The following is a 54,374-nucleotide window of genomic DNA, read 5'->3' as shown; positions in this document are numbered from 1 at the left end:
ACGCCGGAGAGTACCTTCATCAGCGTCGACTTGCCGGCGCCGTTCTCGCCGACGATGGCGTGAATTTCCCCGGCCTTGACGTCCAGGTTGACGTTCTGCAGCGCCTTCACACCCGGGAAAGTCTTGGTGATGTCACGCATCTCTAAGATTGCGTCACGCATCTCCACGATGGTGTCGGTCATGGGCGGCCTTCTGGTTGGTCCCGGTCGCCTTGCGGCGCCACGGAGCCGATTCTACTTGAGGGGGTAAAATGCCGAAAGGGCCCCGCTGTTGAGCGAGGCCCCTCCGAAGACGTCGACCTTACTGGAGGTCGGATTCCTTGATGTAGCCCGAGTCGACGACCAGCGCCTTGTAGTTGGTCGCATCGACTTCGTACGGGGTCAGCAGGATCGAGGGAACAACCTTGACGCCGTTATTGTAAGTCGCGGTGTCGAGACCTTCCGGAGTGCCGCCCGAAACCACGGTGTCGACCAGGTCGGCAGTGGTCTTGGCCAGTTCACGGGTGTCCTTGTAGACGGTCGAGAACTGCTCGCCGGCGATGATCGCCTTCACCGACGGGACTTCGGCGTCCTGCCCGGTGATGATCGGCCACGGCTGGTCGGCCGAACCGTAACCAACGCCGCGCAGCGACGAGATGATGCCGCGGCTGAGGCCGTCATACGGCGCCAGCACGCCATCGACGCGGCTGCCGTCCGAGTAGTTGGCGGAGAGGATGTTGTCCATGCGGGCCTGCGCCACGGCGCCGTCCCAACGGAGCGTGCCGACCTTGTCCATACCGGTCTGGCCGGACTTGATCACCACGTCGCCCGAGTCGATCAGCGGCTGGATGACGCTCATCGCGCCGTCGTAGAAGAAGAAGGCGTTGTTGTCGTCGGGCGAGCCGCCGAACAGTTCGACGTTCCACGGCTTGGTGCTCGGGAAGCGTTCCTTCAGGCCCTTGACCAGCGAGTTGGCCTGCAGCACGCCGACCTGGAAGTTGTCGAAGGTGGTGTAGTAGTCGACATTGCCGCTTTCGCGGATCAGGCGGTCATAGGCGATGACCTTGATGCCCGAGTCTGCAGCCTGCTGCAGCACGGCCGACAGCGTCGTGCCGTCGATCGATGCGATCACCAGGGCCTTCACGCCCTTGGTCACCATGTTCTCGATCTGGGCGAGCTGGTTCGGGATGTCGTCCTCTGCATATTGCAGGTCGACGCTGTAGCCCTTGCCCTCGAGGGCGGCCTTCAGCGAGTCACCGTCCGAAATCCAACGGAGCGACGACTTGGTCGGCATCGCAATGCCGATGGCGCCCTTGTCCTGGGCAAACGCCTGGCCGGAGAGCGCGATGGCGCCAACGGTGACGGCGGTCATAAGAAGCTTCAAGGCTTTCACTGGTTTCCTCCCGGGTAAACCTTGGTGACGGAACCGCGATCGGGACGTGCCGCCCGCGGGGAGGAAAGGTGATGGGAACCAACCATCGCAGCTTGGCCGCCGCGCCGATCCATGTCGCCAAACCGGGCACCCGGTGGCGACGCCTCCCAAACGCCCCGTAGCCGGGGCATTTCGCGCGTCCTCCAACGCGCCGGCGGAACCTAGAGTAATCAGATATCGCTGTAAAGATGTCCCCAGATCGGCTGTCGGCGAGGCGTATACCGAGCTTTCATCCTTGCTCAAATTGCTATGTGCGCATTACAATTCAGCGCTGAGGAGGGCATCGGACAGACGATAAAATTCGCGTCGGTGCCATAAAACATATCAGATAGGTGTGAGGGGAATGGCCCGTAGTGACGTGAACGCCGGCCCGGAGGATTATCCACTGACGGCGGCCGAGAGGGTGGCCAACGAGTTGGCCGAGATCATCCTGGGGGAACTCTCTCCGGGCGCCAGTATCCCGAGCGAGGCCGATATCGCCAGCCGCTTCGAGGTCAGCCGCCTGACGGTGCGCGAGGCGGTGAAGATGCTGGTCGGGCGCGGCCTCCTGCATATCGGCCGCGGCCGCCGCGCCGTCGTGCGCGAGCCCGACAGTTCGGTGTTCGCGGCGCTGCTGGTCTCCATCGTCCGCAACGACCCCAAGGGGCTGTTCGACCTGATCGAACTGCGCATGGCGATGGAATCGCTGTCGTCGGGCCTCGCCGCCAAGCGCGCCAGCCGCGCCGGGGTCCAGGCCATCGACGCCGCCATGCGCGACATGCGGGCCTCGGCGGCCGAGGCGGCCGATGGCGAAAACCCCGAGGCCGAGGCGCGCTTCCACGAAAGCGACCTGCAGTTCCACGAGGCCATCGCCATGGCCAGCGGCAACCGCGTCATCGCCTTCATCTTCGAAGCCATGGCCAAGCCCCTGCGCGAAAGCTTCGTGATGAGCCGCCGCGGCCAGACTCTGCGCGGCGCCGGCCGCGCCGAAACCGTGGAAGCCCACCAGGCCATCCTCGACGCCATCCGCGCCGGCGACCAACGCGCCGCCGTCGACGCGATGCGCGCGCACCTCAAAAGCACGGAGCTGGATATTCGCTCGCACCTGGCCAGCGGCGTGGCGGCGGCCTGAAGCGGATGGTGCAGCTTGCGCCCCCTCGCCCCTGAGGGGAGAGGGCAAGCGCAGCTTGCGAGCGTCAGCGAGTTAGCGGAGCTAGGGTGAGGGGTTCAGCCTCTCAGCATGCTGGTTCGTCCAGCATGTGGCACCGCTTCACCCCTCATCCGGCGCTGCGCGCCACCTTCTCCCCTCAGGGGAGAAGCGAAGAGGCCCCCACCCCACTCTCGTCAGCCGTGATTGATCATCACATGCCGGACCGCCGTATAGTCCTCGAGCGCATAGACGGACATGTCCTTGCCATAGCCCGACTGCTTCAGCCCGCCATGCGGCATCTCGTTGACCAGCATGAAGTGGGTATTGATCCAGGTGCACCCATATTGCAGCCGCGCCGCCGTCTGCATGGCCTTCGATACATCCTTGGTCCACACCGATGATGCCAAGCCATAGTCGCTGTCATTGGCCCAGGCGATGGCATCCTCGGGGTCGGTGAAGCGGGTGACCGACACCACCGGCCCGAACACTTCGCGGCGCACGATCTCGTCCTGCTGCAGCGCCCCGGCGATCACCGTCGGCTCGTAGAAGAAGCCCCGGTCGCCCGACATATGACCGCCGGCAGTGATCTTGATATGCGGCAGTTCCGACGCCCGCTCGACGAAGCTCGCCACCCGGTCGCGCTGGCGCTTCGAAATCAGCGGCCCGATCTCGTTGAGCGTGTCGTCGGCCTGATTGTACTTGATCGAACTCACAGCCGAACTGAGGTCGGCCACCAGCCTGTCGTGGATCTTCGGGCCGGCATAGATGCGGCAGGCCGCGGTGCAATCCTGCCCGGCATTGTAGTAGCCGAAGGCCTTGAGCCCGCTCACCACCGCCTCGAGGTCGGCATCGTCATAGACGATCACCGGCGCCTTGCCGCCGAGTTCGAGATGCGTGCGCTTCACCGATTTGGCCGCCGCCTGCAGCACCTTCTTGCCGGTGGCGACATCGCCGGTGATCGAGATCATGTTGATCTTGGGGTGGTTGATCAGCGCATTGCCGACGCTGTCGCCGCGCCCGAGGATGACATTGACCACCCCCTCGGGCAGCACCTCGGCGAACACCTTGGCGAGCTTCAGCGCCGTCAGCGGCGTCTGCTCGGATGGCTTGTAGACCACCGTATTGCCGCCAGCGATGGCCGGCGCCAGCTTCCACGCCATCATCATCAGCGGGTAGTTCCACGGCGCGATCGAGCCGACGATGCCGATCGGGTCGCGGCGCACCATCGAGGTGTGACCCGGCAGGTATTCCCCCGCGATAGAGCCCTGCATGTTGCGCACCGCGCCGGCAAAGAAGCGCCAGCAATCGACGATTGCCGGGATCTCATCGTTCTTGACCGCATTGATCGGCTTGCCGCAGTTCAGCGCCTCGAGCGCCGCAAAGCCATCGGCATCGTCCTCGATCGCCTGCGCGATCCTGAGCAGGTAGTTGGAGCGCTGCCCCGGCGTGGTCCGCGACCAGCTGGCGAACGCCTTCTCCGCTGCGAGCACGGCGGCATCGATCTGGCTGAGCGACGCCTCGGGGATGCCGCGGATCAGCTCACCGGTCCTGGGATTGAGCACCTGCTCCTCGGTTTCCGTCCCCGCCTCGAAGCGCGAGCCGATCAGCATTTCGGTGTGCATTTTCTCTCTCCCATAACTACTGCTTCACGTCGCGTGGCCCCACCCTCATCCGGGCTTCGCCCACCTCGCGGCGAGGGCCTTCGCCCTCGTCCGCTGACCATCAAGGGAGAAGGCCCGACTGAGATATCGAGGGGTGGCCTTCTCCCCTTGTGGGAGAAGGTGCCCGAAGGGCGGATGAGGGGGGGCCACACGCACTGCACGCTCATTTCCCCATCCCCGCCACCGTCTGATCTGCACCGCGGCTGAAATAGAACGCCAGCAGGATCGGCAGCAGCGTCACGATCACCACCACCATGGCGACCACATTGGTCACCGGGCGCTGCCGTGGCCGCACCAGTTCCTCGAGCATCCAGATCGGCAGCGTCTGCTGCTGGCCGGCGGTGAAAGTGGTGACGATCACTTCGTCGAAGCTGAGTGCAAAGGCCAGCATGCCGCCCGCGAGCAGCGCCGTGCCGATATTGGGCAGGATCACGTGGCGGAAGGTCTGGAACTTGTCGGCGCCGAGGTCCATCGCCGCCTCGATCATCGAGCCCGAGGTACGACGGAAGCGCGCCACCGCATTGTTGTAGACGACGACGATACAGAAGGTCGCGTGCCCCAGCACGATCGTCCAGAACGAGAACGGGATCTCCATCAGGCTGAACGCCGAACGGAGCGATATGCCGGTGATGATGCCGGGCAGCGCAATGGGGAGGATGACCAGCAGCGATATCGTCTCGCGCCCGAAGAACCGCGTGCCCGACACCGCCGCGGCGCAGAGCGTCCCCAAGACCAGTGCGATGGCCGTCGAAATCGCCGCCACCTGCACCGAGAGTGTCAGCGCCTGCCACACGTCGGGCCGGTTCCAGGTCACCTCGAACCATTTCAGCGTCAGCCCGGGCGGCGGCCACTGATAGGTCCGCTCCTCCGAGGAGAAGGCATAGAGGAAGATCAGCGCGATCGGCGCCAGCATGAAGAAGAGACCTGCGCCGGCGGCAAGTTTCAGGCCCCAGGGGGCGCGGGGGGTGTCAGGGCGCATGGGGGCCTCCGACATCGAGTGCGGGGCTCACCCCCTCCCAACCTCCCCCGTCGAGGGGGAGGTGCCGGCCGGTGTATGTGGCGAAATAGGAGAACGAGCCTCGATGGGCACCCTCCCCCTTCGGGGCGCAACCGCGTCCCCCGGGAGGGTTGCGGAGGGGGGCGGGGAGCCCGGATGCCAGGAGCTCACAACGCATCGAACGCCCCCATGCGCTTGGCCATCCACAGGTACAGCCCCATGATGACGATCGGCACCACGGTGAAGGCCGCCGCCAGCGGGATGTTCCCGGCCGTGCCCTGGTGCGCGTAGACCGCCTGGCCGATGAAGAAGGCCGAGGTGCCGATGATCTGCGGGATGATGTAATCGCCCAGCGTCAGCGAGAAGGTGAAGATCGAGCCCGCGACGATGCCCGGCAACGCCAGCGGGAAGATCACCTTCCAGAACGTCTGCATCGGCGTTGCGCCGAGATCGGACGACGCATCGATGAGGTTGGTCGGCACCCGCTCGATCGCCGCCTGGATCGGCAGGATCATGTAGGGCATCCAGACATAGAGGAAGACGAGGAAGGTGCCGGTGTAACTGATCGACAGCGAGTTGCCGCCGATCACCGGCAGCGCAAGCCAGGCATCCAGCAGCCAGGTCAGATGCAGCTGCTCGAACACCCAGTTGAGGATGCCTTCCTTGGCGAGGATCAGCTTCCAGGCATAGACCTTCACCAGGTAGCTGGCCCAGAGCGGCAGCATGATGCCCAGATAGAACAGCGCCTTCCATTTCCCCCGCGCATAGCGCGCCGCCATATAGGCGATGGGAAAGGCGATCAGCGCCGAGGCCAGAGTTACCACCCCCGCCATGATCACCGTGCGGAGGATCACGTCGAGGTTCTGCGGCCGTAACAGCTCCGCATAAGTCTTGAGCGTGAACTCGTAATTGATCAGCCCGGAGAACTCGTCGATCGAGAAGAAGCTCTGCAGCAGCAGCGCGAACAGCGAGCCGACATAGACGATGCCGAGCCAGAGCAGCGCCGGCAGCAGCAAGAGGAACACGAACAGTTTCGGCTGCCGCCAGAAGCGGTCGCTGAGCGCCCCGAGCCAGCCGCGCTGGTTCGGCAGGATGGCGCTGGAACTGCTCGCGGCGATCGCGCTCACCCGGCGTCCTCCATCAGATGCAGCGCTTCGCGCGCAAAGCCGATCGTCACCCGGTCACCATCGGCGGGCACGTCGCCGCCGGAGGGCACCACCGCATGGACCAGCGTGCCATTGACGTCGATGCCGAGCCGGGTCGTGGCGCCCAGATAGGAGCGCGACACCACCGTGCCGGTCAGCGCCGCATGGCCGCCCTCGCTGCGGATCAGGTGGATGGCCTCCGGCCTGAGCGAAGCCCAGCGCCGCTGGCCGGCAATAGTCTCGACGAATTCGGGCGCCAGCACGTTCGACGAACCGACGAAATCGGCAACGAAGCGCGAATTGGGCCTGGTGTAGATCTCCTCGGGCGTTCCCACCTGCACCAGCTTGCCGAAATCGAACACAGCTACCCGGTCGGCCATCGACAGCGCTTCGCCCTGGTCGTGGGTGACGAAGATGAAGGTGATGCCGAGCGTCTTCTGCAGCACTTTCAGCTCTTCCTGCATCTGCTCGCGCAGCTTCAGATCGAGCGCCCCGAGCGGCTCGTCGAGCAGCAACACCTTGGGCCGGTTGACGATGGCGCGGGCCAGCGCCACCCGTTGTCGCTGTCCGCCCGAGAGCTGGCCGGGCCGCCGGTCGCCATAGCCGCCGAGCTTCACCAGCTCCAGCGCCGCTTCGGCCTCGCGGGCCCGCGTCGCCTTGTCGACATTCTTCAGCATCAGCGAGAATTCGACGTTCTCGCGCACGTTCATGTGCGGGAACAGCGCGTAATCCTGAAACACCGTGTTGACGTTGCGCCGGTAGGGCGGCACGCCTTCCACCGCCTCGCCGAAGATGCGGATCTGCCCCAGCGTCGGCTGCTCGAAGCCGGCGATCAACCGCAAGCAGGTGGTCTTGCCCGAGCCCGAGGGGCCGAGCATGGCGAAGAACTCCCCTTCCCCGACCTCGAGATCGACCTCGTCGAGAGCTCTCACCGCGCCGAAATGGCGGGAAACGGTCTGCAGGGAAACGGCCGAGGTCATGCCTAGAGAACCTTCGCGTCAAGGCGCTGAGATCAACCGGAGGATTTGCCAAGGCAAATCCCCCGGGTTGTGGCCGACGATTTGCCGTTAGCAAATCGCCGGGGTCGGAGGATTTTGCCAAGAGGCAAAATCCTCTTGGAGGTGTCACCCCCGCAACGGCGGAAACCCACTCGCTGTGGACGCGAGGTTGCGCTGGGCTCCGCCGTCGCGGGAGTGACCATCGCGGGGTGAAGAGATGGCGCAGCGCGCCGTCTCCCCGGGCCGGCTTTCTAGCGGCCGCCGATAACCCCGACGTAGTCGCTGACCCAGCGGTAATACGGTACGCACTCGCCCGCCTCGCACTTGGCGGTCGGGGTCCGCCAGAAGCGGATCTTGTCGAAATTCTCGTAGCCGTTGGTGGCGCAGCCCTCATCGGTGAGGAGTTCATTGCCCTTGCAGGCGGCCGGCACCGACGGCACCGTGCCGAACCAGGCCGACACATCGCCCTGCACCTTGGGCGAGAGCGAGTGCTCCATCCACATATAGGCGCAGTTGGGGTGTGCGCTCTCGGCATGCAGCATCGTCGTATCGGCCCAGCCGGTGATGCCTTCTTCCGGGAAGGTCGAGGCGACCTTGGCGCCTTCCGCCTTCAGCACGTTGACCATGAACGGCCAGGACGAGGAGGCGACGACGCCTTCGTTCTTGAAGTCGTCCATCTGGATGAACGCATCGTGCCAGTAGCGGCCGACCAGCGTGCGCTGCACGCGCAGCAGGTCGAGCGCCGCCTTGTACTGGTCCTCGTTCAGCGCATAGGGGTCGGTGATGCCGAGCTCGGGCTTGTGCTTCATCAGGTAGAGCGCCGCGTCGGCCACGTAGATCGGGCCATCATAGGCCTGGACGCGCCCCTTGTTGGACTTGCCGTCGGGCAGCGTCTGCTCTTCGAACACCACGTTCCAGCTGGTCGGCGGCTTATCGCCAAACACTTCGGTGTTGTACATCAGGACGTTGGCGCCCCAGACATAGGGGGTGCCGTAATGGGTGCCGTCGACAGTGTGCCAGGCGGCGTTCTGCAGGCGCTCGTCGATGGTCGACCACGACGGGATCAGCGCCGTGTTGATCGGTTGCACGCGCTTGCCGGCGATCAGGCGCAGCGAGGCGTCGCCCGAGGCGGTGACGAGGTCGAAGCCGCCCTCGTTCATCAGCGCCACCATTTCGTCCGAGGTGTTGGCGGTTTTCACCGTCACCTTGCAGCCGCTATCGGCTTCGAACTTGGTGACCCAGTCGTAATTCGGATCGGTCTCACCGCGCTCGATGTAACCGGCCCAGGCGACGATCGAGACTTCGCCCTCCCCCGCGCCAAGCGACTGCAGCATCTCCTGCGCAGCCACCTGACCGGTGAAGGTCGCAACCATGGTCAAGGCCGTACACGTCTTGAGGATGGACTTCATCGATTTCTCCCTGCTCGGGCAGCGCTCCCAAATGCGCCTCATGCCCTTGGATGGGAGCTTATCGAGCGCTGTGCTATGCGCAAATGCATTCGTCCGGGGGGAGCTTTCGGAATTTCCGATAGCAAGATGACGCCGTGAGCAGTCCTGGCTCTCTTCACGTTAGTGGGCACCAACCTTCGCAATCCGCCCCGATGTCATCCCAGCGAAAGCTGGGACCCAACTCGCAGCTGGCGCGGGTGGTGAAATGGGTCCCAGCTTTCGCTGGGCGAGACGGTGGTTCATTCCATCCGCCACCACCCTCACCGCTCCTGCGCCGCCCTGCCCCGTGGCGCGTGCTGTTGTTGCGCCAGCCCGATGAAATCGCGCGCCGCCTGGGTCAGCTGGCTGCCGCGCCGCCAGACCATCCCCACCTGCACCACCGGCAGCGCCCCCGAGATGTCGCGACTCTCGATCCGGTCGCCTTCCAGCGACCACGGCCGGTAGACGAGGTCCGGCAACAGCGCGATGCCGGCGCCGGTGGCGACGAGGCTACGCACCGCCTCGACCGAGCGGGTACGAAACGCCACATTGGGCCGGGCGCTGAAGGCGGCGAGAAGTTTTCCGGTGTTCTCCTCGGTCTCGTCCACCGTCAGCATGATCAACGGCTCCGGCACGATGTCCGAAACCGAGATGATATCGGCGCCGGCCAGCCTGTGGCCGAGGGGCAGCCACAGCCGATAAGGCGAGGTCTCGAAGATCTCGGCCTGCAGCGCCACGCGGTCGCGCAGGTTGGAGATCACCATCACCGCCACGTCGAGCTCGCCGCCGATCAAGAGGTGCTCGAGATAATCGCCATTGTCCTCGATCGCCGTGACATTGACGGTGGGATAGGCCCGCCGGTAGCGCGCCAGCAGATCCGACAGCACATAGCCGGCGACCAGCGAGGTCACCCCCAGTTGCAGGCTGCCGCCGGCCGGCGCCTCGGCTTCGCCGAAGCTGCGCCGCGCATCCGAAACGCTGGCGAGAATGCGGGTGGCGTGGCGGTAGAACTGGTGGCCCTTGTGGGTGATGGTCAGCCCGCGCCGATGCCGCTCGAACAGCGTCACCCCGAGATCGGATTCCAGCTCCTTGATCGCATCGGTCACCGCCGACTGGCTGATCGAAAGCGATTGCGCCGCCCCCGACACCGTCCCCTCCTCGGCGACCGAGATGAAATACTGCAGCTGCCGCAGGGTGAAAGCCATGTCGCACTAAAGCATTGGCAGCGGGGCCGCTCAATCGCTATGGGTGGGCAAACTCGAGCTTCGGAGGCAAATCATGGGCAGCCGCGCCAACACCCTCGCCGCCATCGAGCGCCGCGTCCGCCGCATCGGCCGGCCGTTCGGCGTCAGCCTCCTGGTCGCCGAAAAGCGCAACCCCAAGATCGAGGCGCATGGCGGCTACATGCTGCGCGACGACGACACCTTCGAGATCGTCTTCGGCAATGCCGGCTACGATTTCTCCGCCAGCCTCGAGGAAATCGAGGAGTTCCTGCTGGAGTCGCGCACCGCCATGCGCGAGGAGATCAAGGGCAAGAAGAAGCGCTGATGTCTGCCTCGCGGTCGCTCGGAGCGACCCAGTGCGCAGACGTCCTCAGCGCAACACCCCCCGCACCCACTCCCGCACGCCGCGCACCCACCCCACCGCTGCCTGCCAGGCCGCGGTCGATTTCGCCCAACTGATCGCCCGGTCGCGCAGCGCAAATAGCCAGCTCAACAGCCGTGCGAACCAGTCGATCCGCATCAACGGCTGGTACACCGCATGAAAGATCCGCTCGACCACCAGCAGCGACAGTGCATGCGCCAGCAAGAGCCCGATGGTGCCGGTGATGACGTGCCCCGTCCCTGCCCACCAGATGGCGACCACCTTCATCGGCTCGATCACCACGAAGGGCACGCCCAGCGCGAGGAGCGCCGCATAGGGCGGCAACCGCCCGAGCCATTCCCCAAGCCGCTGGAACAGCCTGAGCGAACTGAGCCAGCCAATCAGCGGCCGGAACAGCGGAAACAGCAACTCGTCGAGCAGCGTGTAGATCACCACCGCTACCGTCACCACCGCCCGTCCGATGGCGCGGATCGCCCGCTGTACTGCCATGGTTTTCCTCTGCCGTTCGCGAAGGCTGGAGCGCTTTCGGGAAAAGCTGTAGGCCTTTCCGGGTCGAAAGCGCGACAAAAACAAAGAGTTAGATCGCTTCGTTGATTCAATGAAACGATCTAGCCGCGCCGTGCTTCTATGCTATCGTCGCATCGGGAAGTTTCTGTGCCTCAGTAGCGAGCGTCCGACCGTATGTCGATCAAAGCCGCGATCTATCACCTGACGCACTACAAATACGACCGCCCGGTCGTCCTCCAGCCCCAGATCATCCGGCTCCAGCCCGCGCCGCAATCCAAGACCAAGGTGCTGAGCCATTCGCTGCGGGTGTCGCCGTCGAACCACTTCGTCAACCTGCAGCAGGACCCCTACGGCAACTATCTCAGCCGCCACGTCTTCCCCGAGCCGGTCACCGAGCTGAAGATCGAGGTCGACCTCGTCGCCGACATGACGGTCTACAACCCGTTCGATTTCTTCGTCGAGGAGCGGGCCGAGATCTGGCCGTTCGAATATCCCGAAGAGCTGCGCGACGATCTCTCCATCTATATGAAGCCGCAGCCGGCGGGCCCGCTGCTCACCGAGTTCCTCCGCGGCGTCGACCGCACGCCGATGAACACGGTCAATTTCATCACAGCGCTCAATGCCCGGGTGCAGCGCGAGATCGGCTATATCGTCCGGCTCGAAACCGGCGTGCTCGAGCCTGAGGAAACGCTGACCCGCGCCCAGGGCTCGTGTCGCGATTCGAGCTGGCTGCTGGTGCAGGCACTGCGCCATCTCGGCCTCGCCGCGCGCTTCGTCTCCGGCTACCTGATCCAGTTGAAGCCCGATCTGGTGTCGCTCGACGGGCCCGCCGGCACCGACCACGATTTCACCGATCTGCACGCCTGGTGCGAAGTCTACCTCCCGGGCGCCGGCTGGGTCGGGCTCGACCCGACCTCCGGCCTGCTGGCCGGCGAGAGCCATGTACCGCTCGCCGCCACCCCGCATTATCGCAATGCCGCGCCGATCTCCGGCTTCACCAGCTTCGCCAATGTCGAGTTCGCCTTCGACATGAAGGTGAGCCGTGTCGCCGAGCATCCGCGCATCACCAAGCCGTTCTCCGACGAGAGCTGGGACCGGCTCAACGCGCTGGGCCGCGAAGTCGACGCCGAGCTGGTCAAGCACGATGTCCGCCTCACCATGGGCGGCGAGCCGACCTTCGTCTCGATCGACGATTTCGAAGCCGGTGAGTGGAATGCCGATGCGGTCGGGCCGACCAAGCGGGCCAAGGCCGATGCGCTGATCCGGCGACTGCGGGAGCGCTTCGCCCCAGGCGGGTTGCTGCATTACGGCCAGGGCAAATGGTACCCCGGCGAAACGTTGCCGCGCTGGACTTTTTCGCTCTACTGGCGCCGCGACAACAAGCCGGTGTGGCGCGACGAGACGCTGTTCGCCCATGAGGGCGTGCCCACCGCGGCCAAGCCCGGCGACGACCAACGCCTTTTGAGCGAGATCGCCGCCAATCTCGGCGTCGGCACCGAAACCATCGACGCCGCTTATGAGGATCCGGGCGACTGGCTGGTGAAGGAAGCCCGGCTACCGCCCAATGTCGACCCGGCCAATTCCGAGCTCGCCGACCCCGAGGCGCGGGCCCGCATGGCGCGGGTGTTCGACAACGGGCTCAACAACCCCACCGGCTATGTGCTGCCGGTGCAGCGCTGGAACGCCCTGCCCGACCGCACCAACCGCTGGATCACCGAGAAATGGCGGACGCGTCGCGGAAAACTGTTCCTCGCCGCCGGCGACTCGCCGGTCGGCTACCGCCTGCCGCTGAGCTCGCTGAAGCATGTCGCGCCCACTGCCTATCCGCATGTGGTGCCGCGCGATCCGCTGATCGCCGTGCTCGACCTGCCTGAGGTCGAGGAATTGCTGCAGCAGCCGGTGGAAGTGCGCGTCGGCCACCATGCCCAGCCCTCGACCTTCACCGCCGACCCCACGATCACCCAGGAAATCACCGAGCAGGTGCTGGACGAGATCGACTCGACCGTCCGCACCGCCATCACCGTGGAACTGCGCGAGGGTCGGCTCTGCGTCTTCCTGCCGCCGGTCTCGACCGTCGAGGATTATCTCGAGCTGATCGCCGCCTCCGAGGAGGCGGCAAAGACCCTCGGCCTCCCCATCCATGTCGAAGGCTACGCCCCGCCTTACGACCCACGCCTCAATGTCATCCGCGTCGCGCCCGATCCCGGCGTCATCGAAGTGAACATCCACCCGGCCGCCAGCTGGGAGGAGTGCGTCGCTACCACCACCGCCGTTTACGAGGAGGCCCGGCAGGCCCGGCTCGGCGCCGACAAGTTCATGATCGACGGGAAGCATACCGGCACCGGCGGCGGCAACCACGTGGTGGTCGGCGGCTCGACCCCGGGGGATTCGCCCTTCCTCCGCCGCCCGGATCTCCTGAAGAGCCTGATCCTCCATTGGCAGCAGCATCCGGCACTGAGCTACCTGTTCTCCGGGCTGTTCATCGGCCCCACCTCGCAGGCGCCACGCATCGACGAAGCCCGGCACGACAGCCTCTATGAGTTGGAGATCGCCATGAAGCAGGTGCCGGCCCCCGACCAGGGCCCGGCGCCGCGCCCCTGGCTGGTCGACCGGCTGTTCCGCAACCTGCTCGTCGATGTCACCGGCAACACCCACCGCTCGGAAATCTGCATCGACAAGCTCTATTCGCCCGACGGCCCGACCGGCCGGCTCGGGCTGGTAGAGTTCCGCGGCTTCGAGATGCCGCCCAATGCCAGGATGAACCTCGCGCAGCAGCTGCTGGTCCGCGCCCTGATCGCCCGCTTCTGGAAAGCGCCCAAGCAAGGCAAGTTCACCCGCTGGGGCACGACGCTGCATGATCGCTTCATGCTGCCGCAGTTCGTCTGGGCCGATTTCCTCGATGTGCTCGGCGACCTCAGGGACAACGGCTTTGCGCTCGACCCCGAATGGTTCGCGGCACAGCTCGAGTTCCGCTTCCCGTTCTGCGGCGAGGTGGAGGTCGAGGGGATGAAGCTCACCTTGACCCAGGCGCTCGAGCCCTGGCACGTGATGGGCGAGCAGGGTGCCATCGGCGGCACGGTGCGCTTTGTTGATTCATCGGTTGAACGTCTTCAAGTAAAGCTCGAAGGCCTCAACCCCGGCCGCTATCAGGTCACCGCCAACGGCCGCGCCGTGCCGCTGACCCCGGCCGGCGAGGCCGGCGTCGCCGTGGCCGGCGTCCGCTACAAGGCCTGGCACCCCGCTTCGGGCATGCACCCGGTGCTGCCGGTCAACGCGCCGTTGCACTTCGATATCTACGACACCTGGTCGGCCCGCTCGATCGGCGGCTGCACCTACCACACGGCGCACCCGGGCGGCCGCAACTACGAGACCTTCCCGGTCAACGGCAACGAAGCGGAGGCACGGCGGCTGGCTCGGTTCGTGCCGAATGGCCATACACCGGGGGCGTTCGTGCCGCCGACGGAGGAACGCTCGGCGGAATTCCCGCTGACGCTGGATTTGCGGGTGCCGGTCTAGGGGCTGACTGATAGAGACGGCCCCCTCCCGGCCTCCCCCATGAAGGGGGAGGTGCCGCGTCGCGCGTTAGGCACGATCGAAGACAGAGCCTCAACTCTTCACCTCCCCCTTCATGGGGGAGGCCGGGAGGGGGCCGTCTGCTTCAGTCAGCACACTCTCCCCCAATCTTACCCATTCCCGCCAATTCCCCCTTGCCATTCCACCCGCATCCGCTAGCGCTATTTCCCCATGGATAAGCGGAATCAACGGCAGGCTAGAAAGCGCGGGGCGCCGAGCCTTGTTGCCGACTACAAGCTGTTGCCGGGTGTTCCGGACGAAATGCTCGACGCTGGGGGGCAGATCCGCCCGAGCTGGGCGCCGCTGATCTCGGCGCTCGACGAGCTCGGGCACGAGGAACTGGCGGGCCGCTTCGAGCGCGCCGACCAATATCTGCGCGATGCCGGCGTCTATTATCGCAAATATGATGGCGCCGAGGGCAAGGAGCGCGCCTGGCCGCTGGCGCATGTGCCGCTGATCCTCGACGAGAGCGAGTGGCTCACCATCACGCACGGCCTGACGCAGCGCGCCGAGCTGCTCGAAACCATCGTTGCCGACATCTATGGCGATAACCAACTGGTGCAGCGCGGCCTGCTGCCGCCCGAGCTGATCGCGCGCAACGACGAGTTTCTGCGTCCGATGGTCGGGGTTCGTCCGGCCAGCGGGCATTTCCTCCATTTCTGCGCCTTCGAGCTCGGCCGCGGCCCGGATGGCGGCTGGTGGGTGCTGGGCGATCGCACCCAGGCGCCGTCGGGCGCCGGCTTTGCCGTCGAGAACCGCGTCGCCACCACCCGCGCCCTCTCCGATATCTATGGCGAGATGCATGTGCATCGGCTCGCCGGCTTCTTCCGTGGCTTCCGCGACGCGCTGACCGGCATCGCCACCGATGGCCGGGTCGGCATCCTGACGCCGGGCCAGCACAACGAGACCTATTTCGAGCACGCCTATATCGCCCGTTATCTCGGCTTCACCCTGCTCGAGGGCGAGGACCTGGTGGTCGACAATGGCCAGGTGATGGTGCGCACCGTCTCCGGCCTGCAGCCGATCAGCGTGTTGTGGCGGCGCATGGATGCGAGCTTCGTCGATCCGCTCGAGCTGCGCTATGACAGCCATATCGGCACGCCCGGTCTCACCGAGGCGCTGCGCCAGGGCACCATCTCGATGGTCAATGCACTGGGCACCGGCATCCTCGAGACCCGCGCCTTTTCGGCCTTCATGCCCAACCTCTGCCGGGCGCTGACCGGGCGCGAGCTCGAGCTGCCCTCGATCGCCACCTGGTGGTGCGGTGGCGCGGCCGAACGGCAGCACGTCATCGACAATTTCAACACGATGATGGTTGGGTCGGCCTTCGCCACCGGCCTCGCCATCGAGGATCAGCGCGGCACCGTGGTTGGCGGTGCGCTGCCCGAAGCCGAGCGGCAGGCGCTGCGCGCCCGGCTCGAAACCGAAGGCGGCCGCTTTGTCGGCCAGGAGCAGGTGCAGCTCTCCACTGCTCCGGTCTATGTCGGCGGCAAGCTCGAGCCGAGGCCGATGACGCTGCGCGTCTATGCCGCCCGCACCCGCGAGGGCTGGACGGTGATGCCCGGCGGCTTCGCCCGGGTCGGCTCGACCCAGGATTCGACCGCCATCGCCATGCAGCGCGGCGGCCAGGCGGCCGACGTCTGGGTGGTGAGCAAGCAACCCGTCGAGCGGGTCACGCTGCTGCCGACCGAAGGCGAAAAGCTGGTCCGCATGTCCTCGGGGAGCCTCCCCAGCCGCGCCGCCGACAACCTGATCTGGCTCGGCCGCTACGCCGAACGCTGTGAGGCCATGGTGCGGATTCTCCGCGCCTACAACGCTCGGCTGGCCGAGATCTCCAACACCGACCAGGCGATCTTGACCGATACCCGGGCCTATCTCGACGGCATCGGCGTCGATGCGGCGGTGCCGCTGCCGCCGGGCCTGCTCGCTGCCATCGACAGCGCCGTGCACAGCGCCAGCCAGATCCGCGACCGCTTTTCGCCCGATGGCTGGCTGGCCCTGACCGATTTGCGCAAGACCGCCCGAAGCTTCTCGCAGCGCGTGCTGCCCGGCGACGATGCGACCCGCGCCATGACCGTGCTGCTGCGCAAGCTCGCGGGCTTTTCCGGCCTCGTGCACGAAAACATGTACCGTTTTGCCGGCTGGCGCTTCCTCGAGATCGGCCGCCGGCTCGAGCGCGGCATCCAGATCGCCCACAGTGTCGCCTGGTGTACGCGCAAGGGCGCGCCCGAGGGGGCGCTCGACCTGCTGCTGGAAGTCGGCGACAGCGTCATGACGCATCGCCGCCGCTATGCGGTGAGCGCCGGGGTCAATTCCTATGTCGACCTTTTGGTCCTCGACCCGCTAAACCCGCGCTCGGTGCGGTTCCAGATCGCCGAACTCTACCAGCAGCTCGAGCAGCTGCCCGGCGGCCTCGAGGACGGGCATTTGTCCATGGCGGCCAAGGCCGCGCTGACGCTCGATACCGAGCTGCGCGTCACCGAGCCCGAGGACATGACGACGTCGAAGATCAACCGGCTGGGCATCGAGATCGGCAATCTCGCCGGGCTCATTGCCGACGCCTATTTCGTCTGAGGAGGCGAGCCGTGCTCTACGACGTCCGGCTCGAACTGCACTACGACTACAAGGCCTCGGTGCATGGCGACCGCCACCTGGTCCGTGTCGCCCCGATCTCTATTCCCAACGCGCAGCGGGTCATCGCCTCGTCGCTGTCGTTCGAACCGCGCCCCGAGCAGGAAACCACCTTCTCCGATTATTTCGGCAACCTCGTCACCACCATCGCGTACGCCGGCCGGCACGATCATCTCGATGTGCGGCTCACGGCCCGGGTGCAGGTCGAGGATCTGGCGACCCCGGTCGATCTCTCCCCTACGCTTGCCGGGTTGAAGCAGGAACTGGCGGCGCTTTGGTCGGTGGCGCCGGATTCGCCGCAGCATTTCCTTTCCGCCTCACCGCGCATCCCGCTCGCCCCTGAGATCACCGATTACGCCCGGAACTCGGCGGCCGGCGATCAATCGGTCTACGCCACGGCGATGGATCTCTGCCTCAGGATCCACCGCGATTTCCGCTACGACAAGGACGCCACCAAGGTCGATACCGGCCCGGTCGAGGCTTTTGCGCTGAAGCGCGGCGTCTGCCAGGACTTTGCCCATGTGATGATCGCGGGGCTGCGCGGCCTCGGCATCCCCGCCGGCTATGTCTCGGGGTTCCTCCGCACCATTCCGCCCAAGGGCAAGCCACGGCTAGAAGGCGCCGACGCCATGCACGCCTGGGTGCGCGTCTGGTGCGGCCAACATTCCGGCTGGCTCGAGTTCGACCCCACCAACGCCATGCTGGCCGGCCCCGACCACATCACCATCGGGCACGGCCGCGACTATTCCGACATCTCGCCGATCGTCGGCGTGCTCCGCACCAGCGGCGGCCATACGGCCAAGCAATCGGTCGACGTGGTGCGGGTCGAATAGAGCGCCTCACACACCGCTCTCTCCGTGATCCGCCCCCGGGGGGCGGGTGAGGATTCTGCACCTCCACCGCTCCCAATCACACTTTTCAACCCGCCCCGGAACCAATTGTGGCGGGCTCCGTTATTGGGCTGACGCGCCAACGAGCGGCGTGTCTGCCGGCCCTCCCTCCGGCAGCACCATGCAGAGGAACGAGAGCGATGACCCAACTTGAGATCGCCAACCTGGAACATGCCGCCCGCTCGGCCGTCGCGTGGATCCCTGAAGGATATGACGGGCGTACGCACTACGGTGCCGTCCTTGCGGCGATCGTCCCTGCCGCAGGCATCCTTGCCGTAGCCGCGACCCTCCTCCTGTCAGTCTTCTAGGAGAATCCCTATGACCTTGAGCACGATCATCATCATTCTGCTGATCCTGCTGTTGATCGGCGCCATACCGGCCTGGCCCTACTCCCGCTCCTGGGGAGCTTACCCCTCCGGTATTCTCGGCGTCGTGCTCGTCATCGTCATCATCCTCGTGTTGATGCGCGTATTCTGACGGGCTTCTGCGAGCCAAGGTCGCCCCCCTTGCGGCTCGCCATCGCACCCCAGTTCGCCCCCGGACTGGGGTGCACTTGTTTTGATCTAACGCAAACGAGCAATCCGCCGGCACAGCTAGACTGGAACCTGATTACGACCGGTCGCGTTGTGACTTTCAGTCCTCAAAAGGAGTCCAGAACATGGCTTCGACCACCGATATGGCCCCCAACCGCACTGCCGCTGCAAAAACCCCAGCCCGCCGCGCCGCCAATGGTCCACGCCGCGCTGCGGCACGGCAAAGCCAAAGCCGTGAGGACGACCTCTCGGCCCAGGTGCAGCAGCTGCAATCCGACCTGAAGTCGATCGCGGCGACACTGGCGAGCCTCGCCGAGGACAAGGTTCACGATGCCCAGAAGCTGGCCAAGCGCGAGGTGAAGAACCTTGCCAGCAGCGGCCAAAGCGCCATCGAGGATGTACAGGACGAGTTCGGCCAGCTCGAAAAGCAGATCAAGGACACCATCCGCGAAAAGCCGCTGACCGCCGTTGCCGGCGCCATCGCCTTGGGCTTCGTTCTCGCCGTCGTTTCGAGGTAGGCCCATGCACCTCCTCGCTTTGGCGGCGTCGGTCCTCGGGATCGAGGTCGACGAGTTGCTCGAGCATTTCAAGCGGAACGCCATGGCCTGGTCGGCCGTGGCGCTCTTTGCGTTGATCGCACTGGTCTTCGTGCTGGTGGCGCTCAATGCCTGGTTCACGCTGATGTGGGGCCCCATCATCGCGCCGCTGGTGATCGCCGCCGGGGCGCTGGTGATCTCACTGGGTATCTATGCGGCTATCGCCATTATCGACAGCATCGCCAAAAAACGTGCGGCGCAGCGCCGCAATGCCGCCGAAAAGACCGCTTTGGTCACCACCGCGGCCCTTACCGCTTTGCCATTGGTGATGAAGTCGGACCTGATGCGAAAGATCGGCATTCCGATCGGCGGCGCGCTGGCCGCGGCGTATCTCCTGTCCAAGCCCGGCAACTCGCATGGCCACAGCAACGGCCACGATCCGGACTGATCACTTCCGTCATTTGTCGGGAACCGGGTCAAACGGCCCGCGTTATCTGATGCACCTGCACTGACTGCGGGTGAGGCCAACGAAAGATTTCCAGGAGTGTGAGCTATGACCCACATCAAACGGAAGATCGTGACCATTCTGACCGACGACCACATTGCGGATGCTGAGAAGATCACCATCCTGCGTCAGCTCGAGGCGGACTCCCTCTCCAAGGAGCGTAGCGCCACCGAAGGCATGACCCCGGTCGACGGCGACGATGGCGAAGACCTGAAGGCCATCGAGAACGCCCTGCGCAAGCTGGGCCAGGAGCCGGTGGAAGCAGGGGCAGCAAGCCTCTGAGTGCAAGAGTTCGAGTAGATTGCTCACCCCGCCCAAGTGGCGGGGTGTTCGTATTTGGGGCGTCGTAGTTTGCGCGGACAGTCCACAGTGCGCCCCCTCCCCCCACAGGGGCGAGGGGGCGCTGTGGTGCAGCCGGCGTCTTCAAGCCGCTTCGATCTGCGGGTCCTCGCGCTCCGGCGCTGCATCCACTGCCGGCAGCATGACCTTCAGCCCGCCGGCATGGATCCTCAGATCGACCTGCCTTTCGAGCGGAATGAGTTCGCCGTCGATCACCGCCAGCGCCGACGCCTTGCGATGCGGGAACCGGAGGCTCACCTGCGCCACCTCGCGCTCGGACACCAGCGGATGCGCCTTCCAGTTGCCGAAGGCCAGCGACAGCGCCAGTCGCGCCAGCTCCGCCGGCGGCATGGGCTTGACCACATAGACCCCGAGCACGCCGCGATCGACTGCCTCGGCGTAGGGCACGTGGCCCTCCCCCAGCACATTGTTGGAGACGGCGATCGCGGTCGCCTTGCGCCGCTCGGTGCCCTGCCGGGTGCTGATTTCGGCGTCGAACACCAGTGGGCGCGACAGCGCCAGCCCGACCGCCCTGAGGCTGGCCAGCATCTTGCCCCAGCGGCTGTGATAGGTGAGCTCGTTGCGGATACGAACCAGCCGCGAGTGGAGCCCCACCGAGAACTGGTGGACGAACGGCCGCCCGTTGGCGGTGGCGATATCGACCGCCGCAACCTGCCCCCGCGCTATCGCGCCGAGCGCGGCTTCGAGCTGCAGTGGCACGCCAAGCGAGCGGGCAAACAGGTTCATCGTGCCGGCCGGGAGCACCGCCAGCGCCATCTTGTGGGCAAAGCAGATGCCTGCCGCAGCGGAGATCGTGCCGTCACCGCCGCCCGCCAGCACCACTTCGGAGGCCGGATCGGCAGCCGCGCGCTCGAGCTCCGCAATCAACTGCTCGCCGCCGACCACCCGGCATTCGATGCTCTGGCCGTGTTCGGCAAAGATCCGTTCGGCCGAGGCGACGAACGCCGCCATGTCCATGGTGCGAAAGGTGCCGCCGTCCTTGTTGAACACCCCGACGAAATGCATGTTGCCCCCACGATTGGCCGGTCTCCAGCGCAACGGCCCCGCCTGGCCCCGGGTTCCGCCGCAGCTGAAGTGCACAGGCCGATCGCTCCGATCGACCTTACCCTACTCCGCCGGCACATCCAGTCGCGGCAGCTTCACCGTGATCGCGGTCCCGCCGCCCTCCCGCGCCCGGTATTCCGGCTCGCTCCCACCGAACTGCCGCGCCAGCTGTTTGACGATCAGCGCGCCAAGCCCCTCCTGCCCATTCTTGGCGCCGATGCCGCGCCCGTTATCCTCGACGGTGAGCGATGTGATCCCGTCCTCGCCCCGCTCGAAGCGGATATGCACCGTGCCGGCCTGGCCTTCGGCAAAGGCGTGCTTGAGTGCATTGGTGACCAGCTCGCTGACCACGATCCCCAGCGTCGTCGCATCGCGCGCCGGGATGATCATCGGCTCGAGGTGCTTTTCGAACGTTACGGCCTTGTCGGGCGGCATGGCGGCGGCGAGGTCATCGATCACGTCGGTGAGAAACTCGGCCGCGTCGGTGGTTTCGAGGTCGGGCCCGAGCCGCAGCCGCCGGTGGCCCGAGGCAATCGCCTGCACCCTGAGCTGGGCCGCTTCCAGCGCGTTGCGCACTTCGTCCGACGAGGTGCGCGCCAGCTGCAGGCCGAGCAGCGACGACACCGTCGCCAGCGAATTGCCGATCCGGTGATTGGTATCCTGCAGCAGCGTCTCGAGCCGGGCCCGCTCGCGCTCGGCATGGCCGCGCGCTTCCTCGGCTTCGGCGGTGCGGGCGCGAACATGCGCCTCGAGTTCCTCGTTGACCGTGCGCAACCGGTTCTGCTGCTGCGCCAGGGCCGCCACTTTGCGCTGCGAACGCGACAACAGCGAATAGGCAAGAATGGCCGCCGCGGCGAGGGCAGCAAGAATGGTGGCGACCAGCAGTTGTCGGTAGAACTCCATCCGGCCGTTGCGCTCGATCAGCTTGGCGTCTTCTTCCCCGATCATCTGGCGCAGCACGGTGCGGATCCGTTCCATCAGCTCGAGCCCGGTGTCGGAGCGCAGCAAGGCGAGCGCCTCGGCGCTCTGGCCCGAAGACATCAGCTCGATGGTGCGCGCCATTTCGGCCCGCTTCGCATCGAGATCGGGCACCAGCCCCTCGATGCGACTGAGTTGTGTCGGGTTGTCGCTGATCAACGATAACAGGCTCTGATAGGTCTGGCTCAGCTTGCCGACGGCGACATTGTAGGGGTCGAGATAGGCTTGGTCCCGGGTGATCAGATAACCGCGCTGCCCGGTTTCGGCATCGACCACCGCCAGCACCAGCTCGCGCGCCTGCCGCCGGATCTCGTAGGTCTTGGCGATGTCGGCGAGTTGGCTGTCGACGGTCCGCACCATGTAAAGCGACGCCGCCACCGCCACCAGCACCAGCGTCAGCGAGGCCAAAATGGCGATGCGCCGCACGATGCCGCGCCGCGGCGCAACGGCTTCGACGGGCTGAGTGCTGACATCAAGCATCAAGGCGCCGTCCTCATCGGGGGATGGTGCTGGACAGTCCGGCGTTGCCCCCCGGACCAAGCAATGATCGGTACATGCCTAGCTCCGGGCGGTGGCAACAATGCGACCCTTCATATCAGCGGCCGCTTCCGGTCGGTGAGGCCGCTCCAGCCGGCGATGTCGGCCAGCGCCTCCGGGTCGAGCACCTCGCAGGCCCGGTCATGCCAGCGGATCAGCTGCCGCTCGGCCAGCTTGCGCAACGTCTTGTTGGTGTGGACGATCGACAGCCCGAGCGTGTCGGCCACGTGCTGCTGGGTGATCGGGATCAGGCGTTTCGAGGCCTTGGCCTGCCCCACCTGCTCGGACCGCTGGTACAGGAATGCGATCAGGTACGCCGCCCGCTCCATGGCGCTGCGGCGCCCGACGCTCAACAGGTTCTCGTCGAGCATCCGCTCCTCGCGCGAGGCGAGCCAGGTGACGTCGAAGGCGAGGCCGGGATGGTTCTCGAACAGCGTCGGCAGGGTATCGCGCTGGAACACGCACAACACCACCGGCGACAACGACTCCACCGAATGCTCCATCTCGCCGATCACCGAACCCTGCAGACCAACGAGGTCCCCAGGCAAGAGGTAGTTGAGGATCTGCCGGCGCCCATCCTCCAGCGTCTTGAAGCGGAAGGCCCAGCCCGAGAGCAAGGTGAACAGTTGCGCGCTGTGCGCCCCCTCCGCGAGGATGGTGGAACTGGGCTCGCTCACCAGTTCGCCGCGCTTGAAGCTGGACACGAACTTCAGCTCTTCCGGCGTGAAATCGCGAAAGTGCTCGTTATCCCTGAGGGGACACGCTTCACAAGGGATGCGGCGGGCATGGGCGACGGTGGCCAGGGCAGTGCTCACGACTGGATGGTTGCCGCAGCATGCCCCAATGGCGGGGGAACGCAACTGCCGGAACGGGCCAAACTTCCAAGGTGCATGTCTTTGTTAAATGACCCAGGCGCGAGGGCTGTGGACGATGCGCCCAACCACCGCGTCATGGAACCATAAATGCACGGATTGCATGCCCTCGTCGTTGAGGACGAATATCTCGTCGCCGCCGATATCGAACAGACGCTGCGCGCTGCGGGGGCCGCCGACGTCACGATCAAAGGCGACGCAGACGCCGCTCGCACCCTCGACCTTTCGGCCTTTGCCCTTGCGGTGATCGAGGCGCGGTTCGGCAGCGCCGATGCCGTGGCGCTCTGCGCCGCCCTGCGCGCCGCCCGCGTTCCCGTCGTCGTGACTTCGGCTGACCAGGCAGTCCAAGCAATGTTCACCGGCGCGACCCCACTCGCTAAGCCGTTCGACACTGAGGCGTTGTTAGCGGCATGCGCCGCCGCGAGGCAGCGTAGCCCCTGAGCTTTCAAGCCGAGCTCGACAGGGATCGCCTGTCGAGCCCGATGGCCGAGCGATCTATGTGAAGCGCGGCAAGGTGGTGACCTGCGCCGACACCGCGTCTGGCCCGTAATCGCCTTCGCCGGTGACCTTGAGCAGTTCCTGCAGTTTGGTGCGAGCCCGGCTGACTCGGCTTTTCATTGTGCCGATCGCACATTTGCAGATCTCGGCCGCCTCCTCGTAGGAAAACCCGGAGGCCCCGATCAGGATGATCGCTTCGCGCTGGTCGTCAGGCAACTGGTCGAGCGCCCGGCGAAAGTCGCCCAGGTCCATCACGCCATATTGCGATGGATGCACCGCCATGCGCTCTGTGAAGGCGCCGTCGGTGTCCTGCACCTCGCGGCCACGCTTGCGCATCTGGCTGTAGAACTCGTTGCGAAGGATGGTGAACAGCCATGCCTTCATGTTGGTGCCCATCTCGAAGCTGTCCTGCTTCGCCCAGGCCTTCATCACCGTGTCCTGCACCAGGTCGTCCGCCTTGTCGTGCCGCCCGGACAGCGACACCGCAAAGGCGCGCAGACTTGGCAGTGTGGACAGCAGTTCTCGCTTGAAGCTCGGCTTCTCGGCTTCCATGGCGCTATTTACCCTTCGCGGGCTTGGACTGCTTTTCCACCGCATCGAGCTGCTCAAGCAGGTCGATCAGCTTTGATGGGATTTCTTCGCTCTGTACCGCTCCATAGAGCGCTCGAAGCTTGTTACCGATGTCGGAATTTGGCCCCAGTCCATCGTCGCGGCGCCGCCGTAGCATGCCCAAATCATTCATTGTTGTCTTGTCTCGCATAAACCCTTCGCCCCACAGCAGGATCTGACGCCCCATACTCCAGCCGCGGCAAACTAAATGCGCGGTGGCAAAAAAAGTTCCGAACATGCTGGAACCAAGTTTTCCGCATCCCCGTTCTTCAGCATGGTAGGCTCTAAAAGCGTCACGGGAGTAGATTGTCGATGTCCCTTTCCACGCGGATCGCACCGCATCTTCCTTATTTGCGCCGGTTTTCGCGCGCCGTCACCGGCTCGCAGACTTCGGGGGACGCTTATGTAGCGGCGACCCTTGAGGCTTTGATCGCCGATCTCAGCATCTTTCCTGAAGCCAGCAACGACCGGATTGCGCTCTACAAGCTCTATTCGGCGCTGTTCTCCAGTTCAGCCATCCGAGTGCCGGAGCCGAGTTCGACCTTTCCCTGGGAGTCGCGGGCAGCGGCAAACCTCGCCAACCTCGCACCCCGTCCGCGGCAGGCCTTCCTGCTGGTGGCAGTCGAGGGCTTCAGCCACGATGAGGCATCCGAGATCCTCAGTGTCACGTCAGCCGAATTCGCTGACCTCCTCGCTCAGGCTTCGGCAGATATCTCACGCCAGGTAGCGACCGATATCCTGATCATCGAAGACGAGCCTTTGATCGCCATGGATATCGAGCAGATGGTCGAAGGTCTCGGCCACCGTGTGGTCGGCATTGCCCGCACCCACAAGGAGGCGGTGGCGCTCTACCACAAGACCCAGCCGCGTATGATCCTCGCCGATATCCAGCTCGCCGACGGCTCCTCGGGCATCGACGCCGTCAACGATATCCTGCACGCCCATCCGATCCCGGTGATCTTCATCACCGCCTTCCCGGAGCGGCTGCTGACCGGCGAACGGCCGGAACCGACTTTCCTCGTCACCAAGCCGTTCAACCCCGACATGGTGCGGGCGCTGATCAGCCAGGCGCTGTTCTTCGACGAAGGCTCGCGCGCCGCGGCCTGACGAACTCCGGACGCCCCTCCGGATTTGGGCCGGGCTCTGCCCGGCTCTTTTTTGCGCGGAGCCGCAGGGCTCTCGCTCCCTCCCCTCGATATGGGGGTTAACCCTGCACCCTCGGTGCTCCTTCACCGCGTACCAGGGGAGGAGCACGGAGAGCCCGGCGGCTGTTCATATGCGATAGCCCTCCCCTCGAAGGGGGGCCTTGAAGATCGGCGCAAGCCAACCGGGAACCCAACCCACGCCCGGTCGTTACTCCCCTGACGGATCGATGGAGTAACGAGAATGCTGCAATACGCTCTGCTCTTCCTGGTCATCGCGCTGGTCGCTGGCGTCCTCGGCTTTGGCGGTATCGCGGGGACCGCGTCGGGTATCGCGCAGATCCTGTTCTTCCTGTTCCTCGCCTTCCTGGTGATCTCGCTGATCATCGGCCTGTTCCGGCGCGCTTCGTAAGAGCGCGCGAGAAACTCAGACCGTCCCAAGCCGGGTCCGCGGTCTGAGGTGGCAGCGGCTCCGTCCAAGTGGACGGGGCCGCTAGCTTTTGCGCGCCCGGCAAGCGAAATTCGTGGCCCCGCTGTCGAATCCGGACCGCCTGGTTCGATTAGGAGAGAAGCCTTGCCCGTCCTGAGGAGACAGCCATGACCCAGTACCTCGTCGCCATCCATCACCCCGATGATTTCGAACCGAACTCAGAGAGCGATGAGACGCGCCGCGACATCGCCGACCTAAACGTCGCCATGCAGGCGGCGGGTATCGTGATGTTCGTCGGCGGCCTCGATCGCCCCGGCGCGGCCAAAGCCGTCCGCCGTAAGCCCGAGGGCGGCCTGCTCGTCACCGACGGCCCCTATATCGAGACTAAGGAGCACATCGGCGGCTTCTGGGTGCTGGAGCTTCCCGACATGGACGCAGCGCTCGACTGGGGGAAACGGGCGGCAGTCGCCTGCCGGGCACCGGTCGAGGTGCGCGCTTTCGGAACGCTGGAGGATAGGGACAAGGGGCACTGAAACAAATAAAAGCCCCGCCGAGGCGGGGCTCAGTTTTCATAGCTGTCTGAACCGCTTAGTGCAGGCGGTTGAACCAGTCGTCGACTTCGCGCTCGGCCTCTTCCTGGGCCTTGCCGTAGCGTTCCTGGATCTTGCCGCTGAGCTGCTTCCGGTTGCCCTTGATGATATCAAGGTCGTTGTCGGTCAGCTTGCCCCACTGGGTCTGGACCTTGCCTTTGAACTGCTCCCAGTTGCCTTCCATCTGGTTCCAATTCATCTGCAATCTCCTTTTTCTGCTGAGGAAAACCAGCCACCGTACCGGGTGGCTGCTGTCGGACTAACGCTTCGCCGGGGGCTCGGTTCCGCAAAACCCTTGCCACACGCCCCGCCATTGGCTTTGGTGCGGCGGATGCAGAACCCCCTCGCCCCGCCCGTCGTCGAAATCGTCGATCTCCATAAATCCTACGGCCCGCTCGAGGTGCTGAAGGGCGTCTCCCTCACCGCCCGCCAGGGCGAGGTGGTGGCGCTGATCGGCTCCTCCGGCTCGGGCAAATCGACGCTGCTGCGCTGCATCAACATGCTCGAAGTGCCCGAGAGCGGCACGGTGAAGGTCGGCGGCGAGGAGATCGCGCTCACCGGCCACCCGCCGCACCGAAGGCCCGCCGACGAGCAGCAGATCCGCCGCATCCGCTCCGAGCTCGGTATGGTGTTCCAGTCGTTCAACCTGTGGAGCCACATGACCATTCTCGGCAATGTCATGGAAGCGCCGCTGCGGGTGCAGAAGCGCGACAAGGCGGAAGTTCAGGCCGAAGCGCTGGAAATGCTGGCCAAGGTCGGCATCCGCGAGAAGGCCGCGAGCTACCCCAGCCAGCTCTCGGGTGGCCAGCAGCAGCGCGCCGCCATCGCCCGGGCGCTCTGCATCAACCCGAAGGTCATGCTGTTCGACGAGCCGACCTCGGCGCTCGACCCCGAGCTCGAAGTGGAGGTGCTGCGGGTCATTAAGCTGTTGGCCGACGAAGGCCGCACCATGATCCTCGTCACCCACGACATGCAGTTCGCCAAGACCATCGCCGACCGCGTCATCTTCCTGCACCAGGGCAAGATCGAGGAGGAAGGCACCGCGGCCGAAGTGTTCGGCGCCACCCGCTCGGCCCGCCTCAAGCAGTTCCTCAGCGCCGCCGGCCACGGCTGATTGCAACAATTCGCAAACGATTGACCGAACGGTAAAAAGCGCTAGCGTTGCGCTTCATGTGCCGCCCGACGGGCGGCACAACCCAATCAGCCGGTGGTGGGACCGGCCAGAACGCCGGCCAAGACCGGCGGTGTGACAGGAGAGACTATGAACAAGTTCGTTCTGGCGGCAGCGGCGGCAGCCCTCGCCATGTTCGCGACCGGCGCCAATGCGCAGGCCATCCGCATTGCCACGGAAGGCGCCTATGCGCCTTGGAACTTCCTCGATGAAAGCGGCAAGCCGGCCGGCTTCGAGATCGACCTCGGCAACGAGATCTGCAAGCGCGCCGCGCTCGAATGCACCTTCCAGGTCAACGAGTGGGACTCGATCATCCCCAACCTCGTCGCCGGCAACTACGACCTGATCATGGCCGGCATGTCGATCACCGACGAGCGCAAGCAGACCATCGACTTCACCACCAACTACTTCCCGCCCGATCCTTCCAACTACATGGTCCGCACCGGCACCCAGCTCGATTTCAACGCGCTCTCGGGCAAGAATATCGGGGTCCAGGGCGGCACCATCCAGGCCGGCTTCGCCGAGACCACCTTCGGCGCCAACAACACCATCAAGTCGTTCGAGACCGCCGACCAGGCGCTGGCCGACCTCAATGCCGGCAATGTCGACGTGGTGCTCGCCGACGGCTCCTACATCTCGGAGATCGTTGCCGGTTCGGGCGGCGCCATCGAAGTGGTGGGCCCCGAAGTGATGCTCGGCAACGGCGTCGGCGCGGGCCTGCGCAAGGCCGATACGGAGCTGCGCGACAAGCTGACCGGTGTCATCGACGAAATGAAGAAGGACGGCTCGCTCGACGCCCTGATCATCAAGTGGTTCCCGGACAAGGCGCCGGGCCCGATCTTCGCAGGCGGCTGAACCCTCACGTAATGGCGGGGGCGGGGTTTTCCCGCCCCTGTTGCTTTACAGGACCCCTATGGTCGATCTCCTGCCCCTATGGCTCCGGGACGTTCTCGGCGAGAACGTGCTGTTCTGGCTGGGCTACTTCACCAACGGCAAGCATCTGAGCTGGTACGCGAGCGTGCAGTATACGCTGGCCGCCGGCGCCATCGGTGCGGCCGTGGCGCTGGGGCTCGGCGTGCTCTCGGCGGCCGGCCGCAACTCGCGCTTCGCCGCCTTCCGCTTTGCCGGCAAGGCCTATACCAACTCGCTGCCCGGCATCCCCGACGTGCTGTTCTTCCTGTTCTTCCCGCTTGCCTTCGAGCAGGCGGTGGAATGGATCCGCGCCCAGGCGGTCTGCTCGCCCGAGCAGCTGGCGGAGGGCCGCTGGCCGCTCTGCCCCGAGGCAAACCTGATCTTCGGCAGTTTCGAGTACCTGATCCTTGCCGGCGTCTCGCTCGGCATCGTCTATGGCGCCTTTGCCGGCAACGTCATTTCGGGCGCCATGAACTCGGTGCCGCGCGGCCAGCTCGAGGCCGCCCGGGCCTATGGCATGAGCCCGCTGCAGGTGCTGCTGCGCGTCCATATCCGGCAGATGTGGGCCTATGCCCTGCCCGGCCTCTCCAACATCTGGATGCTGCTGATCAAGGCGACCTCGCTGCTGTCGCTGCTGCAGATCTCCGATATCGTGCTGTGGGCCGATCGGCTCGGATCGCCGAATTTCACCCGCTCGGCAGGGCTCGTCCACCCCGACTGGCGCTGGGCCTATTACCTGGTGCTGCTGATCTTCTACATCGTCCTGACCTTCCTCTCCGAAAAGCTGTTTGCAGTGCTGCAGCGCTGGGCCGGGCGCGGCATGGCCACGACGGGAGCAAGCTGATGGAGCTGATTACCGCCATCGCCAACGACCTGGTGATCCTCGCCAAGCCGGCGCTGTTCAACATCTATTTCGCCGCGGCCTCGATCCCCATCGGCTTCGTGCTGGCGATCTTCGTTGCGCTGGGCAAGGGCTCGTCCAACGGCCTGGTCTCGAGCCTCAGCCGCGGTTTCATCTACGCCTTCCGCGGCTCACCGTTCTTCATCCAGCTGTTCATGTTCTACTCGCTGGCGCTGGCCTTCAACCTCAGCCTGTGGAAGCCGCTCGGCATCGACTGGATCGTGCTCAACCCGCTGATCCTCGGGCCGGCGGTGCTGGTGCTCAACACCACCGCCTACACCGCCAACATCCTCCACGGCGCCATGATGAACGTGCCCAAGGGCGAGATCGAAGCGGCGCGCGCCTTCGGCATGAACCGCCTGCAGCTGTTCCGCGCCGTCACCTGGCCCAATGTCCTCCGCCTCGCCTGGCCGGCCTACACCAACGAGGTGGTGGTGCTGTTCCACACCACGGCTTTGGTCTACTTCACCCTGCCGGTCATCAACGACGAGAAGGACCTGATGAACAAGGCCGGCGAGCTGTTCGAAAGGGACTACAACGCCTTCCTCCACTTCCCGGTGGCGGGGCTCTATTTCCTCGGCATCTCGATGATCATTTTCTTCGTTTTCGGGCGCGTCTATCGCCATCTCATGCGACACCTGCCGCAAGCGCCGGCGATCCGATTCTCGCCGCGCTGGATCCGGGGGTAGCCGATGGCATTCGAGAGAAAGGTCGTACCGCTCAGGGGCGATACGCCCGGCGCGGTGACCGAGTTCACCTACTACGTCATCGGCCCCGGGGATGCGCCCGAAAAGGTGCACCTGCAGGCCGCCCTGCACGCCGACGAGCACCCCGGCACCATGGTGCTGCACCACCTGTTGCCCATGCTGCGCCAGGCCGATGACCAGGGGCTGCTGCGCGCCCGCTTCACCGTGATGCCGCTGGTCAATCCGCTCGGCATGGCGACCTTTTCGCTGCGCCGCCATATCGGCCGCTACGACGCCAATACCGGCATCAACTTCAACCGCCGCTGGCCCGACCTGTTCGCCGCAGTGCGTTCGCAGCTCAACGGCAGGCTGTCCGACGATGAGCGCTTCAACGTCAATCTGATCCGCAAGGCCGTCTCGAACTGGATCGATGCGCAGCAGCCGCGCACCGCCAACGAGCAGTTGCGCCTGCTGGTGCTGAAGGAAGCCCACGATGCCGAATTCGTCTTCGACCTTCACTGCGACGACGACTCGCTGATCCACATCTTCACCTCGCCCGAGCTGATGCCGGAGCTGCAGGATCTGAGCGACTGGATGGGCGCCGCCGCGACGCTGACCGCCGCCGACAGCGGCGGCGGCTCGTTCGACGAGGTGCTGCCGCAGCTCTACCGCAAGGTGGCTTTGGCCAACCCGGGCAAACCTGTGCCGATGGCGAGCGCCACCGCGACACTCGAATATCGCGGCCAGGCCGACGTGTTCGATCATTTCGGCGCCGACGATGCTCGCCGGCTCTGGGGATTTCTGTGCGAGCGCAACCTCATCGACGCCGACCCGGGCGCACGCCCGGCGCCGCTGTCGGAGGCAACGCGGTTCGATGCCACCGAGATCGTCCGGGCCGAGCGCCCCGGTCTCGTCGCCTATCGCGTCGAGCTCGGACAACGGGTCAGCAAGGGCCAGCCGGTGGCCGATCTGATCGCGCTCGACGGGCCGGAAGCCTTCATGGCCCGCACCCCGATCCTCGCCGGCACCGATGGCCTGGTGCTGTCGCGCGCCATGGCCAAATATGCGCCGCGCGGCTCCGGCATCATGAAGATCGTCGGCAAGACACCGCTTAGCGGCCGCAAGGGCGCCTACCTGCTCGAGGACTAGTCGAGGCTGCGAGATGATCGACCTGAGGCGCAATAACGGCGCGCTGACCCTTTATGCCACCCACCAGCAGCCGCCGCGGGCCATGTGGCTCGCCGGCGCCGTCGTGGTGTCAGCGCTGCTCTATTTCATGCTCGACCAGCAGATCCCCGATCCGACCTTTCGCCTGGTCTCGGCCGCCATCTGCATCGCCGCCCCCTTCGTCGCCGCGGCGGTGCTGTACCTCAGGCCCCACACCACCAGCATCGTCACCGCCTTCGACCCCAAGACCCGCCGCATCCGCCCCGAGCGGAAGCACGACCGGGGCAAGGATGTGGTGCTCGAGCTGGGCTTCGATGAGGTCGCGGCGCTCAAGGTGACCGAAGACCACGCCGAGCGGCCGCGCCACGACGTGCTTTGGTTGACGCTGACCGATGGGCAGAGGATCCAGTTGGCGCTGAAGTCGCGGCAATATTCGGAGACGGGGGAAGGCCAGGACCTGCGCAAGGTGGCGGCTTTCATCCGGAGTGAGACGGGGTTGCCGGAGGGGTAATGCGCTGAACGCGCAGTCGGCGCCCCCTCTCCCCTGAGGGGAGAAGCGACCGCGCCCACTAGGTGCCGGATTCAGCCCGCCCAGGGCTGCCGCACACTCCGCACCGTCTCGCCCGTCCTCGCCGCTTCGTGCATCAGCAGCGACAGATACTGGTCCTGCGCACCCTCGGCATAAGGATACGGCCCCTCACCCTGCCCGCGCGCCAGCGCCCCCATTTTCTCCATCGCCACGGCGATGGCGATCTCGTCGTCCATCAGCCGCGCATTGGGATACGGCATGGTCCACACCACCTCGTCGCCGCACAGCATCGCTTCGAGCGCGTAACCGAACAGGTTGCCGTAGCGGCCGGATTCATTGCGGGTGAAAGCTCGAGTCAGCGGCTGGCCATAAACCGGCATCACCCGCGCCTCGAGATCGGCGATCTCGCCACGGTCGCCGCGAATGACGACGCGATGCGAGTGTACCGGCGAGCGGTATTGCACGTCGGTGAAATCGAACAGCCCCAGCCTGTCGCCGAAATCGAACTCGCCCAGCGTCTGCCTGGTGCTGACGAAGCGCTCGCTGTCGGGCCAGTTGAAGCGGTTCGGCCCTTCCAGCGCCCGGGCATCGAACGCCTTGCCGCGGATGACGGCATCCTCGAAGCCAATGCCGAGGAACTGCCGCATCAGGCTGACGCCATGGTAGCCATGCGCCGCCGAAACGCGGGCGAAGCTGACCCGGCCGAGCCCGCCATTGGCGATGAGCTGCAGCCGCGCCGCATGCAGCGGCTGGAACAGGTATTGCTCGGCGATATGCAGCCTAAAACCCTGCTCCACCAGCCGCCAGATCGCCACCATGGTCTCGACGTCGAGCGCCGCCGGGGTCTCGCACAGCACCGCGAGGCCGAGCCGGTGCAGTTCGGTGAGGATAGTGAGATGCGCCTCGGCCTTCACCGAGAGCACCACGAAATCCGGCCCCGCGGCGGCAAGCTCCGCATAGCTCGCGAAGGCCGGCGCACCCCATTGCGCTGCGAATGCCGCGGCCTTGGCGGGGTCGCGCTGTACCACGCCCACCAGTTGGAACCGCTCCGGTAGTTCCCGCGCGATGCGCGTGAAGAACTCGGCGCGCCAGCCGCCGCCGACGAGGCCGAAGCGGATTGGCGCCATCAAACCCCGAGCCCGAACTCGCGGTGACTGAGCGCGGTCATCACGCCGCGGAGTTCCGCGAGACCCTTGAGCCGGCCGATGGTCGGATAGCCCGGCTGGGCCCGGCGGCCGAGATCGTCGAGGATGTCCTGCCCGTGGTCGGGGCGCATCGGGATCTGCGCGTCCTCGCGGCCCTCGCGCTTGCGCCGAGCCTCCTCGGTGAGGATCGCCGCGATCAGCGGCACCATGTCGGTGCTGCCGGCCAGGTGCTCATCCTCGTAGAACGACCCGGAAATGGCGTCGCTCTCGCGGCGGACGTTCCGCAAATGCAGGAAATGCACCTTCGGCCCGAACTCCTTCATCATCGCCGGCAGGTCGTTGTCGGGACGGGCGCCGAGCGAACCCGAGCAGAAGGTCATGCCGTTGGCCGGGCTGTCGACGGCATCGAGAATGTGCCGGTAGTCGGCGGCCGTCGACATGATGCGCGGCAGGCCAAGCAGCGGGAACGGCGGATCGTCCGGGTGGCAGCAGAGCCGCACCCCGACCTCCTCGGCCACCGGCACGACCTCGGAGAGGAAGTCGACGAAATGCCGGCGGAGCTGGTCGGGCGAGATGCCTTGATACTCCGCGAGGTGGGCCCTGACATCGTCGAGCGTCATGCTCTCGGTCGAGCCGGGCAGACCCATCGTGACGTTACGCGACAGCTGCTGCTGCGCCGCGTCGTCCATGCTCGCGAAACGGCGCGCCGCCTCGGCCACCACCTCCGGCGCGAAACTCTCTGCCGCACCGTTGCGCTTGAGGATGTGGATTTCGAACACCGCGAAATCGTTGATGTCGAACCGCATGCAGGTGCCGCCATGCGCCACCTGGTAGCGGAGGTCCGTGCGCGTCCAGTCGAGCACCGGCATGAAATTGTAGCAGACGGTCCTGAGCCCCGCCGCCGCAACGTGCCTCAGGCTCTGCTGGTAGTTGGCGATGTGCTCGCGCCACGCGCCCTTCTGCTTCTTGATGTCCTCGGACACCGGCAGGCTTTCGATCACGTCCCAGGCGATGCCGGAGGGCGTGCCGTCCTTGCGTTGCCTGATCTGCTGCTGCCGCTTGCCGATCTCCTCGGCGCTCCACACCACCCCGTTGGGCACATGGTGCAGCGCGGTCACCACGCCCTCAGCGCCAGCCTGCACGATGTCATCGATGCTTGCCAGGTCCGCCGGACCGAACCAGCGCCACGTCTGCCTCATTTGGCGTCTCCTCCGAGCGCTTTCAGGAAAAGTTGCAGACTTTTCCGGTTCGAAAGCGCGACAACTCACTGGCCTCGAGCATTTCGCCGTTTCATTGAACCGGCGAATGCTCTAGCGCTTCCAACCGCGCCAACCGGTGCTAGTATGGCAGCGTTGGGGGAGTCAACATGACCATTGAACTGGAGCTGGTAAACCAGCCCGTCATCGCCGGAACGCGGCAAGTTTCGATGAGCCAGCGGGTCTATGACACGGTCCGCAATGCCATCGTGCAGCTGCAGCTGAGGCCCGGGCACCTGCTCTCGGAGGCCGAGCTCGCCCGGCATATGGGCGTGTCGCGCCAGCCGGTGCGCGAGGCCTTCATCAAGCTGGCGGAAGCCGGCCTCGTCGAGGTGCGGCCGCAGCGCGGCACCTTCGTCAAGCTGATCTCGATCCGCGAGGTGCAGAACTCCCGCTTCATCCGCGAGGCGATCGAGCTGGCGGTGATCCGCAAGGCCGCCGAAAAGATCAAGCCGTCGGGCATCGCCGAGCTGCGCGAACTGGTGGCCGAGCAGCGTGTGGCGCTCGCCGGCAAGCTGATCGACTTCATGCGGCTCGACGACGATTTCCACTGCGCCATCGCCGCGCATGGCGGGGTGGAGCATGCCTGGCGCCACATCGTCAGCCTCAAGGCGCAGCTCGACCGCGTCCGCTTCCTCGGCTTCCCCGAAGCCACCCCTCGTCCGCAGGTAATCGCCCAGCACACCGCCGTGGTCGACGCACTCGAGCGCAACGACGTGGACGGCGCGGTGAGCATGATGCACTTGCATCTCAACGAACTGGCGCCGTCTCTGCCCAAACTGGCCGAGGAACACGCGGATCTGTTTGCGGACGAGTGAGGGGTTTTCAGGCGACCACCGGCCGCTCGCTCCCCTCCCCTTGAGGGGCGGGGCTGGGGGTGGTGGTGAGGCGGTCTCGGTGCTGACTGCACCACCCCCTCCCTCAATCCCTCCCCTCAAGGGGGAGGGAAGCGGCCGAGAGTCTGGCGGAAGCCCCCTCAATCCATCGCCGCTTCCAGCAGCTGCCGATAATCCTCCGCCGTCGCCGCCCGCGGGTTCGTTGCGTGGCTGTGGTCAGCCAGCGCGCGCTCGATCACCCAGCCGAAGTGATCCTCGCGTACGCCCAGCCCGCGCAGCCCCTGGGGGATGCCGAGCCGGCGGTTGAGCGTATCGAGTTCGCGCGCCAGGTCCGCGGCCGGTGGGAAGCCCATCGCCGCCTTCAGCCGTCCCAGCTTCTCGCCGATCTCCGGCGCGTTGAAGCGCAGCACCGGCGGCATCAGGATGGCGTTGAGCGTGCCGTGATGCAGCGACACATCCTTGAGGCCGCCCAGCGCATGGCTCAGCGCGTGCACCGCGCCCAATCCCTTCTGGAAGGCCAACCCGCCCATCAGCGCCCCCATCATCATCTCCGAGCGGGCCGTGGCGTTGCGGCCCTCGCGACAGGCGGTCTCGAGATGGCGCCAGATCCGCCCTGCCCCATCGAGCGCGATCGCCTCGGCCGGCGGATTGACCCGCGGCGAGCAGAGCGTCTCGATACAATGGCTGAGCGCGTCGAGCCCGGTCGCCGCGGTGAGCCCGGCCGGCAGGCCATAGGTCAGCGCCGGGTCGCAGATGGCCCGCCTGGGGATCAGGTGTGGCGAGATGAAGCCGAGCTTTCGCCCATCGTCGAGCGTCAAGAGCGCCGCCCGGCCGACCTCGGCGCCGGTCCCCGCCGTGGTCGGCACCGCGATCAGCGGCGCCACCTTGGCCCCGATCCGCTCCAGTCCGCCATAGATCATCGCATATTGTTCGAGTGGCCCCGGATGGGTGGCAAGCAGCGCCACGCCCTTGGCGAGGTCGATGGGCGAGCCCCCGCCGATGGCGACGATGCCGTCGCAGCCCTCGCCGCGATACTGTTCCAGCGCCGCGATCACCGCCCCCTCGGTGGGGTTGGGCGGCGTATCGAGGAACACCGGCGTCTCGGCCGGCAGATGCGCCAGCGCCTCGGCCACCAGCCCGGCTGCGAGCACGCCGCGATCGGCGACCAGCAGCGGCCGGTTGAGCCGGAACTCCTCCACCGTCTCGGCAAGGGTTGAGAGCGCGCCCGCGCCGAACTCGATGCTTGTGAGGTAGTTTATCCGTGCCATCAGCCTATCCGTTCGCCAGTTCGATCAATGTATCTGCGTGACAGGGCGTTCCCGCCTTGCACCAGCAGGCAAGATTATGTCCTTGAAGTTCAGCCCGGATGACAGCCCGCGCCGGCGGCTCGCCCGGCGACAAGGCCGGATCGAGCGTGCCGCGCAACCACTGGGCACACAGCTCCACCGCCTTGGCCTGCGCCGCGGCACGATCGAGCCCATATTGCCTGGCCATGTCGTCGATGGTGAACGGGTTGCCCCATCGCCCGGGCCGGGTGATCAGCCTGGCCGGCAGGCCATTGAGCGCCAGCGAGGCCGCCTGCAGGTTGAAGCCGGCCTTGCGCGACAGCTGCATGCGTTGCGGGCGAGCCATCAGCGAAGTTCCTTGTCGTAGACGAATTTCGGCATTTCGAGCTTCCACACGATTGCCGCGACGCGCAGCGCGAAGCCGATGGCGATGGTGCCCAGCACCAGCATATCGTGCGGCACCTCCACGGCGCGGCCCAGATAGTAGAGCGTACCCGAAATGATCGCGACGGTGGCATAGAGCTCGGACGAGAACACCAGCGGCACCTCGTTGCAGAGGATATCGCGCATGATGCCGCCGGCAATGCCGGTGATCATCCCCGCCACTACCACGATGATCGGCTGCTGCCCCATTTCCAGCGCCACATTGCAGCCGATGATGGTGAAGGCCGCAAGCCCCAGCGCATCGAGCAGCAGGAACGGCCAGCGCAACGCCGCCATGTAGCGGGCCAGTGCGATGGTGACGAACGCCGCGGCGCAGCAGATGATCAGCAGATACGGGTTCTCCACCCAGATCAGCGGGTAATGCCCCAGCACCAGGTCGCGCGCCGTGCCGCCGCCCAGCGCCGTGACGCAGGCGAGGACGCAAACGCCGAACCAATCCATCTTGCGCCGCCCCGCCGCCAGCGCGGCAGTCATCGCCTCGGCGGTGATCGCGACATAAAAGATGATCTGCAGCAGCATGGCGTCCCCCCGGGTTTCCCCAGCAGGGGACCCGAAGGGGACTAAAGCAGACGAATCGCCCCGCGGGCTAGTTGGCCTTCGGGGTGATATCGGCAGTTGACTGGATGGTGATGATCTTCACGTCGAATTCGGCGCATTTGTCATCCTTGCAGATGCCGTTGAGCCAGACCTGGCCGTTGCCGAACATGATGCCCTGGTAGTTGACGAACAGGTCGTGCCACTTCTGGTCGGTGATCGCCGCCTTGATCTCGTCGGTGAGGATATTGTCGTAGTGTTCCTCGAACTGCGCGGCGTCGGAGAGCTTCATCTCCTCGCCATCGGCAGTGACCGCGATCGGGTACGACACCCAGGCGGCAAAGCCGGCCTTGTCGCCCTCGGCTACGGCTTTCTGGATGGCGTCGAACGCAGCGCGATAGGCAGTGTGATCGCCCAGCGAACTATCCACCGCCGCATCGGTGTCGGCATCGGTCTGCGCCAGGGCCGGGAATGCGCTCAGGGCAAATGCGAGGCCGAGCGCGGCTAGCAACTTCAACATCGTGCAACTCCTGTAAGAAACGGGTGGTCCGCCAAGTGATTGATAGCGCAGGGTGTATCCGGCCGTACAGTCGAAGGATTAGCCAGGATGCGAAAACCTCAGAGCATGAAGGGCCTCGAGGAACTGGGCCGGGTGCGGCTCAGCCAGAACTTCTTCATGCGCGACTTTCTCTATTCGGAGATCGCCAGTTTCTACGGCATCCCGAACATTCCCGATGACCCCGACCTCGCCATCGCAGCCGGCAAACGCCTCTGCGAGGAGTGCCTCGAACCACTGATGGCGCGCTTCGGCCGCATCTCGATCCGTTCGGCCTATCGCTCGCCTGCGGTCAACCAGTTCGGCAACGAGCATGACCTCAACTGCGGGCGCGACGAGACCAATTTCGGCGGCCATATCTGGGATCGGCGCGACGCCACGGGCAGCATCGGGGCCACCGCCTGCATCATCGTCCACGCGCTGATCCCCTACTACGAAGCCACCGGCCGCTGGGAGGCGCTCGGCTGGTGGATCCACGACCACCTGCCCTATGACGAGCTCGAGTTCTTCCCCAAATTCGCGGCGGTGAACGTCAACTGGCGCGAACATCCCAAACGCCGCATCCACTCCTTCATCCCACCGCGGCGCGGCGTGCTGACCAAACAGGGGATGGCGAATTTCGAGGGACGGCACGAGGCGGAGTATGCAGAGTGGCTGGCGGGGTTGTGAGGGGCAAAACCACCGGTCTCTGCACATCTCCCCCCTTGCGGGGGAGAATGGAATTTAAGGACTTAGCTGCGCCAAGCCCAAGTTTTCGCTTTCTCCCCCGCCAAGGGGGAGATGAGGCCGGAGGTCGGGAGCCCACACCCCCAAGCCTTTCGGCCCACGTGACAACCCTCCCCGCTCCCGCTACCCCTATGCCCCCGCGAGGAGGAACCGCCCCAATGACCACGCATCGCTTCGTTGCTACCGAGTGGCACAATGTGCTGGGGACGCGCCCCCCTGCCTTTACCGTCGCCTCGGGCGATATCGTCATCACCGAGACGCTCGATGCCTGGGGGTTCGACAAGGACAGGGTGCAGCGCCAGCCCGGCCCCAACCCGATGAACGGGCCGATCTTCATCGAGGGCGCCGCGCCGGGCGACGCGCTGAAGGTCGAAATCCTCCGAATGACTCCGAACCGCGCCACCGGCTGGACCCGCTCGTCGCTGGCCGGGAACGTCGTCGATCCGGAATCGGTGCGCGACCTGCCCTCGCGCGAAACCGCTAACTGGTCGATCGACCGCCAGGCCGGCACCGCGCAGCTGCAGCCGCCGGTGAAGGGGCTCGAACATTTCGTGCTGCCGCTCGAGCCGATGATCGGCTGCTTCGGGGTGGCGCCGAGCCTCGGCCAGGCCTTCTCCACCGCCACCAGTGCCGAGAATGGCGGCAACATGGATTATCGCGGCTTCGGCCCCGGAGCGACCGTGTGGTTCCCGGTGGCGGTCGATGGCGCGCTGTTCTTCCTCGGCGATTGCCACGCCGTGCAGGGCGATGGCGAGATCGTCGGCACCGGCATCGAGACCAGCTACGAGGTCGAGGTGCGGCTGACCGTCGAAAAGGGCAGGAAGCTCGTCTGGCCGCGCGGCGAAAACGCCACCGAGATCTACTCGGTCGGCAATGCCCGGCCGCTCGACCAGGCGCTGCAGCACGCCACCAGCGACATGTTCAACTGGCTCTGCACCGAGTACGGGCTTTCAAAGACCGCCGCCAGCCACCTGATGGGCCAGGTGGTGCGCTACGAGGTCGGCAACGTCTACGACCCGGCCTACACCATGGTCTGCAAGATCCCCAAGCAATGGCTGCCGCAGAAGTAGCACCAGCATGGGCCCGCCGCTCGATCGCATCGCCATCATCTCCGACATCCACGGCAACCTGCCGGCGCTCGAGGCGGTGCTGGCCGATATCGCCGAGCGGGGCATCAGCCGTATCTACGGGCTGGGCGACCTCGCCGGGAAGGGACCAAGCGGCGCCGAAGTCATCGACATTTCGCGCCGGGTCTGCGTGGCCACCGTCAAGGGCAACTGGGACGCCGGGCTGGCCGACTGCGACGCAGATGCCATCTCGATCTGGCACCGCCGGCAGTTGGGCCCCGAGCGGCTCGCTTACCTCCGCGAGCTGCCGGAAACTCTCGACTTTCGCCTCAGTGGCCGCATGGTGCGGCTGTTCCATGCCTCGGCGCGCGGCATCAACCACCGGGTGCGCCAGTATGACAGCCGCGAGGACCACCTCCAGATGTTCGACAACACCGACTTCACCGGCCATGGCCCGGCGCCCGACATTGTCGGCTGTGGCGACGTCCACACTGCCTATGTGAAGACCTTCGCGCACAAATGCCTGTTCAACGCCGGCAGCGTCGGCAACCCGCTCGATGTCCCCCTCGCCTGCTACGCCATCCTCGAAGGCCGCTTCGACAGCGCCGAGCCGGCGCCCTGGACGGTGAGCCTCGCCCGCCTGCCCTATGATATCGAGGCATCGATCCGGCAGGCCGAAGCCTCGGGCATGCCTGACCTCGAGCACTACATCAACGAGCTACGAACCGCCCGCTATCGCGGGCTGACGCCAAAGCCTGCAGCGGTCGCGGGCTGAGGTTCGCATCGCGACGAGAGTGCTGGTGGCCCAACCCACCCTTGATCCCTCCCCATCAAGGGGACGCGGTAGCGCCCTGAGGGGAGGGCAGCGCAGCCAGGGCCGACGGCCAGCAGCGTAGCTGGGCGGGGGTGGCCGACCCTACCCGCCGATCTTGCCGCCGAGCTCGTCCTCGATATGGATGCGGATGATCTCGTCGAAGCTCTGCTCGGCCTTGAAGCCCAGCGCAATCGCCCGCTTGGCGTCGAAATTCCGCGGCCAGCCCGCCACCATCGAGATGATCTTGGGGTCCGGCACGTCCTTGATCAGGCTCACCGCCTTGTCGCCGGCCACCCGGCGCAGCGCCTCGATCTCTTCGCCCACCGTGGTCGAGAGCCCCGGCACCGAGAGAGTACGGCGCCAGCCGAGCTTGGTCGTATCGAGCTCGGCGGCATGGGTCAGGAAACCGATCGCGGCGCGCGGGGAGGCGAACCAGTGGCGCACGTCCTTCGATACCGGCAGCACCGCCTCCTGCCCGACCAGCGGCTCGCGCAGGATGTTGGAGAAGAACCCCGAGGCCGCGGCATTGGGCTTGCCCGGCCGGATGGTGATGGTGGGGAGGCGAATGCCGACGCCATCGACAAAGCCCTTGCGCGAGTAGTCGTTGAGCAAGAGCTCGCAGATTGCCTTCTGCGTGCCGTAGCTGGTGAGCGGTGTGTTGAAGAACTCGTCGCCGATGGCTTCCGGGAACGGCGCGCCGAACACCGCGATCGACGAGGTGAAGACGAGGCGCGGCAGGTACGGCGCCTTGAGCCCTTCCTGACGGATGGCTTCGAGCAGGAACCGCATGCCATCCATGTTGATGCGATAGCCCTTGTCGAAATCGGCCTCGGCCTCGCCCGAAACGATCGCCGCGAGGTGGAAGATCAGGTCGGGACGCGAGGCGATCAGCTTGGTGGCTTCGCCCGGCAGCGACACGTCGGAGACCACGGTGGTCACGTCGCCGTTGAAATCGATCTTTGCCGGCTCGACCACGTCGGTGAGCGTGAACCTGCTGATGGCCTTGCCGCCCACCTGCCCCGACTTGAGCAGCGCAGACGTAAGCTTGCGGCCGATCATGCCGGCCGCCCCGATGATCAGGATATGCATGGAGTCTCCTCGGATTTTTGCCGGGAGATTAGCGGCTGAAGCGCGGGGTGCAAGCGATGCTTTTGGGGGGAGGTAGGAGCGCCTACGCCACCTCGACATCCCTTGGGCGGCCCCACCCCCTCCCGGCCTCCCCCATCAAGGGGGAGGTGTCGGGCCGGTGGATTTGGCGGGATCGTGCCGCAAACACTGAACGGCACCTCCCCCCTTGTGGGGGAGGTTGGGAGGGGGGAGCCCCACGCGCCGGCTACGGCCGTTCCGGCCCCTCAGCACACCGTACTCAGCCGCTCCACGCACACCCGCACCACCTCGTCGCCCGGCCGCTTCCACCAGTTGTCGCGGCTGAAGATCTCGACTTCCTGCGGGCCATGGTAGCCGGCGGCTTCGATCATTGTGCGGATGGCTTTGAGGTCGATGACGCCGTCGCCCATCATGCCGCGGTCGAGCAGCATGTCGGTGGTCGGCACCAGCCAGTCGCAGATGTGATGGGCGAAGATGCGCCCTTCCCGCCCGGCCCGGGCGATGGCGGCGGCAAGGTTGGGGTCCCACCAGACGTGGTAGACGTCGATGGCGACGCCGACCCCCTCACCCAGCTCCGCCGCGATATCGAGCGCCTGGTCGATGGTGTTCACGCACGCCCGGTCGGCTGCATACATCGGGTGCAGCGGCTCGATGGCGAGCGGCACACCGGCGGCGCGGGCATGCGGCAGCATCGCCGCAATGCCGTCGCTGACCATCTGCCGGGCCCCCGGCAGGTCGCGCGACGCGCCGGGCAACCCGCCGACCACCAGCACCAGGCAATCGGCACCCAATGCTGCCGCTTCGTCGATGGCGCGAAGATTGTCGTCGATATTGGCCTGCCGTCCCTCAGCGGTCTCGGCCGGAAACATGCCGCCGCGACAGAGCCCGGTAACCCTGAGACCGTTGGCCTTGACGATGCTGGCGGCCTCGGCAAGCCCGACCGCGGCCACCTGATCGCGCCACGGCGAAATGGCGGTGACGCTATGCCGGAGGCAATCGTCGACCATCTGCGCGAAACTGGAGCCGTTGCGGAGGGTCGCAAGGTTCATCGAGAGTTGCTGGGTCATCAGAAACGCAAAGCCGATAGAGACGGCCCCCTCCCATCCTCCCCCACAAGGGGGGAGGTGCCGCATCGAGTGTTTGGCACGATTGAGTCACAGCCTCGACTCTTCACCTCCCCCTTCATGAGGGAGGCCGGGAGGGGGCCGTCTCTCTCAGTCACCACCACCTCAAGCCACCCCATGCACAGCCAGCGCCCGCTTCATCCGCTCGACCGCGAGCGCCGGGTCGGCCAGCACGCGGGCCTTGTCGGCCAGCCGGAACAGCTCCGCCAGATGCTGCAGCGAGCGGGTCGATTGCTGGCCGCCGATCATCGCAAAGTGCTCCTGCAGCCCGTTGAGATAGGCGAGGAAGACCACGCCGGTCTTGTAGAAGCGGGTGGGCGCCGCAAAGATGTGCCGGCTGAGCGGCACGGTGGGCTCCAGCAGTTCGAAGAACTCGTTGTCGCTGCCGCGCCCCAATGCCGCCAGCGCCGCCGAGGCGGCCGGAGCGATAGCGTCGAAGATACCGAGCAGCGCGTCGGAGTGGCCTCGTTCGTCGCCGGCGATCAGCTCGGCATAGTTGAAATCGTCGCCGGTATACATCCGCACGCCCGCAGGCAGCCGGCGGCGCATGGCGATTTCTTTCTCTTTGCTCAGCAGCGAGATCTTGATGCCATCGACCTTGTCGGCATGCGCGGCGATCACCTCGAGGCAGACATCCATCGCCGCGTTGTGGTCGGCCTTGCCCCAATAGCCCTCGAGTGCCGGGTCGAACATCTCACCCAGCCAGTGGAGGATCACCGGCTGCCTCACCTGGCCGAGGATCCGGCCATAGACCCGGGCATAATCGTCGGGCGATTTCGCCGCGACCTTGAGCGCCCGCGACGCCATCAGGATGATGCGCCCGCCCTCGCCTTCGACGAACCCGACCTGCTCTTCATATGCGCGGATCACGTCGTCGATGGTGACATCGGGTCCGGACGCCAGGTGATCGGTGCCGGCGCCATAGGCGATCAGCGCATCCGACCGGCCCCGCGCCTCGGCCTGGGCCCGGCGGATCAGCTGCTGCGCGTCACTCCAGGTAAGCCCCATGCCGCGCTGCGCCGTATCCATGGCTTCGGCCACGCCAAGCCCCAGATCCCACAGCCGGTGGCGGAACTTCAGTGTCGTGTCCCAGTCGATGGCGGGCGTCAGCCAGGGATCGTTCGCGGCCAGCGGATCGGCAACCACATGTGCCGCGGCATAGGCAATGCGCGGAAAATCGCTGGCGGCGTGCTTCTCGAACGGGATCGGCGTGCCGGTGAGGCGGTAGGACGTGATGCTGCGATCTGGGTTGGGGAGGAGGAGTTCAGGCACGGTTTACCTCCGGGCGTGTGGCCACCCCCCTCCCGGCCTCCCCCACAAGGGGGGAGATGAAGAGTCGAGGCTGTGGCTGGATAGGGCCAAATCCACAGGGCGGCACCTCCCCCCTTGTGGGGGAGGATGGGAGGAGGGAGTCTCTCTCAGTCGGCATCCCTCAAATCCCCAGCGCTGGCACATCCAGCCAGCGCCGTTCTTTCCAGCTCTGCAGTCCGAGCATTGCCAACTGCACGCCCTTGGCGCCGGCTTCCAGCCCATAGGGCCACGGCGCGTCCTCGGCGACGTGCTTCAGGAACATTTCCCATTGCGCCTTGAAGCCGTTCTGCGCCGGCCAGTTGTCGGGCACTTCTTCCCAGTTCTGGAAGAAATCGATGGTCTGCGGCTGGTCGGGGTTCCATACCGGTTTCGGCGTATTCACCCGGTGCTGGCTGAAGCATTTGTGGAGGCCCGCCACCGCCGAGCCATGCGTGCCGTCGACCTGGAAGGTGACGAGGTCGTCGCGGCGCACGCGCACGTCCCAGCTCGAATTGATATGGGCCACCACGCCGCCCTTGAGCTGGAACGTCGCATAGGCCGCATCGTCCGCATCGGCTTCATAGGTGTTGCCGTGCTCATCCACTCGGGACGGAATATGCGTGGCGCCGAGGCAGCTTACCGCCTCGACTTCGCCGAACAGGTTATCCAGCACATAGCGCCAGTGGCACAGCATATCGAGGATGATGCCGCCGCCATCGGCCTTCCTATAGTTCCAGCTCGGGCGCTGCGCCGGCTGGCCCCAGTCGCCCTCGAACACCCAATAGCCGAACTCGCCGCGCACCGAGAGGATGCGACCGAAGAACCCGGCGTCCTTCAGCATCTTGAGCTTCAGCAGCCCCGGCAGGAACAGCTTGTCCTGCACAACGCCATGCTTGACGCCCGAGGCCTTGGCCTTCTTTGCCAGGGCGATAGCCGACTCGAGGTCGTCGGAGACCGGCTTCTCGCAATAGACGTGCTTGCCTGCATCGATCGCCCGGCTCAACAGCTCGGCCCGCATCTGCGTAGTGCCGGCGTCGAAGAACACTTCGTCTTCGGAATTGGCGAGCACTTCATCGAGGTCGGTCGACCAGCGCTTGATCTGGTGCTTGTCGGCCAGCCGCTGAATCTTCTCGCGGTCGCGGCCGACGATGATCGGGTCGACCACCAGCCGGTCGCCGTTCGACAGCACCACCCCGCCCTGCTCGCGGATAGCGAGGATCGAGCGCACCAGGTGCTGGTTATACCCCATACGGCCCGTCACGCCGTGCATGATCAGTCCCAGCCGACGCTCGGCCATCCCTCTCTCCCAGTCTCACTTTTGTAACTACTTGGTTACTTGGATACACGTCGCTAGGATGGACCGTCAAGAGCGGCCGCCGGAGCTTGAACGAAAGAACGATTTTCGTGTGCTCGGAGCGCGGCTGATGAACTGTCCCGTTACACCGGGCAGCATAGCCGCAACGGCGCGGGGAGTGAGATCGATGGCGAGCGAGGTGGCAGCGGTGAAGGTTCGGCGGCGCGCCGCCACACCCGCCCCGGTACGCCCGCGCGATGCCGAAAAGACCAAGGCCTCGATCCTCAAGGCGGCGCGCGACGAGTTCTGCGAAGAAGGCTTCAACGGCGCCCGGGTCGATGCCATTGCCGACCGCGCCAAGGCCAACAAGCGGCTGCTCTACCACTATTTCGGGAATAAAGAGGCCCTGTATCAGGCCGTCTTGCTCGACGCCTACCAGGAAATCCGCCGCGGCGAGCGCGAGTTGCGCATCAGCCAGTATGATCCGGTGGAAGCTATCGACCGGGTTATCCGGTTTACATTTCGGCACTTCCTCGCCAACCCGTGGTTCCCGCGGCTGCTCTCTGTGGAAAACTTGCAGAACGCCAAATTCGTCAAGCAGATCAAGAATCTCGACGAGATCCGCTCGCCCATTGTCGGCGAGCTGCAGGAGATCGTGAAGCGGGGCCACGCCGAGGGCACCTTCCGCACCGATGTGGACCCGATGCAGCTCTACATCTCGATCATTTCGCTCTGCTATTTCTACGTCTCCAACATGCAGACGCTGTCGGTGGTTTTCGGCAAGGACCTCAGCCAGTTCGCGCTGATCCAGGATCGCGAAGCCCAGGCCGTGCAGATGGTCGTCGACTACCTCCGCACCCGCCGCTGAACCGCTGCACGCCCCCCGCCGCAACGCCCTCGTCACCGGCCGAGCCCGGCGCCGGGCTCGGCCCGGGCGCGATTCTGCTTGGGCTTTGGTGCGGAACTGCACCTGCTTGACAGGCCGCACGTCCCGGCCCATGGTTGTAACCAGTTAGTTATTTAGCGCCAGCAAGAGCGCGACACAGTTCGGGGACAGCGCCGCTGACCTGAAAGACCTAACGGGAGGAATACATGACCATGAAGCTAGACCGCCGTCAGTTTCTGCTCGGCACCACGGCGCTTGCCGCCGCGGCGGGCATTTCGCCGGCCTTTGCGCAGGAAGCCCTGCGCCTGATCTTCTGGGGCAGCCAGGCCCGCGCCGACCGCACCTACGGCGTGACCGATCTCTACACCAAGGCCGGCGGCCCGGCGATCGAAGGCGAGTTCCTCGCCTGGAACGACTACTGGCCCAAGCTCGCCACCCAGACTGCCGGCGGCAACGCGCCCGACATCATCCAGATGGATTACCGCTACATCGTCGAATACGCCAAGCGCAACGCCATCGCCCCGCTCGACGAATTCGTCGGCGGCGCCCTCAACCTGGCCGATTTCGACCAGGACCAGCTCGATGGCGGCAAGGTCGATGGCAAGCTCTACGGCATCAGCCTCGGCGCCAACTCGGTGGCGCTGATGATCAACACCGCCGACTTCGAGAAGGCCGGCGTCGAAGTGCTCGGCCCGAACACCACCTACGCGGACCTGACCACGATCAGCGAGGCCTTCAAGTCCAAGGGCGTCGGCAAAGCGGTGATCGCCGACGGCTCGGTGTCCGAGCCGATGTACGAGAACTGGCTGCGCCAGCGCGGCAAGGCGCTCTACACCGCCGACGGCAAGGTGGCCTTCGACGAAGCCGACGCCACCGAGTGGTACAAGCTCTGGGCCGACCTGCGCGCCGCCGGCGTCTGCGTCAGCCCCGACGACCAGGCGCTCGATACCGGGCCGCTGGAAACCACCATGATTACCCTGGGCAAGGCCGCAGTGATCCCGTCCAACTCCAACCAGTTGGTGGCCTTCCAGGCGATCAACAAGGACAAGATCACCATCTCCAACTTCCCGCGCATCGCCACCGACGCGCCTGGCGGCCACTATCGCAAGCCCTCGATGTTCTTCTCCATCGCCGGCACCAGCGGGGCCAAGGAAGAGGCAGCGAAGTTCCTCAGCTTCTTCGTCAACGACCAGGACGCCAGCAAAGTGCTCGGCGTCGAGCGTGGCATCCCCTGCTCGAAGGCCGTACGCGACGCGCTCGCCCCGACCCTCGACGAGCAGAGCCAGGTGGCGCTCAACTTCGTCGCCAATCTCGGCCCGCTGCTTGGCGCCCTGCCCCCGTCCCCGCCGGCCGCCGCCGGCGAGATCGACGCTTCGCTGTTCCGCACGCTCGGGCAGGAAGTGGGCTTCGGCGCCAAGACTCCGGAACAGGCCGGTCCCGAGCTCGTCAAGGGCGCGACCGACATCCTGAACCGCGCGGCCTGACGTCATGACCGCGCCCGCCGTGGAGGCCGGAGTCCCCCATGCCGGGGGTGCGGTGTACCAATCGTGGTGGTCGAGGGTGTGGCAGAACCACGCCCCCGGCTACCTCTTCCTGATCCCGTGGCTCATCGGCTTTCTCGGCCTGACCATCGGGCCGATCATCACCTCGCTCTACCTGAGCTTTACCGATTTCGACCTGTTGACCGCCCCCGAATGGGTCGGCGCCGCCAACTACATCCGCATGTTCACGGCGGATCCGAAATTCATCGCCTCGATGCAGGTGACGCTGACCTTCGTCATCTTCTCGGTGCCGCTGAAGCTGGCCTTCGCGCTCGGCGTGGCGCTGCTGCTCAACCGCGGCATGCGCGGCCTGCCGCTTTACCGCGCCCTGTTCTACCTGCCGAGCCTGCTCGGCGCCTCGGTCGCCATCGCCATCCTGTGGCGCCAGCTGTTTGCCGGTGACGGGCTGGTCAACGATTTCCTCTCGGTGTTCGGCATCCAGGGCCCGAGCTGGATTTCCAACCCCCGCTATTCGCTGTGGACGCTGATCATCCTGTCGATCTGGCAGTTCGGCTCGCCGATGATCATCTTCCTCGCCGGTTTGCGGCAGATCCCGCAGGACATGTACGAGGCCGCCAGCCTCGACGGCGCCAGCCGCTGGCGCCAGTTCTGGAAGATCACTCTGCCGTTGTTGACCCCGGTGGTGTTCTTCAACGCCATCATCCAGACCATCGAGGCCTTCAAGAGCTTCACCCCGGCCTTCATCATCTCGGCCGGCACCGGTAATCCGATCAATTCGACGCTGTTCTACACGCTCTACCTCTACCAGGAGGCGTTCGGCTTCTTCCGCATGGGCTATGCCTCGGCGCTGGCCTGGTTCCTGCTGCTGCTGGTCGCCTGCTTCACCGCCTTCTCGTTCCTCACCAGCAAATACTGGGTGCACTATGATGATTGATGCACCCGTGTCGCTCCTCGCCCGTCCCGCCGAGGGAGCCGTCGCATGACCGTCACCGCCCCTGCCCCGCGCCTTACCGTCGTCACCGAGGCCTCGCCGGCCAAGCTCTGGCGCAAGCGCATCCTCAGCCTGCTTGCCCATGTGGCGCTGATCGGCGCCTCGATCCTGATGCTCTATCCGCTCTTGTGGATGCTCTCGGCGAGCTTCCGGCCGGAGAACGAGATCTTCTCGGGCACGCTGATCCCCGGCGAGTGGAGCCTCGACAGCTTCTTCCGCGGCTGGAACGGGCTGCGCGTCAGCTTCGGCACCTTCTTCTGGAACTCCCTGGTGATCTCGATCACCTGCGTAGTGGGCAACCTCATCGCCTGCTCAATGGCGGCGTTCGCTTTCGCGCGGCTCCGCTTCAAGGGCCGGAACTTCTGGTTCGCCATGATGCTGATGACCCTGATGCTGCCCGGCCAGGTGACGCTGATCCCGCAATATGTGCTGTTCCGCGAACTGGGCTGGGTGAACACCATCCTGCCGCTGGTGGCGCCGAAATTCCTCGCCGTCGATGCGTTCTTCGTCTTCCTGATGGTGCAGTTCTTCCGCGGCATCCCCAGGGAACTCGACGAAGCCGCGATGATGGACGGCTGCTCGGCCTGGCGCATCTACTGGAAGGTGATGCTGCCGCTCTCGACCCCGGTGCTGGCAACGGCCGCCATCTTCACCTTCATCTGGACCTGGGACGATTTCTTCGCCCCGCTGATCTACCTCAACGAGATGAAGCAATACACCGTGATGCTGGGTTTGCGGACCTTCACCGACTCCACCGGCGAAAGCGACTTCGGCGGCCTGTTCGCCATGAGCGTCTTGTCCCTGGTGCCGATCTTCCTGTTCTTCCTGTTCTTCCAGAAGCTGCTGATCGAGGGGATCGCGACGACGGGGATGAAACGGTGAGGGTTCGCTCGCCCACCTCGGCATCGCGCTTGCTGCCCCACCCCCTCCCGGCCTCCCCCATCAAGGGGGAGGTGTCGGGCCGGTGGATTGGGTTGGATCGTGCCTCCCACACTGAACGGCACCTCCCCCCCTTGTGGGGGAGGTTGGGAGGGGGGTGAGCTATGAGCACCGATCTCGAGAATAACGCCATAGCCCCACTATCGCGCCTGCGGCCCCACCCCCTCCCGGCCTCCCCCATCAAGGGGGAGGTGTCGGGCCGGTGGAATTGGCTGGATCGCGCCCCACACACTGAACGGCACCTCCCCCCTTGTGGGGGAGGTTGGGAGGGGGGTGGGCCATGAGCACCGACCTCGAGAAGAAGCTCCGCGCCAACTCCACTCCTCCGGAGAGGCGTATGTGGCGCCTGCTCTATCCGTTCAGAACGGGCGGCTTCCACTTCCGCAAGCAGGAGCAGACCGGCCCCTTCTACGTCGACTTCGCCTGCCATCATGCGGGGCTGGTCATCGAGGTGGATGGCGAGACGCACTATGTCGAGGGCGCCCAGCAACGAGACGCTAGGCGAGACGCGTTCCTGCGCGGCGAAGGCTACACCGTGCTGCGGTTCACCAATGACGATGTGATGCACAACCCGGAGGGCGTGCACACCCTTATCGCCACTGCGCTGGCAGACACGCCGCAGCGCCTCCGCTCCAGCAGCCACCCAGAACCATCCAGTCACGAAGACACGAGATAATGCCCATCAAATTCGCCGCTATCGGCCTCAACCATTCCCACATCTACGGCCAGGTGAACTGCCTCCTCCGCGAGGGCGCTGAGCTCGTGGCCTTCCACTCCCCCGAGGACGATCTCGCGGCCGAGTTCAGCGCCAAGTTCCCGCAGGCCAAGCGCGTTGCCGACCAGCGCGCCATCCTCGAAGACCCCGCCATCGCGCTGGTAATGACCGCCGCCATCCTCTCCGAGCGCGCCGCGATTTCGATTGCAGCGATGCGGCATGGCAAGGATGTGATGAGCGACAAGCCGGGGATGACCAGCCTCGAGCAGCTGGCCGAGATCAAGCGGGTGCAGGCCGAGACCGGCCGCATCTATTCGGTCTGCTATTCCGAGCACTTCGAGACCCGCTCCACCGTGAAAGCCGGCGAGCTGGTCAAGGCCGGCGCCATCGGCCAGGTGATCAACACGGTCGGCCTCGGGCCGCATGCCATCCGCAACAACCAGCGGCCGGCCTGGTTCTTCGATCGGCAGCTTTATGGCGGCATCCTCTGCGATATCGGCAGCCACCAGTGCGAGCAGTTCCTTTTCTTTTCCGGCACCGATACGGATGCCGAAGTGGTGTCGGCCTCGGTGAACAACCGTGGCAACCCCGGTAAGCCCGGGCTGCAGGATGTCGGCGACATGCATTTGAGGACCCCGACCACCACTGGCTACGTGCGGGTCGATTGGTTCACTCCGGCGGGTCTGCCGACCTGGGGCGACGGGCGGCTCACCATCCTCGGCACCGAGGGCTATATCGAGCTTCGCAAGTATATCGACATCGCCGGGCGGCCGGGGACTGATCACCTGTTCCTCGTCGACAAGCACGGCACCCAGCACATCGATTGTTCGGGTCAGGACCTGCCCTATGGGCGGCAACTGATCGCCGACGTGCTCAACCGCACCGAGACGGCGATGCCGCAGGTGCGCGCCTTCAAGGCGATGGAACTGGCGCTGACGGCGCAGAAACTGGCTGAAGTCGGGACGGTTTGGCAGCAATGAGCAGGGTTTACACAGTCGCTGTAGTCGGCGGCGGCATCGGCAAGAGCCACATCGTCGAGGGCTACGAGACCAACAAGGACCGCTTTAAGGTCATCGCCATCTGCGATCTCGACCCGACGCGGCGCAACGCGCTGGCCGACGAGTTCGGCATCGAGCGGCGGGTCGAGAATTTCGACGACCTCTTGGCAATGGACGATCTCGACATCATCGATGTCTGCACCCCGCCAATGGTGCATTACCCGATGGTGACGGCGGCGCTGAAAGCCGGCAAGCACGTGATCTGCGAGAAGCCGCTGGTCGGTTCGCTCGCCGAAGTCGATGAGATCATCGAGCTCGAAAAGCAGAGCCGCGGCAAGCTGATGCCGGTGTTCCAGTATCGCTACGGCAACGGCATCGAGCAGGTCAAACGCATCATCGAGGCGGGGATCGCCGGCAAGCCCTATGTCGGCACCGTCGAGACGCTGTGGCGGCGCGGGCCGGATTATTACACCGTGCCCTGGCGCGGCAAATGGAAGACCGAGCTCGGCGGCGTGCTGATGACCCACGCCATCCACCCGCACGATATCTTCACCTACCTGATGGGCGAGCCCAAGAGCCTGTTCGGCCGGGTGGCGACGCGGGTCAACACGATCGAGGTGGAAGACTGCATCTCGGCTTCGCTCGAGATGGAGAGTGGCGCGCTCGCCAGCTTCACCGCGACGCTCGGCTCGGCCGATGAAATCAGCCGCATCCGGCTGGCCTTCGAGCACGTCACCTTCGAGAGCGATCACGAGGCCTACAACCCCGGAAAACTCCCGTGGAAAATCCTGCCGCGCAACGACGAAACCAAGGCCAGGATCGAGGCGCTGCTCGCCGACTGGCAGGATGTGCCGTCGCGGTTCCAGACCCAGATGCGCCGCTTCTGGGATGCGCTCGAGGGACTGGGGCCGATGCCGGTGACTTCGAAGGACTCGCGGCGGGCGCTCGAGATCGTCACCGCGTTCTACCATTCGTCCGAAACGCACGAGGAGGTAAGCTTCCCCGTGACCGCAGGCCACCCGAAATACCGCAGCTGGTTGCCGGAGGGGTTTCGATGAGGAGTTGCCGCCCCACCCACGGAGTCATTCCCGCGAAAGCGGGAACCTCCGTTTCGGAATGCGCCGCGAGCACCGCAAACAGAGTTTCCCGCTTTCGCGGGAATGACCCGGTGGGCAATTGCACTGCCCCTGTGGAGGAGAGCATCTGATGTCCACCAGCGTTGTCCTGCAGCAGGTCGAAAAGCGTTATGGCGATGTGGAGGTGATCCACGGCATCGATCTCAACATCGACCCGGGTGAGTTCACCGTGTTCGTCGGCCCCTCGGGCTGCGGCAAATCCACCCTGTTGCGGATGATCGCCGGGCTCGAGCCGATCTCGGGCGGCAGCCTTTTGATCGACGGCGAGCGGATGAACGAGGTGCCGGCGGCCAAGCGCGGCATCGCCATGGTGTTCCAGAGCTACGCGCTCTACCCGCACATGAACGTCTACCAGAACCTTGCCTTCGGGCTGGAAACGGCACGGGTGCCCAAGCCGGAGATCCAGCAGCGGGTGCAGAAGGCGGCTGATATCCTGCGCATCGAGCCGCTGCTCAAGCGCAAGCCCAAGCAACTCTCGGGCGGCCAGCGCCAGCGCGTCGCCATCGGCCGGGCGATCGTCCGCGAGCCCCGCATCTTCCTGTTCGACGAGCCGCTGTCGAACCTCGATGCCGAGCTGCGCGTGCAGATGCGGGTGGAGATCGCCAAGCTCCACAACGACCTCGGCAACACCATGATCTACGTCACCCACGACCAGGTCGAGGCGATGACCATGGCCGACAAGATCGTCGTGCTGCAGGCCGGCATCATCGAGCAGGTCGGCGCCCCGCTCGAACTCTACAATCACCCGCGCAACCGGTTCGTCGCCGGCTTCATCGGCTCGCCCAAGATGAACTTCCTCGAAGCCAAGGTGGAAAGCGCCGATGGCGCGGGCGCCAAACTCCGCGCCGGCGGCAGCGAGATCGTCGTCAACCGCCAGGTCGGCGCCGGCGACGCGGTGACCTTCGGGGTGCGCCCCGAGCATATCGGCCTCAACGAGGGTTCAGGCGTCGAGCTGGCCAAGGTGAAGGTCGACCTGGTCGAGCAACTGGGCGGCCAGACCATGGTCTACACCACCACCGCCGACGGCCAGACGCTGACCATTGCTGTGGATGGGCAACGCCCGGTGGAACTGGGCTCGTCGCTCACGGCCTATGTGGATCCGGCGCGGTACCACGTGTTTGCACAGGATGGGCGGGCGATCTAGGGGCGCGCCTGACTGAGAGAGACGGCCCCCCTTTCCCTTCTCCCCTCAGGGGAGAAGGTGGCGCGTAGCGCCGGATGAGGGGTGAAGCGGTGCCTCCCGCTGGAAGAGCCAGCATGCCGAGAGGCTGAACCCCTCACCCGAGCTTCGCTAGCTCGCTGACGCTCGCAAGCTGCGCTTGCCCTCTCCCCTCAGGGGCGAGGGGGACGGCCCTCCCCGTCTTGCCCTTGAGGGGGGTGAGCTGCTGTGCCGGGATCCTCGTCCCACCCATTGTTCCATGAACCCGACAGTCAGGTGGTGGCGCTCGGCTTCCCACGCGATCCATTCGGCTCGTCGTCTGGTCCCAGCACGACCCTAGCCACGATAGTGCTCAAACTCTGCTCCAGTCACTGCCCCGCCAGCAACTCCGCATTGCCGCCGCTGGCGGTCGTATCGATGCACACATGCCGCTCGATGATCAGCCGCTCGGCGTCGCTCGGCCGGGTGACCAGCGGGATGATCATCCCCTCACGGCGCGATAGCGCCTGTCGCCACGGCCGCAGATCCGCATCGGTGCCGAAATGCATGATGGCATCGACGTTGAGCCCAGCCTCGATCGCGGCCGGCGACAGCTT

58 protein-coding genes (2 of these 58 running past the window's edge) are annotated in these 54,374 nt (G+C 65.5%); 32 read left to right on the top strand and 26 right to left on the bottom strand.

Features of this window, described 5'->3' with window-relative positions; all coding sequences use genetic code 11:
- On the bottom strand, positions 1–161 hold the start of the coding sequence (mmsA, locus tag AC1ROK_RS17075) for a multiple monosaccharide ABC transporter ATP-binding protein (RefSeq protein WP_492849253.1). The gene continues 1,375 nt to the left of window position 1, outside the view; the window shows 161 of its 1,536 coding nt (coding positions 1–161); it begins with the start codon at positions 159–161; its stop codon lies off the left edge, out of view.
- Between the two features lie 139 nt (positions 162–300).
- Complete coding sequence (gene chvE, locus AC1ROK_RS17070) at positions 301–1,371, bottom strand: multiple monosaccharide ABC transporter substrate-binding protein (protein ID WP_492849037.1); 1,071 nt, start codon at positions 1,369–1,371, stop codon at positions 301–303.
- Between the two features lie 382 nt (positions 1,372–1,753).
- Here chvE and AC1ROK_RS17065 point away from each other — a divergent pair, with 382 nt between their 5' ends.
- Entirely contained in the window at positions 1,754–2,521 is a 768-nt protein-coding gene (locus AC1ROK_RS17065; protein WP_492849035.1) for a FadR/GntR family transcriptional regulator, read from the top strand.
- Positions 2,522–2,733: 212 nt separating this feature from the next.
- On the opposite strand, the gene AC1ROK_RS17060 is transcribed toward AC1ROK_RS17065, so the two are convergent.
- The 6 genes from AC1ROK_RS17060 to AC1ROK_RS17035 form a co-directional block, all read right to left on the bottom strand.
- Positions 2,734–4,161, bottom strand: coding sequence for a gamma-aminobutyraldehyde dehydrogenase (locus AC1ROK_RS17060; RefSeq protein ID WP_492849033.1), 1,428 nt, complete (start codon positions 4,159–4,161; stop codon positions 2,734–2,736).
- A 202-nt stretch (positions 4,162–4,363) separates the two neighbouring features.
- Positions 4,364–5,179: an ABC transporter permease gene (locus AC1ROK_RS17055; RefSeq protein ID WP_492849031.1), complete on the bottom strand. Its 816-nt coding sequence runs from the start codon at positions 5,177–5,179 to the stop codon at positions 4,364–4,366.
- A 185-nt stretch (positions 5,180–5,364) separates the two neighbouring features.
- Positions 5,365–6,324, bottom strand: a complete 960-nt coding sequence (locus tag AC1ROK_RS17050; RefSeq protein WP_492849029.1) for an ABC transporter permease — start codon at positions 6,322–6,324, stop codon at positions 5,365–5,367.
- Positions 6,321–7,322: an ABC transporter ATP-binding protein gene (locus tag AC1ROK_RS17045; RefSeq protein WP_492849027.1), complete on the bottom strand. Its 1,002-nt coding sequence runs from the start codon at positions 7,320–7,322 to the stop codon at positions 6,321–6,323. The genes AC1ROK_RS17050 and AC1ROK_RS17045 overlap by 4 nt, the downstream gene beginning before the upstream one ends.
- Before the next feature lie 269 nt (positions 7,323–7,591).
- Entirely contained in the window at positions 7,592–8,749 is a 1,158-nt protein-coding gene (locus AC1ROK_RS17040) for an ABC transporter substrate-binding protein (protein WP_492849025.1), read from the bottom strand.
- A 299-nt stretch (positions 8,750–9,048) separates the two neighbouring features.
- Positions 9,049–9,972: a LysR family transcriptional regulator gene (locus AC1ROK_RS17035; RefSeq protein ID WP_492849023.1), complete on the bottom strand. Its 924-nt coding sequence runs from the start codon at positions 9,970–9,972 to the stop codon at positions 9,049–9,051.
- 73 nt (positions 9,973–10,045) lie between these two features.
- Here AC1ROK_RS17035 and AC1ROK_RS17030 point away from each other — a divergent pair, with 73 nt between their 5' ends.
- Positions 10,046–10,315, top strand: a complete 270-nt coding sequence (locus AC1ROK_RS17030) for a hypothetical protein (protein WP_056001410.1) — start codon at positions 10,046–10,048, stop codon at positions 10,313–10,315.
- Between the two features lie 45 nt (positions 10,316–10,360).
- On the opposite strand, the gene AC1ROK_RS17025 is transcribed toward AC1ROK_RS17030, so the two are convergent.
- On the bottom strand, positions 10,361–10,861 hold the full coding sequence (locus AC1ROK_RS17025) for a hypothetical protein (protein WP_492849021.1): 501 nt from the start codon (positions 10,859–10,861) through the stop codon (positions 10,361–10,363).
- Between the two features lie 192 nt (positions 10,862–11,053).
- Between AC1ROK_RS17025 and AC1ROK_RS17020 the strand changes: the two genes are divergently transcribed.
- The 8 genes from AC1ROK_RS17020 to AC1ROK_RS16985 all read left to right on the top strand — a co-directional run bounded on the left by AC1ROK_RS17020 (position 11,054) and on the right by AC1ROK_RS16985 (position 19,829).
- Positions 11,054–14,395 carry a transglutaminase family protein gene (locus tag AC1ROK_RS17020; protein WP_492849019.1) on the top strand — a complete coding sequence of 1,114 codons (3,342 nt, stop codon included), beginning with the start codon at positions 11,054–11,056 and terminating at the stop codon, positions 14,393–14,395.
- A 228-nt stretch (positions 14,396–14,623) separates the two neighbouring features.
- On the top strand, positions 14,624–17,026 hold the full coding sequence (locus tag AC1ROK_RS17015) for a circularly permuted type 2 ATP-grasp protein (protein ID WP_492849018.1): 2,403 nt from the start codon (positions 14,624–14,626) through the stop codon (positions 17,024–17,026).
- A gap of 11 nt (positions 17,027–17,037) precedes the next feature.
- Entirely contained in the window at positions 17,038–17,916 is an 879-nt protein-coding gene (locus AC1ROK_RS17010) for a transglutaminase family protein (RefSeq protein WP_492849016.1), read from the top strand.
- A 197-nt stretch (positions 17,917–18,113) separates the two neighbouring features.
- A complete protein-coding gene (locus AC1ROK_RS17005) occupies positions 18,114–18,281 on the top strand; it encodes a hypothetical protein (protein WP_492849014.1) in 168 nt (55 codons plus the stop codon).
- Positions 18,282–18,291: 10 nt separating this feature from the next.
- Positions 18,292–18,450 carry a DUF3309 family protein gene (locus AC1ROK_RS17000; protein WP_082434138.1) on the top strand — a complete coding sequence of 53 codons (159 nt, stop codon included), beginning with the start codon at positions 18,292–18,294 and terminating at the stop codon, positions 18,448–18,450.
- Between the two features lie 181 nt (positions 18,451–18,631).
- Complete coding sequence (locus tag AC1ROK_RS16995; protein ID WP_492849012.1) at positions 18,632–19,024, top strand: ElaB/YgaM/YqjD family protein; 393 nt, start codon at positions 18,632–18,634, stop codon at positions 19,022–19,024.
- 4 nt (positions 19,025–19,028) lie between these two features.
- Positions 19,029–19,490, top strand: coding sequence for a hypothetical protein (locus AC1ROK_RS16990; RefSeq protein ID WP_492849010.1), 462 nt, complete (start codon positions 19,029–19,031; stop codon positions 19,488–19,490).
- Positions 19,491–19,595: 105 nt separating this feature from the next.
- Positions 19,596–19,829, top strand: coding sequence for a hypothetical protein (locus AC1ROK_RS16985; RefSeq protein ID WP_492849008.1), 234 nt, complete (start codon positions 19,596–19,598; stop codon positions 19,827–19,829).
- Between the two features lie 141 nt (positions 19,830–19,970).
- Here the strand turns inward: AC1ROK_RS16985 and AC1ROK_RS16980 are convergent, their stop codons facing one another.
- From AC1ROK_RS16980 to AC1ROK_RS16970, 3 genes are all read right to left on the bottom strand, one after another.
- Positions 19,971–20,912: a diacylglycerol/lipid kinase family protein gene (locus AC1ROK_RS16980; RefSeq protein WP_492849006.1), complete on the bottom strand. Its 942-nt coding sequence runs from the start codon at positions 20,910–20,912 to the stop codon at positions 19,971–19,973.
- Between the two features lie 102 nt (positions 20,913–21,014).
- Complete coding sequence (locus tag AC1ROK_RS16975) at positions 21,015–22,409, bottom strand: sensor histidine kinase (protein ID WP_492849004.1); 1,395 nt, start codon at positions 22,407–22,409, stop codon at positions 21,015–21,017.
- Between the two features lie 110 nt (positions 22,410–22,519).
- Entirely contained in the window at positions 22,520–23,281 is a 762-nt protein-coding gene (locus tag AC1ROK_RS16970; RefSeq protein WP_492849002.1) for a Crp/Fnr family transcriptional regulator, read from the bottom strand.
- A gap of 147 nt (positions 23,282–23,428) precedes the next feature.
- Between AC1ROK_RS16970 and AC1ROK_RS16965 the strand changes: the two genes are divergently transcribed.
- Positions 23,429–23,779 (top strand): hypothetical protein, encoded by a 351-nt coding sequence (locus AC1ROK_RS16965; RefSeq protein WP_492849000.1) that lies wholly within the window; start codon positions 23,429–23,431, stop codon positions 23,777–23,779.
- A gap of 54 nt (positions 23,780–23,833) precedes the next feature.
- On the opposite strand, the gene AC1ROK_RS16960 is transcribed toward AC1ROK_RS16965, so the two are convergent.
- Positions 23,834–24,388, bottom strand: coding sequence for an RNA polymerase sigma factor (locus AC1ROK_RS16960; protein WP_492848998.1), 555 nt, complete (start codon positions 24,386–24,388; stop codon positions 23,834–23,836).
- A gap of 4 nt (positions 24,389–24,392) precedes the next feature.
- Entirely contained in the window at positions 24,393–24,683 is a 291-nt protein-coding gene (locus AC1ROK_RS16955; protein WP_492848996.1) for a NepR family anti-sigma factor, read from the bottom strand.
- A 74-nt stretch (positions 24,684–24,757) separates the two neighbouring features.
- Between AC1ROK_RS16955 and AC1ROK_RS16950 the strand changes: the two genes are divergently transcribed.
- The 3 genes from AC1ROK_RS16950 (at position 24,758) to AC1ROK_RS16940 (ending at position 26,550) form a co-directional block, all read left to right on the top strand.
- Positions 24,758–25,552 (top strand): response regulator, encoded by a 795-nt coding sequence (locus AC1ROK_RS16950; protein ID WP_492848994.1) that lies wholly within the window; start codon positions 24,758–24,760, stop codon positions 25,550–25,552.
- Between the two features lie 279 nt (positions 25,553–25,831).
- Positions 25,832–25,999: a DUF1328 domain-containing protein gene (locus AC1ROK_RS16945; protein ID WP_492848992.1), complete on the top strand. Its 168-nt coding sequence runs from the start codon at positions 25,832–25,834 to the stop codon at positions 25,997–25,999.
- 185 nt (positions 26,000–26,184) lie between these two features.
- Positions 26,185–26,550 carry a YciI family protein gene (locus tag AC1ROK_RS16940; protein ID WP_492848990.1) on the top strand — a complete coding sequence of 122 codons (366 nt, stop codon included), beginning with the start codon at positions 26,185–26,187 and terminating at the stop codon, positions 26,548–26,550.
- Positions 26,551–26,605: 55 nt separating this feature from the next.
- On the opposite strand, the gene AC1ROK_RS16935 is transcribed toward AC1ROK_RS16940, so the two are convergent.
- On the bottom strand, positions 26,606–26,806 hold the full coding sequence (locus tag AC1ROK_RS16935; protein ID WP_492848988.1) for a CsbD family protein: 201 nt from the start codon (positions 26,804–26,806) through the stop codon (positions 26,606–26,608).
- A gap of 132 nt (positions 26,807–26,938) precedes the next feature.
- Between AC1ROK_RS16935 and AC1ROK_RS16930 the strand changes: the two genes are divergently transcribed.
- The 6 genes from AC1ROK_RS16930 to AC1ROK_RS16905 all read left to right on the top strand — a co-directional run bounded on the left by AC1ROK_RS16930 (position 26,939) and on the right by AC1ROK_RS16905 (position 31,955).
- Positions 26,939–27,721 (top strand): ABC transporter ATP-binding protein, encoded by a 783-nt coding sequence (locus AC1ROK_RS16930; RefSeq protein ID WP_492848986.1) that lies wholly within the window; start codon positions 26,939–26,941, stop codon positions 27,719–27,721.
- A 147-nt stretch (positions 27,722–27,868) separates the two neighbouring features.
- Entirely contained in the window at positions 27,869–28,633 is a 765-nt protein-coding gene (locus AC1ROK_RS16925) for a transporter substrate-binding domain-containing protein (protein WP_492848984.1), read from the top strand.
- 58 nt (positions 28,634–28,691) lie between these two features.
- Entirely contained in the window at positions 28,692–29,534 is an 843-nt protein-coding gene (locus tag AC1ROK_RS16920; RefSeq protein ID WP_492848982.1) for an ABC transporter permease subunit, read from the top strand.
- The gene (locus AC1ROK_RS16915) at positions 29,534–30,280 is read left to right on the top strand and encodes an ABC transporter permease subunit (protein ID WP_492848980.1); all 747 of its coding nucleotides are present in this window, start codon (positions 29,534–29,536) and stop codon (positions 30,278–30,280) included. Before AC1ROK_RS16920 ends, AC1ROK_RS16915 begins: the two co-directional genes overlap by 1 nt.
- A 3-nt stretch (positions 30,281–30,283) precedes the next feature.
- Positions 30,284–31,426, top strand: coding sequence for a succinylglutamate desuccinylase/aspartoacylase family protein (locus tag AC1ROK_RS16910; RefSeq protein WP_492848978.1), 1,143 nt, complete (start codon positions 30,284–30,286; stop codon positions 31,424–31,426).
- Positions 31,427–31,439: 13 nt separating this feature from the next.
- Positions 31,440–31,955, top strand: coding sequence for a hypothetical protein (locus AC1ROK_RS16905; protein ID WP_492848976.1), 516 nt, complete (start codon positions 31,440–31,442; stop codon positions 31,953–31,955).
- Positions 31,956–32,026: 71 nt separating this feature from the next.
- Here the strand turns inward: AC1ROK_RS16905 and AC1ROK_RS16900 are convergent, their stop codons facing one another.
- Together AC1ROK_RS16900 and uxuA are read right to left on the bottom strand one after the other, a co-directional pair.
- The gene (locus AC1ROK_RS16900; protein WP_492848974.1) at positions 32,027–33,100 is read right to left on the bottom strand and encodes a Gfo/Idh/MocA family protein; all 1,074 of its coding nucleotides are present in this window, start codon (positions 33,098–33,100) and stop codon (positions 32,027–32,029) included.
- The gene (gene uxuA / locus AC1ROK_RS16895) at positions 33,100–34,317 is read right to left on the bottom strand and encodes a mannonate dehydratase (RefSeq protein ID WP_492848972.1); all 1,218 of its coding nucleotides are present in this window, start codon (positions 34,315–34,317) and stop codon (positions 33,100–33,102) included. The genes AC1ROK_RS16900 and uxuA overlap by 1 nt, the downstream gene beginning before the upstream one ends.
- Before the next feature lie 167 nt (positions 34,318–34,484).
- Here uxuA and AC1ROK_RS16890 point away from each other — a divergent pair, with 167 nt between their 5' ends.
- Positions 34,485–35,192 (top strand): GntR family transcriptional regulator, encoded by a 708-nt coding sequence (locus AC1ROK_RS16890; protein ID WP_492848971.1) that lies wholly within the window; start codon positions 34,485–34,487, stop codon positions 35,190–35,192.
- Positions 35,193–35,350: 158 nt separating this feature from the next.
- On the opposite strand, the gene gbd is transcribed toward AC1ROK_RS16890, so the two are convergent.
- The 4 genes from gbd to AC1ROK_RS16870 all read right to left on the bottom strand — a co-directional run bounded on the left by gbd (position 35,351) and on the right by AC1ROK_RS16870 (position 37,994).
- Positions 35,351–36,478 (bottom strand): 4-hydroxybutyrate dehydrogenase, encoded by a 1,128-nt coding sequence (gene gbd, locus AC1ROK_RS16885; protein WP_492848969.1) that lies wholly within the window; start codon positions 36,476–36,478, stop codon positions 35,351–35,353.
- 4 nt (positions 36,479–36,482) lie between these two features.
- A complete protein-coding gene (locus AC1ROK_RS16880; protein WP_492848967.1) occupies positions 36,483–36,842 on the bottom strand; it encodes a DUF4326 domain-containing protein in 360 nt (119 codons plus the stop codon).
- Positions 36,842–37,459, bottom strand: coding sequence for a trimeric intracellular cation channel family protein (locus AC1ROK_RS16875; RefSeq protein ID WP_492848966.1), 618 nt, complete (start codon positions 37,457–37,459; stop codon positions 36,842–36,844). The genes AC1ROK_RS16880 and AC1ROK_RS16875 overlap by 1 nt, the downstream gene beginning before the upstream one ends.
- A gap of 67 nt (positions 37,460–37,526) precedes the next feature.
- Complete coding sequence (locus tag AC1ROK_RS16870) at positions 37,527–37,994, bottom strand: hypothetical protein (protein ID WP_492848964.1); 468 nt, start codon at positions 37,992–37,994, stop codon at positions 37,527–37,529.
- A gap of 87 nt (positions 37,995–38,081) precedes the next feature.
- Here AC1ROK_RS16870 and AC1ROK_RS16865 point away from each other — a divergent pair, with 87 nt between their 5' ends.
- The 3 genes from AC1ROK_RS16865 (at position 38,082) to AC1ROK_RS16855 (ending at position 40,598) form a co-directional block, all read left to right on the top strand.
- Positions 38,082–38,699, top strand: coding sequence for a hypothetical protein (locus AC1ROK_RS16865; protein WP_492848962.1), 618 nt, complete (start codon positions 38,082–38,084; stop codon positions 38,697–38,699).
- A gap of 215 nt (positions 38,700–38,914) precedes the next feature.
- Positions 38,915–39,826, top strand: a complete 912-nt coding sequence (locus tag AC1ROK_RS16860; RefSeq protein ID WP_492848960.1) for an acetamidase/formamidase family protein — start codon at positions 38,915–38,917, stop codon at positions 39,824–39,826.
- Positions 39,827–39,833: 7 nt separating this feature from the next.
- On the top strand, positions 39,834–40,598 hold the full coding sequence (locus AC1ROK_RS16855; protein ID WP_492848957.1) for a metallophosphoesterase family protein: 765 nt from the start codon (positions 39,834–39,836) through the stop codon (positions 40,596–40,598).
- 141 nt (positions 40,599–40,739) lie between these two features.
- On the opposite strand, the gene denD is transcribed toward AC1ROK_RS16855, so the two are convergent.
- From denD to AC1ROK_RS16835, 4 genes are all read right to left on the bottom strand, one after another.
- Positions 40,740–41,726 carry a D-erythronate dehydrogenase gene (denD, locus tag AC1ROK_RS16850; RefSeq protein ID WP_492848955.1) on the bottom strand — a complete coding sequence of 329 codons (987 nt, stop codon included), beginning with the start codon at positions 41,724–41,726 and terminating at the stop codon, positions 40,740–40,742.
- Between the two features lie 263 nt (positions 41,727–41,989).
- The gene (locus tag AC1ROK_RS16845; protein WP_492848953.1) at positions 41,990–42,811 is read right to left on the bottom strand and encodes a sugar phosphate isomerase/epimerase family protein; all 822 of its coding nucleotides are present in this window, start codon (positions 42,809–42,811) and stop codon (positions 41,990–41,992) included.
- 162 nt (positions 42,812–42,973) lie between these two features.
- Positions 42,974–44,140, bottom strand: a complete 1,167-nt coding sequence (locus AC1ROK_RS16840; protein WP_492848951.1) for a dihydrodipicolinate synthase family protein — start codon at positions 44,138–44,140, stop codon at positions 42,974–42,976.
- A gap of 160 nt (positions 44,141–44,300) precedes the next feature.
- Positions 44,301–45,455 (bottom strand): Gfo/Idh/MocA family protein, encoded by a 1,155-nt coding sequence (locus AC1ROK_RS16835; protein WP_492848948.1) that lies wholly within the window; start codon positions 45,453–45,455, stop codon positions 44,301–44,303.
- A 184-nt stretch (positions 45,456–45,639) separates the two neighbouring features.
- Here AC1ROK_RS16835 and AC1ROK_RS16830 point away from each other — a divergent pair, with 184 nt between their 5' ends.
- The 8 genes from AC1ROK_RS16830 to AC1ROK_RS16795 all read left to right on the top strand — a co-directional run bounded on the left by AC1ROK_RS16830 (position 45,640) and on the right by AC1ROK_RS16795 (position 53,763).
- Positions 45,640–46,320: a TetR/AcrR family transcriptional regulator gene (locus AC1ROK_RS16830; RefSeq protein WP_056001474.1), complete on the top strand. Its 681-nt coding sequence runs from the start codon at positions 45,640–45,642 to the stop codon at positions 46,318–46,320.
- Positions 46,321–46,544: 224 nt separating this feature from the next.
- Positions 46,545–47,822: an ABC transporter substrate-binding protein gene (locus AC1ROK_RS16825; protein ID WP_492848945.1), complete on the top strand. Its 1,278-nt coding sequence runs from the start codon at positions 46,545–46,547 to the stop codon at positions 47,820–47,822.
- 4 nt (positions 47,823–47,826) lie between these two features.
- Complete coding sequence (locus tag AC1ROK_RS16820; protein ID WP_492848944.1) at positions 47,827–48,774, top strand: carbohydrate ABC transporter permease; 948 nt, start codon at positions 47,827–47,829, stop codon at positions 48,772–48,774.
- Between the two features lie 45 nt (positions 48,775–48,819).
- Complete coding sequence (locus tag AC1ROK_RS16815; protein ID WP_492848942.1) at positions 48,820–49,713, top strand: carbohydrate ABC transporter permease; 894 nt, start codon at positions 48,820–48,822, stop codon at positions 49,711–49,713.
- 337 nt (positions 49,714–50,050) lie between these two features.
- Positions 50,051–50,446, top strand: a complete 396-nt coding sequence (locus tag AC1ROK_RS16810; protein WP_492848940.1) for an endonuclease domain-containing protein — start codon at positions 50,051–50,053, stop codon at positions 50,444–50,446.
- A complete protein-coding gene (locus AC1ROK_RS16805; protein ID WP_492849251.1) occupies positions 50,443–51,465 on the top strand; it encodes a Gfo/Idh/MocA family protein in 1,023 nt (340 codons plus the stop codon). The genes AC1ROK_RS16810 and AC1ROK_RS16805 overlap by 4 nt, the downstream gene beginning before the upstream one ends.
- Positions 51,462–52,541, top strand: a complete 1,080-nt coding sequence (locus tag AC1ROK_RS16800) for a Gfo/Idh/MocA family protein (RefSeq protein ID WP_492848938.1) — start codon at positions 51,462–51,464, stop codon at positions 52,539–52,541. Before AC1ROK_RS16805 ends, AC1ROK_RS16800 begins: the two co-directional genes overlap by 4 nt.
- A gap of 148 nt (positions 52,542–52,689) precedes the next feature.
- Positions 52,690–53,763: an ABC transporter ATP-binding protein gene (locus AC1ROK_RS16795; protein WP_492848936.1), complete on the top strand. Its 1,074-nt coding sequence runs from the start codon at positions 52,690–52,692 to the stop codon at positions 53,761–53,763.
- A 383-nt stretch (positions 53,764–54,146) separates the two neighbouring features.
- On the opposite strand, the gene putA is transcribed toward AC1ROK_RS16795, so the two are convergent.
- On the bottom strand, positions 54,147–54,374 hold the end of the coding sequence (gene putA / locus AC1ROK_RS16790; protein WP_492848934.1) for a bifunctional proline dehydrogenase/L-glutamate gamma-semialdehyde dehydrogenase PutA. Its footprint extends 3,324 nt past the window's final position; only the last 228 of its 3,552 coding nucleotides appear in the window; its start codon lies off the right edge, out of view; the stop codon is at positions 54,147–54,149.

It is taken from the genome of Devosia sp. GW821-FHT12F11, assembly GCF_058806655.1.
This window is presented reverse-complemented; position numbering and strand designations above follow the sequence as displayed.

Excerpts from the sequence above, each read along its gene's own strand:
- AC1ROK_RS16940 (WP_492848990.1), top strand. The coding sequence starts at position 26,185 with ATGACCCAGTACCTCGTCGCCATCCATCACCCCGATGATTTCGAACCG.
- AC1ROK_RS16950 (WP_492848994.1), top strand. The coding sequence starts at position 24,758 with ATGTCCCTTTCCACGCGGATCGCACCGCATCTTCCTTATTTGCGCCGG.
- AC1ROK_RS17020 (WP_492849019.1), top strand. The coding sequence starts at position 11,054 with ATGTCGATCAAAGCCGCGATCTATCACCTGACGCACTACAAATACGAC.
- AC1ROK_RS16945 (WP_492848992.1), top strand. The coding sequence starts at position 25,832 with ATGCTGCAATACGCTCTGCTCTTCCTGGTCATCGCGCTGGTCGCTGGC.
- AC1ROK_RS16855 (WP_492848957.1), top strand. The coding sequence starts at position 39,834 with ATGGGCCCGCCGCTCGATCGCATCGCCATCATCTCCGACATCCACGGC.
- AC1ROK_RS16990 (WP_492849010.1), top strand. The coding sequence starts at position 19,029 with ATGCACCTCCTCGCTTTGGCGGCGTCGGTCCTCGGGATCGAGGTCGAC.
- AC1ROK_RS16915 (WP_492848980.1), top strand. The coding sequence starts at position 29,534 with ATGGAGCTGATTACCGCCATCGCCAACGACCTGGTGATCCTCGCCAAG.
- AC1ROK_RS17000 (WP_082434138.1), top strand. The coding sequence starts at position 18,292 with ATGACCTTGAGCACGATCATCATCATTCTGCTGATCCTGCTGTTGATC.
- uxuA (WP_492848972.1), bottom strand. The coding sequence starts at position 34,317 with ATGAGGCAGACGTGGCGCTGGTTCGGTCCGGCGGACCTGGCAAGCATC.
- AC1ROK_RS16835 (WP_492848948.1), bottom strand. The coding sequence starts at position 45,455 with ATGGCCGAGCGTCGGCTGGGACTGATCATGCACGGCGTGACGGGCCGT.
- AC1ROK_RS17045 (WP_492849027.1), bottom strand. The coding sequence starts at position 7,322 with ATGACCTCGGCCGTTTCCCTGCAGACCGTTTCCCGCCATTTCGGCGCG.
- AC1ROK_RS16845 (WP_492848953.1), bottom strand. The coding sequence starts at position 42,811 with ATGACCCAGCAACTCTCGATGAACCTTGCGACCCTCCGCAACGGCTCC.
- AC1ROK_RS17035 (WP_492849023.1), bottom strand. The coding sequence starts at position 9,972 with ATGGCTTTCACCCTGCGGCAGCTGCAGTATTTCATCTCGGTCGCCGAG.
- gbd (WP_492848969.1), bottom strand. The coding sequence starts at position 36,478 with ATGGCACGGATAAACTACCTCACAAGCATCGAGTTCGGCGCGGGCGCG.
- AC1ROK_RS16925 (WP_492848984.1), top strand. The coding sequence starts at position 27,869 with ATGAACAAGTTCGTTCTGGCGGCAGCGGCGGCAGCCCTCGCCATGTTC.
- AC1ROK_RS16935 (WP_492848988.1), bottom strand. The coding sequence starts at position 26,806 with ATGAATTGGAACCAGATGGAAGGCAACTGGGAGCAGTTCAAAGGCAAG.
- AC1ROK_RS16960 (WP_492848998.1), bottom strand. The coding sequence starts at position 24,388 with ATGGAAGCCGAGAAGCCGAGCTTCAAGCGAGAACTGCTGTCCACACTG.
- AC1ROK_RS16810 (WP_492848940.1), top strand. The coding sequence starts at position 50,051 with ATGAGCACCGACCTCGAGAAGAAGCTCCGCGCCAACTCCACTCCTCCG.
- AC1ROK_RS16965 (WP_492849000.1), top strand. The coding sequence starts at position 23,429 with ATGCACGGATTGCATGCCCTCGTCGTTGAGGACGAATATCTCGTCGCC.
- AC1ROK_RS17025 (WP_492849021.1), bottom strand. The coding sequence starts at position 10,861 with ATGGCAGTACAGCGGGCGATCCGCGCCATCGGACGGGCGGTGGTGACG.
- AC1ROK_RS16900 (WP_492848974.1), bottom strand. The coding sequence starts at position 33,100 with ATGGCGCCAATCCGCTTCGGCCTCGTCGGCGGCGGCTGGCGCGCCGAG.
- AC1ROK_RS16995 (WP_492849012.1), top strand. The coding sequence starts at position 18,632 with ATGGCTTCGACCACCGATATGGCCCCCAACCGCACTGCCGCTGCAAAA.
- AC1ROK_RS16920 (WP_492848982.1), top strand. The coding sequence starts at position 28,692 with ATGGTCGATCTCCTGCCCCTATGGCTCCGGGACGTTCTCGGCGAGAAC.
- AC1ROK_RS16955 (WP_492848996.1), bottom strand. The coding sequence starts at position 24,683 with ATGTTCGGAACTTTTTTTGCCACCGCGCATTTAGTTTGCCGCGGCTGG.
- AC1ROK_RS17055 (WP_492849031.1), bottom strand. The coding sequence starts at position 5,179 with ATGCGCCCTGACACCCCCCGCGCCCCCTGGGGCCTGAAACTTGCCGCC.
- AC1ROK_RS17030 (WP_056001410.1), top strand. The coding sequence starts at position 10,046 with ATGGGCAGCCGCGCCAACACCCTCGCCGCCATCGAGCGCCGCGTCCGC.
- AC1ROK_RS16875 (WP_492848966.1), bottom strand. The coding sequence starts at position 37,459 with ATGCTGCTGCAGATCATCTTTTATGTCGCGATCACCGCCGAGGCGATG.
- AC1ROK_RS17005 (WP_492849014.1), top strand. The coding sequence starts at position 18,114 with ATGACCCAACTTGAGATCGCCAACCTGGAACATGCCGCCCGCTCGGCC.
- AC1ROK_RS16795 (WP_492848936.1), top strand. The coding sequence starts at position 52,690 with ATGTCCACCAGCGTTGTCCTGCAGCAGGTCGAAAAGCGTTATGGCGAT.
- AC1ROK_RS16800 (WP_492848938.1), top strand. The coding sequence starts at position 51,462 with ATGAGCAGGGTTTACACAGTCGCTGTAGTCGGCGGCGGCATCGGCAAG.
- AC1ROK_RS16905 (WP_492848976.1), top strand. The coding sequence starts at position 31,440 with ATGATCGACCTGAGGCGCAATAACGGCGCGCTGACCCTTTATGCCACC.
- AC1ROK_RS16890 (WP_492848971.1), top strand. The coding sequence starts at position 34,485 with ATGACCATTGAACTGGAGCTGGTAAACCAGCCCGTCATCGCCGGAACG.
- AC1ROK_RS16980 (WP_492849006.1), bottom strand. The coding sequence starts at position 20,912 with ATGCATTTCGTCGGGGTGTTCAACAAGGACGGCGGCACCTTTCGCACC.
- AC1ROK_RS16930 (WP_492848986.1), top strand. The coding sequence starts at position 26,939 with ATGCAGAACCCCCTCGCCCCGCCCGTCGTCGAAATCGTCGATCTCCAT.
- AC1ROK_RS16880 (WP_492848967.1), bottom strand. The coding sequence starts at position 36,842 with ATGGCTCGCCCGCAACGCATGCAGCTGTCGCGCAAGGCCGGCTTCAAC.
- AC1ROK_RS17015 (WP_492849018.1), top strand. The coding sequence starts at position 14,624 with ATGGATAAGCGGAATCAACGGCAGGCTAGAAAGCGCGGGGCGCCGAGC.
- AC1ROK_RS16825 (WP_492848945.1), top strand. The coding sequence starts at position 46,545 with ATGACCATGAAGCTAGACCGCCGTCAGTTTCTGCTCGGCACCACGGCG.
- AC1ROK_RS16860 (WP_492848960.1), top strand. The coding sequence starts at position 38,915 with ATGACCACGCATCGCTTCGTTGCTACCGAGTGGCACAATGTGCTGGGG.
- AC1ROK_RS16910 (WP_492848978.1), top strand. The coding sequence starts at position 30,284 with ATGGCATTCGAGAGAAAGGTCGTACCGCTCAGGGGCGATACGCCCGGC.
- AC1ROK_RS16870 (WP_492848964.1), bottom strand. The coding sequence starts at position 37,994 with ATGTTGAAGTTGCTAGCCGCGCTCGGCCTCGCATTTGCCCTGAGCGCA.
- AC1ROK_RS16975 (WP_492849004.1), bottom strand. The coding sequence starts at position 22,409 with ATGCTTGATGTCAGCACTCAGCCCGTCGAAGCCGTTGCGCCGCGGCGC.
- AC1ROK_RS17060 (WP_492849033.1), bottom strand. The coding sequence starts at position 4,161 with ATGCACACCGAAATGCTGATCGGCTCGCGCTTCGAGGCGGGGACGGAA.
- AC1ROK_RS16830 (WP_056001474.1), top strand. The coding sequence starts at position 45,640 with ATGGCGAGCGAGGTGGCAGCGGTGAAGGTTCGGCGGCGCGCCGCCACA.
- AC1ROK_RS16815 (WP_492848942.1), top strand. The coding sequence starts at position 48,820 with ATGACCGTCACCGCCCCTGCCCCGCGCCTTACCGTCGTCACCGAGGCC.
- denD (WP_492848955.1), bottom strand. The coding sequence starts at position 41,726 with ATGCATATCCTGATCATCGGGGCGGCCGGCATGATCGGCCGCAAGCTT.
- AC1ROK_RS16820 (WP_492848944.1), top strand. The coding sequence starts at position 47,827 with ATGACCGCGCCCGCCGTGGAGGCCGGAGTCCCCCATGCCGGGGGTGCG.
- AC1ROK_RS17040 (WP_492849025.1), bottom strand. The coding sequence starts at position 8,749 with ATGAAGTCCATCCTCAAGACGTGTACGGCCTTGACCATGGTTGCGACC.
- AC1ROK_RS16985 (WP_492849008.1), top strand. The coding sequence starts at position 19,596 with ATGACCCACATCAAACGGAAGATCGTGACCATTCTGACCGACGACCAC.
- AC1ROK_RS16865 (WP_492848962.1), top strand. The coding sequence starts at position 38,082 with ATGCGAAAACCTCAGAGCATGAAGGGCCTCGAGGAACTGGGCCGGGTG.
- AC1ROK_RS17065 (WP_492849035.1), top strand. The coding sequence starts at position 1,754 with ATGGCCCGTAGTGACGTGAACGCCGGCCCGGAGGATTATCCACTGACG.